Source organism: Megasphaera paucivorans, from assembly GCF_900103535.1.
GTDB classification, from domain to species: Bacteria; Bacillota; Negativicutes; order Veillonellales; family Megasphaeraceae; genus Megasphaera_A; species Megasphaera_A paucivorans.
Genome location: NZ_FNHQ01000004.1, coordinates 57,672 through 115,342 on the forward strand (window position 1 = coordinate 57,672; position 57,671 = coordinate 115,342).

52 protein-coding genes and 2 riboswitches (2 of these 54 cut by a window edge) are annotated in these 57,671 nt (G+C 41.8%); of the genes, 8 read left to right on the plus strand and 44 right to left on the minus strand.

Going from position 1 to position 57,671, the window contains the following annotated elements:
• The 7 genes from BLR11_RS02875 to BLR11_RS02905 form a co-directional block, all read right to left on the minus strand.
• Positions 1-16: the 5' end (the start) of an ABC transporter substrate-binding protein gene (locus BLR11_RS02875; protein WP_218118705.1), read on the minus strand. Its footprint begins 980 nt before the window's first position; 16 of the gene's 996 nt are visible here — the first part of the coding sequence; its start codon is at positions 14-16; its stop codon lies off the left edge, out of view.
• A 101-nt stretch (positions 17-117) separates the two neighbouring features.
• A riboswitch (cobalamin riboswitch) is annotated at positions 118-294 on the minus strand.
• A 373-nt stretch (positions 295-667) separates the two neighbouring features.
• Positions 668-3,202, minus strand: a complete 2,535-nt coding sequence (locus tag BLR11_RS02880; RefSeq protein WP_091648023.1) for a hypothetical protein — start codon at positions 3,200-3,202, stop codon at positions 668-670.
• Positions 3,203-3,256: 54 nt separating this feature from the next.
• Positions 3,257-4,513, minus strand: coding sequence for a hypothetical protein (locus BLR11_RS02885; RefSeq protein WP_091648025.1), 1,257 nt, complete (start codon positions 4,511-4,513; stop codon positions 3,257-3,259).
• A 314-nt stretch (positions 4,514-4,827) separates the two neighbouring features.
• The gene (locus BLR11_RS02890) at positions 4,828-5,583 is read right to left on the minus strand and encodes an acyl-ACP thioesterase domain-containing protein (protein ID WP_091648027.1); all 756 of its coding nucleotides are present in this window, start codon (positions 5,581-5,583) and stop codon (positions 4,828-4,830) included.
• A gap of 510 nt (positions 5,584-6,093) precedes the next feature.
• Entirely contained in the window at positions 6,094-7,311 is a 1,218-nt protein-coding gene (locus tag BLR11_RS02895) for an ABC transporter permease (protein ID WP_091648028.1), read from the minus strand.
• Positions 7,301-8,008 carry an ABC transporter ATP-binding protein gene (locus BLR11_RS02900; RefSeq protein ID WP_091648030.1) on the minus strand — a complete coding sequence of 236 codons (708 nt, stop codon included), beginning with the start codon at positions 8,006-8,008 and terminating at the stop codon, positions 7,301-7,303. Before BLR11_RS02900 ends, BLR11_RS02895 begins: the two co-directional genes overlap by 11 nt.
• Positions 8,009-8,026: 18 nt before the next feature.
• Positions 8,027-9,163 (minus strand): efflux RND transporter periplasmic adaptor subunit, encoded by a 1,137-nt coding sequence (locus tag BLR11_RS02905; RefSeq protein ID WP_091648031.1) that lies wholly within the window; start codon positions 9,161-9,163, stop codon positions 8,027-8,029.
• A gap of 369 nt (positions 9,164-9,532) precedes the next feature.
• On the opposite strand from BLR11_RS02905, the gene BLR11_RS02910 reads away from it, so the two are divergent.
• Positions 9,533-11,080 carry a putative polysaccharide biosynthesis protein gene (locus BLR11_RS02910; RefSeq protein WP_091648033.1) on the plus strand — a complete coding sequence of 516 codons (1,548 nt, stop codon included), beginning with the start codon at positions 9,533-9,535 and terminating at the stop codon, positions 11,078-11,080.
• Between the two features lie 99 nt (positions 11,081-11,179).
• Here BLR11_RS02910 and BLR11_RS02915 read toward each other — a convergent pair whose 3' ends face one another.
• The 10 genes from BLR11_RS02915 to BLR11_RS02950 all read right to left on the minus strand — a co-directional run bounded on the left by BLR11_RS02915 (position 11,180) and on the right by BLR11_RS02950 (position 20,197).
• A complete protein-coding gene (locus BLR11_RS02915; RefSeq protein ID WP_245675061.1) occupies positions 11,180-12,031 on the minus strand; it encodes a polysaccharide deacetylase family protein in 852 nt (283 codons plus the stop codon).
• A 128-nt stretch (positions 12,032-12,159) separates the two neighbouring features.
• Positions 12,160-12,555, minus strand: a complete 396-nt coding sequence (locus BLR11_RS02920) for a hypothetical protein (RefSeq protein ID WP_091648118.1) — start codon at positions 12,553-12,555, stop codon at positions 12,160-12,162.
• Positions 12,556-12,653: 98 nt separating this feature from the next.
• Entirely contained in the window at positions 12,654-12,848 is a 195-nt protein-coding gene (locus BLR11_RS13920) for a hypothetical protein (protein ID WP_143006391.1), read from the minus strand.
• A gap of 13 nt (positions 12,849-12,861) precedes the next feature.
• Positions 12,862-13,263 (minus strand): hypothetical protein, encoded by a 402-nt coding sequence (locus BLR11_RS02925; protein ID WP_176762846.1) that lies wholly within the window; start codon positions 13,261-13,263, stop codon positions 12,862-12,864.
• Entirely contained in the window at positions 13,244-13,825 is a 582-nt protein-coding gene (locus BLR11_RS02930) for a hypothetical protein (RefSeq protein WP_091648038.1), read from the minus strand. The genes BLR11_RS02925 and BLR11_RS02930 overlap by 20 nt, the downstream gene beginning before the upstream one ends.
• Positions 13,826-13,957: a hypothetical protein gene (locus BLR11_RS14565; protein WP_281240837.1), complete on the minus strand. Its 132-nt coding sequence runs from the start codon at positions 13,955-13,957 to the stop codon at positions 13,826-13,828.
• A 246-nt stretch (positions 13,958-14,203) separates the two neighbouring features.
• The gene (gene tnpA, locus BLR11_RS02935) at positions 14,204-14,662 is read right to left on the minus strand and encodes an IS200/IS605 family transposase (protein WP_091648040.1); all 459 of its coding nucleotides are present in this window, start codon (positions 14,660-14,662) and stop codon (positions 14,204-14,206) included.
• Between the two features lie 194 nt (positions 14,663-14,856).
• A complete protein-coding gene (locus tag BLR11_RS02940; RefSeq protein ID WP_091648042.1) occupies positions 14,857-16,254 on the minus strand; it encodes an S-layer homology domain-containing protein in 1,398 nt (465 codons plus the stop codon).
• A 457-nt stretch (positions 16,255-16,711) separates the two neighbouring features.
• On the minus strand, positions 16,712-18,172 hold the full coding sequence (locus BLR11_RS02945; RefSeq protein ID WP_091648043.1) for a [FeFe] hydrogenase, group A: 1,461 nt from the start codon (positions 18,170-18,172) through the stop codon (positions 16,712-16,714).
• A gap of 156 nt (positions 18,173-18,328) precedes the next feature.
• Positions 18,329-20,197 (minus strand): ABC-F family ATP-binding cassette domain-containing protein, encoded by a 1,869-nt coding sequence (locus BLR11_RS02950; protein ID WP_091648045.1) that lies wholly within the window; start codon positions 20,195-20,197, stop codon positions 18,329-18,331.
• Positions 20,198-20,494: 297 nt separating this feature from the next.
• Here BLR11_RS02950 and putP point away from each other — a divergent pair, with 297 nt between their 5' ends.
• On the plus strand, positions 20,495-21,997 hold the full coding sequence (gene putP / locus BLR11_RS02955; protein ID WP_091648047.1) for a sodium/proline symporter PutP: 1,503 nt from the start codon (positions 20,495-20,497) through the stop codon (positions 21,995-21,997).
• An 82-nt stretch (positions 21,998-22,079) separates the two neighbouring features.
• Here putP and hpf read toward each other — a convergent pair whose 3' ends face one another.
• Complete coding sequence (gene hpf, locus BLR11_RS02960; RefSeq protein ID WP_091648048.1) at positions 22,080-22,604, minus strand: ribosome hibernation-promoting factor, HPF/YfiA family; 525 nt, start codon at positions 22,602-22,604, stop codon at positions 22,080-22,082.
• Positions 22,605-22,791: 187 nt separating this feature from the next.
• Positions 22,792-22,890, plus strand: a riboswitch (SAM riboswitch).
• Positions 22,891-22,965: 75 nt separating this feature from the next.
• Between hpf and BLR11_RS02965 the strand changes: the two genes are divergently transcribed.
• Genes BLR11_RS02965 through BLR11_RS02975 form a run of 3 tightly spaced genes read left to right on the plus strand, consistent with a single transcriptional unit; the run spans position 22,966 to position 25,507 of the window.
• Positions 22,966-24,009: a methionine ABC transporter ATP-binding protein gene (locus BLR11_RS02965; RefSeq protein ID WP_091648050.1), complete on the plus strand. Its 1,044-nt coding sequence runs from the start codon at positions 22,966-22,968 to the stop codon at positions 24,007-24,009.
• The gene (locus tag BLR11_RS02970) at positions 23,990-24,643 is read left to right on the plus strand and encodes a methionine ABC transporter permease (RefSeq protein ID WP_091648051.1); all 654 of its coding nucleotides are present in this window, start codon (positions 23,990-23,992) and stop codon (positions 24,641-24,643) included. Before BLR11_RS02965 ends, BLR11_RS02970 begins: the two co-directional genes overlap by 20 nt.
• 39 nt (positions 24,644-24,682) lie before the next feature.
• Positions 24,683-25,507 carry a MetQ/NlpA family ABC transporter substrate-binding protein gene (locus tag BLR11_RS02975; protein ID WP_091648052.1) on the plus strand — a complete coding sequence of 275 codons (825 nt, stop codon included), beginning with the start codon at positions 24,683-24,685 and terminating at the stop codon, positions 25,505-25,507.
• Between the two features lie 92 nt (positions 25,508-25,599).
• Here the strand turns inward: BLR11_RS02975 and BLR11_RS02980 are convergent, their stop codons facing one another.
• Positions 25,600-26,934 (minus strand): MATE family efflux transporter, encoded by a 1,335-nt coding sequence (locus BLR11_RS02980; protein WP_091648054.1) that lies wholly within the window; start codon positions 26,932-26,934, stop codon positions 25,600-25,602.
• A gap of 299 nt (positions 26,935-27,233) precedes the next feature.
• On the opposite strand from BLR11_RS02980, the gene BLR11_RS02985 reads away from it, so the two are divergent.
• Positions 27,234-27,743, plus strand: a complete 510-nt coding sequence (locus tag BLR11_RS02985) for a transposase (protein WP_091648055.1) — start codon at positions 27,234-27,236, stop codon at positions 27,741-27,743.
• Between the two features lie 19 nt (positions 27,744-27,762).
• Here BLR11_RS02985 and recO read toward each other — a convergent pair whose 3' ends face one another.
• From recO to BLR11_RS03025, 8 genes are read right to left on the minus strand one after another with little or no spacing between them, the layout of a single operon-like run.
• Positions 27,763-28,518: a DNA repair protein RecO gene (gene recO, locus BLR11_RS02990; protein WP_091648057.1), complete on the minus strand. Its 756-nt coding sequence runs from the start codon at positions 28,516-28,518 to the stop codon at positions 27,763-27,765.
• Positions 28,508-29,824, minus strand: coding sequence for a hemolysin family protein (locus tag BLR11_RS02995; protein ID WP_245675062.1), 1,317 nt, complete (start codon positions 29,822-29,824; stop codon positions 28,508-28,510). Before BLR11_RS02995 ends, recO begins: the two co-directional genes overlap by 11 nt.
• Before the next feature lie 34 nt (positions 29,825-29,858).
• Positions 29,859-30,758, minus strand: coding sequence for a GTPase Era (era, locus tag BLR11_RS03000; protein WP_091648061.1), 900 nt, complete (start codon positions 30,756-30,758; stop codon positions 29,859-29,861).
• A gap of 44 nt (positions 30,759-30,802) precedes the next feature.
• Positions 30,803-31,192 carry a cytidine deaminase gene (locus BLR11_RS03005; RefSeq protein WP_091648063.1) on the minus strand — a complete coding sequence of 130 codons (390 nt, stop codon included), beginning with the start codon at positions 31,190-31,192 and terminating at the stop codon, positions 30,803-30,805.
• Positions 31,189-31,662: an rRNA maturation RNase YbeY gene (ybeY, locus tag BLR11_RS03010; protein WP_091648064.1), complete on the minus strand. Its 474-nt coding sequence runs from the start codon at positions 31,660-31,662 to the stop codon at positions 31,189-31,191. The genes BLR11_RS03005 and ybeY overlap by 4 nt, the downstream gene beginning before the upstream one ends.
• A gap of 11 nt (positions 31,663-31,673) precedes the next feature.
• Positions 31,674-32,630, minus strand: coding sequence for a PhoH family protein (locus tag BLR11_RS03015; protein ID WP_091648120.1), 957 nt, complete (start codon positions 32,628-32,630; stop codon positions 31,674-31,676).
• Positions 32,631-32,655: 25 nt separating this feature from the next.
• Positions 32,656-33,603 (minus strand): tRNA modification radical SAM protein MnmL/YtqA, encoded by a 948-nt coding sequence (gene mnmL, locus BLR11_RS03020; RefSeq protein WP_091648066.1) that lies wholly within the window; start codon positions 33,601-33,603, stop codon positions 32,656-32,658.
• Positions 33,603-35,354: a B12-binding domain-containing radical SAM protein gene (locus BLR11_RS03025; protein ID WP_091648067.1), complete on the minus strand. Its 1,752-nt coding sequence runs from the start codon at positions 35,352-35,354 to the stop codon at positions 33,603-33,605. Before BLR11_RS03025 ends, mnmL begins: the two co-directional genes overlap by 1 nt.
• A gap of 199 nt (positions 35,355-35,553) precedes the next feature.
• Here BLR11_RS03025 and nadE point away from each other — a divergent pair, with 199 nt between their 5' ends.
• Entirely contained in the window at positions 35,554-37,458 is a 1,905-nt protein-coding gene (nadE, locus tag BLR11_RS03030; RefSeq protein WP_091648069.1) for an NAD(+) synthase, read from the plus strand.
• Positions 37,459-37,542: 84 nt separating this feature from the next.
• On the opposite strand, the gene BLR11_RS03035 is transcribed toward nadE, so the two are convergent.
• The 6 genes from BLR11_RS03035 to BLR11_RS03060 form a co-directional block, all read right to left on the minus strand.
• The gene (locus BLR11_RS03035; RefSeq protein WP_091648070.1) at positions 37,543-40,722 is read right to left on the minus strand and encodes an efflux RND transporter permease subunit; all 3,180 of its coding nucleotides are present in this window, start codon (positions 40,720-40,722) and stop codon (positions 37,543-37,545) included.
• 24 nt (positions 40,723-40,746) lie between these two features.
• Complete coding sequence (locus tag BLR11_RS03040) at positions 40,747-41,904, minus strand: efflux RND transporter periplasmic adaptor subunit (protein WP_245675063.1); 1,158 nt, start codon at positions 41,902-41,904, stop codon at positions 40,747-40,749.
• Entirely contained in the window at positions 41,888-42,484 is a 597-nt protein-coding gene (locus tag BLR11_RS03045) for a TetR/AcrR family transcriptional regulator (protein WP_091648072.1), read from the minus strand. The genes BLR11_RS03040 and BLR11_RS03045 overlap by 17 nt, the downstream gene beginning before the upstream one ends.
• 179 nt (positions 42,485-42,663) lie before the next feature.
• Positions 42,664-43,164, minus strand: coding sequence for an energy coupling factor transporter S component ThiW (thiW, locus tag BLR11_RS03050; protein WP_091648073.1), 501 nt, complete (start codon positions 43,162-43,164; stop codon positions 42,664-42,666).
• Complete coding sequence (thiM, locus tag BLR11_RS03055) at positions 43,151-43,972, minus strand: hydroxyethylthiazole kinase (protein WP_091648075.1); 822 nt, start codon at positions 43,970-43,972, stop codon at positions 43,151-43,153. The genes thiW and thiM overlap by 14 nt, the downstream gene beginning before the upstream one ends.
• Before the next feature lie 13 nt (positions 43,973-43,985).
• Positions 43,986-44,453 carry a NanQ anomerase/TabA/YiaL family protein gene (locus BLR11_RS03060; protein WP_091648077.1) on the minus strand — a complete coding sequence of 156 codons (468 nt, stop codon included), beginning with the start codon at positions 44,451-44,453 and terminating at the stop codon, positions 43,986-43,988.
• Between the two features lie 123 nt (positions 44,454-44,576).
• Here BLR11_RS03060 and BLR11_RS03065 point away from each other — a divergent pair, with 123 nt between their 5' ends.
• Positions 44,577-45,071: a flavin reductase family protein gene (locus tag BLR11_RS03065; protein WP_091648078.1), complete on the plus strand. Its 495-nt coding sequence runs from the start codon at positions 44,577-44,579 to the stop codon at positions 45,069-45,071.
• Positions 45,072-45,149: 78 nt separating this feature from the next.
• Here the strand turns inward: BLR11_RS03065 and BLR11_RS03070 are convergent, their stop codons facing one another.
• From BLR11_RS03070 to BLR11_RS03120, 11 genes are all read right to left on the minus strand, one after another.
• A complete protein-coding gene (locus BLR11_RS03070) occupies positions 45,150-45,476 on the minus strand; it encodes a hypothetical protein (RefSeq protein ID WP_143006393.1) in 327 nt (108 codons plus the stop codon).
• A complete protein-coding gene (gene ftsY, locus BLR11_RS03075; RefSeq protein WP_091648081.1) occupies positions 45,466-46,416 on the minus strand; it encodes a signal recognition particle-docking protein FtsY in 951 nt (316 codons plus the stop codon). Before ftsY ends, BLR11_RS03070 begins: the two co-directional genes overlap by 11 nt.
• Before the next feature lie 2 nt (positions 46,417-46,418).
• The gene (smc, locus tag BLR11_RS03080; protein WP_091648083.1) at positions 46,419-49,973 is read right to left on the minus strand and encodes a chromosome segregation protein SMC; all 3,555 of its coding nucleotides are present in this window, start codon (positions 49,971-49,973) and stop codon (positions 46,419-46,421) included.
• Between the two features lie 136 nt (positions 49,974-50,109).
• The gene (accC, locus tag BLR11_RS03085) at positions 50,110-51,465 is read right to left on the minus strand and encodes an acetyl-CoA carboxylase biotin carboxylase subunit (RefSeq protein WP_091648085.1); all 1,356 of its coding nucleotides are present in this window, start codon (positions 51,463-51,465) and stop codon (positions 50,110-50,112) included.
• Positions 51,466-51,477: 12 nt separating this feature from the next.
• Positions 51,478-51,888: an acetyl-CoA carboxylase biotin carboxyl carrier protein gene (locus BLR11_RS03090; RefSeq protein WP_245675065.1), complete on the minus strand. Its 411-nt coding sequence runs from the start codon at positions 51,886-51,888 to the stop codon at positions 51,478-51,480.
• Between the two features lie 61 nt (positions 51,889-51,949).
• Positions 51,950-52,945: a 5-oxoprolinase subunit C family protein gene (locus BLR11_RS03095; RefSeq protein ID WP_091648088.1), complete on the minus strand. Its 996-nt coding sequence runs from the start codon at positions 52,943-52,945 to the stop codon at positions 51,950-51,952.
• The gene (pxpB, locus tag BLR11_RS03100) at positions 52,942-53,664 is read right to left on the minus strand and encodes a 5-oxoprolinase subunit PxpB (protein ID WP_091648089.1); all 723 of its coding nucleotides are present in this window, start codon (positions 53,662-53,664) and stop codon (positions 52,942-52,944) included. Before pxpB ends, BLR11_RS03095 begins: the two co-directional genes overlap by 4 nt.
• Before the next feature lie 9 nt (positions 53,665-53,673).
• Positions 53,674-54,432: a LamB/YcsF family protein gene (locus BLR11_RS03105; protein WP_091648091.1), complete on the minus strand. Its 759-nt coding sequence runs from the start codon at positions 54,430-54,432 to the stop codon at positions 53,674-53,676.
• An 8-nt stretch (positions 54,433-54,440) separates the two neighbouring features.
• Positions 54,441-55,229 (minus strand): putative hydro-lyase, encoded by a 789-nt coding sequence (locus BLR11_RS03110; protein ID WP_176762847.1) that lies wholly within the window; start codon positions 55,227-55,229, stop codon positions 54,441-54,443.
• A gap of 45 nt (positions 55,230-55,274) precedes the next feature.
• Complete coding sequence (locus BLR11_RS03115; protein WP_091648093.1) at positions 55,275-56,495, minus strand: NRAMP family divalent metal transporter; 1,221 nt, start codon at positions 56,493-56,495, stop codon at positions 55,275-55,277.
• Positions 56,496-56,860: 365 nt separating this feature from the next.
• Positions 56,861-57,671, minus strand: partial view of a 5-oxoprolinase subunit C family protein gene (locus BLR11_RS03120; RefSeq protein ID WP_091648094.1) — the 3' portion only. The gene runs 134 nt beyond the window's last position; only the last 811 of its 945 coding nucleotides appear in the window; its start codon lies off the right edge, out of view — the gene reads right to left on this strand; it ends in the stop codon at positions 56,861-56,863.

The following is a 57,671-nucleotide window of genomic DNA, read 5'->3' on the forward strand; positions in this document are numbered from 1 at the left end:
CATATATACGCTTCAAAAAGCAATTCCTCCAACACAAAAAAGCCGCAAGGAAAAACCTTACGGCAGCTTATCTAAAAAAAGTCCAGACAATCTCCATTCCCATCGCTCGCAGGTCAATCGGTGATTATGAATCAGGCAGTTCTTCTGACTTAAGTTCATTGCTTTGCTGCGCCTTCCCGGAATACTCCAGTGACATTGTGCAACGCGGCTCACTTTTACAGCGGCGGGACCGTGCCGGATTTCAACCGGCTTATCTATTAAGCCCATAGGGGCACCTGATCTACTATATATAGTTGTAAAAACAGCACGGATAAGTTAGCTAAACAACATGTTCAGTTCCTTACCGGTACTAAAAGAATACTATGAATTTCTATTATGGCCAAATAAACCCATATATTCTCTTGTCGTACATATACCAAGCTTGACCTGTTTCCATCTATGTAAGCCACCCTGGCATGTAAATTATACACTGAACGTAAAGATAAATGCAATATTTTTTTATAAATATCATGAATTATACAAGTGAAATTCTATTATTTCAAAAAAAATGCAAATTTAATTTGTGCCAAAATACAGTAAGCATCTACAATGAGCATCTCCTGGGTGTACTGTCCAGATAGAGAATATCATCTAACATGTATTTTTCTTATGATCAAGTAATTAAAACTCATACGGATATATCATGTTGGTTGATAATATTGAGTTTTTCTAATTTGAAATTTGATTCAGAAAGACAATTGATCCAAAGCGTAACCATTTGAAAAATTTGCAATTTAATCTTATCATTTGAAGATTCAGCTGAAGAGACAAAATTTATGTTCTTCATCTTATCATAAATTTTACGGCGTTTATATTCAAACTGAATCAGTACATTTAACTCTTGCTCTGAAAAAATTCTATTATCAGCTTTACTATCAATATATACTACATCATATTGTATCAACAAAATCGCTTCCGGAATATTCTTAACATGATCTCTATAAAAACTTTTTGGACTTTCTCCTAATTCTTCCCACTTTAAAGAAACGTCATCACCTGTAACTACCATAGCATCATCTAATGCATTAAATTTATTTCGTAATAGTTCAGCGATTGCATCAATTTTTTCGCTGAAAATAGCGTCATGCATCATATATCGTAAGAATACATTTTCATCAAGATGAAGCTTTAACTGTTCTTTGGGCGGCAGGAAAGACTGTTCCCATTTTTTAGCCTGCGTTAACATGCTCATATCCATAATCGCTTCTACGGACCTCGATTCATGCTTATATTTAGGTATTTTCAACATGGCTCTGAGAACACCATTATCAATTTGTGCGGTACCTTTTTCGTTGATTAAATGAGGGAATTTTTGTTCAAGAAGCGATCGAATCAACATCGCTCGTCTAATCATAAAGAATTGATCGAATTCATTGACTTGATTTGGGCCAAGTATATTAATATACCCTCTTAACCGACTAATAAAATCAGGGCCTTTACTTTCTTTAAACTTATTCAAAAATAGTTGTTTTTCTTTTTCAATTTCAATTTTTTCTCCACAAAATTCAGCAAAAGAACTACTGGTCCCTCCAACAAAAACAAATATAGCCTTGCCGATTGGGTGAAAACTTTCTTCATCTTTATAAATTCCATCCTGCATAGGTGACAGAAAATATTTTAACCACCCCCAGCTTTCATGAAAATACGAGTCAAATTCATCAAAAATAACAAAGGGTATTTTTCCTCGCAGATTGGAATCACTTATTTGATGAAATGCCTTCTGTAATTCGAGTACTGTTGAAAATTGAGAAATATTATAGCTCATTTTTGTTATGCTTTCAGAAAATTTACTGATAGCCATTTGATTGAGACCATAAGATTTACCGGAACCCGGAGTACCAAATATTGCAATAGATAAGGGTCTGTTAGCGTTTTTTGATACAATATATTCCGAAATTAAGTTATGTATGGTTCGATAACTTTCAATTTCAATTCGATCTATTGTTTTTAATTTTCCGAATTTAGCGGTAGGGATATGCATTAGCACATTTTCTTCCCCATTTTTGACCAAATCAAATGCCATTTGTGAAATGCTGGCAGAACTTTTTTCTTGTAGAATACACCAATTATCCTGATATTCCCTATTCAAAACATTTGGTATTTTTACATCTTGTACATATTCAGGATCTGTATCTTTAATTAAATTTTGTTCAAACATAAGAGGATTGGGAAACGAAGAACTGTCCGGTTTTTCTCCAAAACCATAGTAAAAATACTTTCTTACAGCACTAATTCCTTCTCGAATTCCTTGAAAAATTAAAATGGGAAGCTCTTCTGCTTTATATTCTAAAAATGCAGTTGAAAATCCAGCTACAAAAGCAGAAACAAGACCATACATTTCTCCATCATTGTTATTCCTGAAATCTCCTTCAAACTCATACGGCAAAAAATACAAAAACGATTGGTGCGTATCATCATTTTCACAATAAATGACACCTTCCAATCCAAAAATAACAATAAGATGTTTACATTTTAATAAAAATGATAAATTAGGATTATTTTCTAGCTGCCAAGTAAAATCATGCGCCGTTTTTTCCCAAGATATGCTTTTGCTGATATTGACCCCTTTTGAACGAAGATCATCCGCATTAATAATAATAATAGTTTTATCCCTATGATACCTGAATAAGTGCTGTAAAAGAGGATTTCCTTCTATGGGATTATCCATTTTATAAAAAACAACAGGTGTTATCCCTGTACTTTTGATAGCCAGCGGCCAATACCCGGCATGTTGATTAAATCCATTATTTTCATCATCAATAACAACAATGGGAGCATCAATTACATCTTCTTCCAAGGGTAATACATTTAAATTATTGTTTGTTGTTCCACCTGAAAACCCCATAAATCTATATAGTCTATAAACTTTAGATTCTTTTTGATTAGTTGAACGAGGATATGGCTTTATTTCAACAAAGGAATACAAAAAATGATCATGATAGAAGCTATTCTCTTTAGGAATAACTGGAGAAATAATAGTTTGATCCGTTGCCAAAGCAATCATTTTTGCTAAAAGAAATGCCGCACCCGGTACGGATAACTGATGTAAATTAATGCTGTTTTCCCAATTGAGTTTTTTTTCTTCCTGCGGAAGTATATTCCAGAGCAATACGTTGACACATATATCGCCTGTAACAATAATTTTTATTTTTTGCTTTTCCACATTAAACACCTCCCCACATATGAACTGACATTTTTATATTGAACAATGTGACATTTATTTATTATTGGATTGCTTTAACACATTAATTAACTTCAACCAAACAACTTGAGTCCGCTTAAAATCCTCATAATGTTTTTTCACATGTAAATGAAAATAATCAAACTCATCTAAAATGAGTTCAAACTTATCTTCATTAAAATAATTACATATACAAGGCACCACATGTTTAAGTTTTTCTCTGATTAACGCTATTTCGTTTTCATAATTTTTATTTTGTGTTACGTAGAGTAACAGTGGTTTATACCGAATCCATCCAATAGCCACTTTTAAAAATCTTTGAGTAGTTGTTCCTGGATCAATCTTTATACTTTTTAGATTACCCGGAAGTGAACCAAAAAGTAATTGTTCACAGGATAAAAAGCTATCATGAAACGTATAACAAGGGATTTTTTTGACAACTCTATTACAAATACACGTACTTAAAAATGTGTCTTCTCCTCTTGCTCCTGGGGGATTATAAAACGGAAATATTTTATCAATTTTTGTTAAATTGAATCCTAAATTAGAACCAGAAATAAATTTCATTCCATTCGTTTCCTTAACATGTATCGTTTTATTATTAGTTTTTATGTTAACATCTGCATACGTAATTCCGCCATCCTCCATCTTTGTTTTTACAGATTGCCAGTTGATGATGTCATTACTTACCGCCTCGATAAAAATCCGAAAATCATTTTCTGAAAGTTTAGAATTAAACTCCAATTGCGGCATTGGTGAAATATATCCACAATGATACCCGTGTGTTATATCAGCATACTTAAGATTTTGGATATGTGTCAGCAGTACATTTTCTCCCTTCCATAAAATAGTATTATTCATTTTAATATTTGCTATTGGATATTCATCATCATCAAAAAAAACAAGATAATCCATTCCTTTTTTTATAGCAAAATATAAAACCGCATTTCTTTTCATGGCATATCCCTCGCCAAATATTAGTTCGGCTTCTTCTAATGTGACAATATTTTTTTTGACCAATGTTTCTATTTCGCTTAGAATCACAGTATTATTTAAATAATGAATGGAATCCATCATTTCTAATATTTTAGGATCCGTAATGGTGTAATCATTTACAACTGTATTTGTATAATGCAAATCATATGCAATAAACAGATGAATCCCTATATTATCATTATGTATCAATCCCGATTCTTTCCAATTGTGCACATACATTTTTATTACATTTTTAAAATTTTTGCGGCCTGTCACAAAACCAATACCAATATTTATTTTTTTTTCTTTACTATCCAATTGAACACGCCTCCTATATTTTAATGATATTTTTACACATACTGTCGTTTTCTCTATCTTTTGATAAGTGTATTTACTAAGACCCACTTTCATAAAAGTGGGTCTTAGTAAATACGTCCATTTTTATTTTGTTGACAATAATATATTATTATAATTTTATATTTATTCAATATAGTATGAAATTAAGATACAAAAATATAACTAAAATGGTATGTAAATCATAATATGCATCACATTTTATGTTTCTAATCCGAAAGATTTTTTTACTATTTCCATAAATTTTTAAGACAACTCTCCCGAAATTCCAAAATAAACTATGTATAATAAAAGTTACTTTCAAAACAATTATGTTCTCCCTGTTTACCGATAACAGTAATTTTTTGTTCTTTAAGATTAACTGCACCAAATAGATAAATTGTTTCATCTTTTATCGTTTCTTTTGAATAGTTTATAAAAAAATCGGTAAAATCTTTTTCTTGATATATTTCAGGTAAACAATCTATAGCAAACGCACAATACCGTGAAGCATTCATATGTCCATTTATATCTATATCTGAAAAATAAACATACCGTTTGCCAAGAAAAACTAAGTCATGCGGTATACTAATTTTCCCCAGTTTCCTATAATAGCCGCTTTCTTGTCTTGTACTCTCTGGACGCAGTGTAAATTTTTTTGTCCGGATAATTTTATGTGATTTATAATCAACAAGCAACCATGAACTGTATCCTTTTATAAGAATTTTTTTATTTTGCGCGGTTATATTATACGCGCGTGTCAATTGAAACGGTCCCGGCTTTTCCTCCCATGTGCTAATTGTGATACGATCATTTGCACAAGGAAGTGAACAAAAATGAAACATAATACGAGAAAGTAAAATAGTAACACCATGATTATACAGTATTTTTCTTGATAACCCTTGTCGGGTATAATCTTCATCGGCAATGCTTGTAGCGAGACGTAATAATTCAAAAATATTAAGCTGTCCCCGAACATTACATTGACAAAGATCAATATTTATTTCATTATAAAATGTAAGATTTTTATCATACCAGTGATTATATGTAATCATTTTTCCCTCCACACTTTCAACCCTTTTTCTTTATGATAAATTCTAGAAAAACCTGAGAATAAACGCAAGGAAAAGCAGTCTATGACAGAAAAGCCAAGTAAATTGATATCACCATTATATCTGATAAAAATGTTTTTTATGTGCAATTTTACTGTCATTAATTGGTTTCAATGCTGTGCTGGAAAATATTTTTAACTTTTTAAAATATAAGCTACTTAGTCTCTGATAAGTAAAACTAACTTGGAAAAAATCTTAAACTACTACAAAAAGAGCCACTTTAATAAAAGTGGCTTTTACCAATTACATTCCATTTTTATTTTATTTTATTTCCAATAATCCTTTTTTATTATACCATTAATTGAAGATAATATCAATATTTGATGACACCGTGTATGTGTCTGTAGGTTTGTCAAACATATATTTTTGTATTATTGTGCAATATTAAACATTTTTAATCAATCAAACAATACGTTATTTTATGTAAAAATGATTATATAAACAGTATTTTTTTTACTCATATCGTAACGCTTCAATAGGGTCTAATTTTGCGGCCTTACGTGCGGGGTAAATGCCAAAAAACAAGCCGATACCCACCGAAAATCCAAAGGAAAGAATAATAGGAGCCGCCGTGATAACCGTAGTAAACCCACCGAACTTTGAAATGAGCAGTGAGGTGGAGATACCAAAAACGATACCTAAAAAACCGCCAATGACACCGATACTGATCGATTCAATTAAAAATTGCATCATAATGTTTTTAAAGGTTGCCCCCAATGCTTTACGGATTCCGATTTCCCGAGTTCGTTCTGTAACGGATACCATCATGATGTTCATGATACCGATTCCTCCGACAATAAGTGAAATCGCAGCAATACTTCCTAAAAACAAGGTAAGCATGGTCGTTGTACTGTTCATTGTTTCCATAAGACTCGTTAAATTGCGAACAGTAAAGTCATCTTCTTTATTGCCGATAATGCGATGTCGCTGCCGTAATAAAGTTTCTATTTCGTTTTGTACTTGATCCATTTTATCCAGACGCGATACTTGTATGTTAATAGATTGTATATAGGTGATTCCCAATAACCGTTCTTGTGCAGTAGTCAGCGGAATCAAGATAACATCATCTTGATCACGTCCCATCGAAGATTGTCCTTTACTCTCCAAAACGCCAATAATTTTATAAGGTGAAGAATCAATGCGGAACGTTTTCCCCACAGGATTAACCGTACCAAAAAGATTCGCTGCAACGGTCGTTCCAACTACAGCTGCCCGTGTACGCGTACTAAGATCACTTTGTGTAATAAAAGCCCCCGTCGATACCGTAAGATCACGGATCGCCATATATTCCGGCGTTACTCCGTAAACAGAAGTATTCCAGTTCTGATTGCCATACACTACTTGATAGGAACTATTCACGGTAGGTGCTACATAATCAATATTTTTAATTTTTTCCTTGATTGCATCCGCATCTTCAAGTTTTAGTTTTTGACTGGATCCGGCAGCAGAACGGACTCCGCCTGAATTAGCAGAACCCGGCATTACAATAAGCATATTGCTTCCCAAACTAGCAATAGAATTAGTCACTTTTTGCTGCACGCCCATACCGACAGATATCATGGCAATAACGGCACCTACGCCAATGATAATACCAAGCATCGTCAGTATGGAGCGCAATTTATTGGATAATAATGCATTAAAAGCAATCTCAATACTTTCTTTAAACAACATCCATAGATACTCCCTTTCCTTCATCTCTAGTAATTCTGCCATCACACATAAGCAGCTGTCGATCAGCACATGCCGCTATTTCTGGCTCATGTGTTACAAGAATAATAGTATGGTGACGTTCATGAAGTGTTTCGAATATTCCCATAATTTCTTTTGAAGATTTTGTATCTAAATTTCCCGTCGGTTCATCTGCCATGATAATATGGGGATTATTAACTAATGCTCTGGCAATAGCCACTCGTTGCTGCTGTCCGCCGGATAATTCATTGGGCTGATGATTTGCCCAGGAACCAAGACCTACAGAAGTCAACAAAGCTATAGCCCGTGCTTCCCGCTCTTTTTTGTCAACACCGGCATATACTAACGGAAGTGCTACATTATGCAAAGCCGAAACGCGTGATAATAGATTGAAATTTTGGAATACAAACCCAATTTTTCTGTTGCGGGTCATCGCTAAGTTATCGTCTGACAAATGGGAAACTTCTTCGCCATCCAATTCATAGATACCGCTTGTAGGACGATCCAGACAGCCAAGGATATTCATCAGCGTCGATTTTCCGGAACCGGAAGGCCCCATCAAAGCAATAAAATCGCCTTCTTTAATAGTAAGAGATACTTCGTTTAATGCTGCAAAATCTTCGCCGCCTATATGATATACTTTTTTTATATTCTGCAAATGCATTATTACCTTATCCATACTACGTACCTGCTTTCTTTACATGGGCGGCGGAGGTCCGGCCTGATTTTTACTAGAAGAAGTTTTAGGAGCTGTATAGGCAATAGAAACAGCCTCTCCCTCTTGGAGACCACTGAGAATTTCGACATCATCCCCGCTATAGATTCCTGTTGTTACAGGTGTTTGCTGAGTTTGTCCCGATTTGTCAACAATCAGGACATAGGGTCCATGGTCATTTGTTTTTAATGCTGCAATCGGAATGCATACTACATTGTCTTTTTGCGCTGTCGTTATGTCTACACGCGCAGTCATTCCCAGTCGTAATACATCGTCAGGATCATCAAGGTCCAGTGTAACATAATAATATATAACACTACTCGAAGAAGACGATGTTGAAGAGGAGGACGATGAGGATGCAGAGGTACTGGAAGACGATGTATCCCAAGTGTTATTTACATCGGTCTGGGAAATACCAGACACGCGCGCCGTAAAGGTTTTCCCCGTATAAGCATCTACCGTAAATGTCGCATCTTCCCCCACCCGAATATTGCCGATATCCGTTTCATCCACTTTGGCACGTATTTGTTTTTGTGTAGAATCAGCAATATTCATAATGACCGTTGGATTACTAGTCCCCTGCACTGCCATCGTTCCCGATGACTTCGGTTCGCCCACAACGATACCGCTCATCGGTGCAGTAATCACCGTTTCCGCTACATCTGATTCTGCTTCCGCTAAGTCGCTGACTGCTGTATCATAATTGAATTGCGCATCATCCAAATCTGATTTTGTCCCGGCTCCCATATTATATAAACGTTGCGCTCGCTCCAACTTGATTTTTGTATTGGTAACCTTATACTGTGCCTGATCCCGTTTGGCTTCATAATCCTTGCCATCCAGTATCGCCACTGTTTGCCCCGAAGTAACTGGATCATTTTCCTTTACAAGAATTGATTTGATACGCGCTGTAATTTTGGCACTTACTTCTACTGAATTGATAGGGCGAATCGTACCGGTAGCAGAAACTATAGTTTTTAAATCCTTACGACTTACCGCTGCCGTTTCGATAGACGTAATTTTCTTTGCGTTTTCCTGTGTTTGATAATACCTATATCCGCCAAAAATACAAACAACTGTAAAAACAACTGCCATTACTATTTTACTATTTTTATTCATATATAAAACAAACCTCCCTGCATCGCATCTATGTAAACAGTATATCATATTTATGAATAGTATAGAAAATATCTTATGTGAAAGAACAATTCCCGGCCGTAGAAAGATAATGTTATTTCAACAAAACAAAAAAGGGGGCAAAACATTTACTTTATTATATAATATACAGTGTTACGATTTGTTTACAAAATAGTATAAATTTCGTGTATGGTATCGAATATATAGTAAAAGTATGCTCCTTCATTTTCGGTATATGTAATCAGTATGTTAGATAAGAAAAGACGCCATTACTTATGCTAAACACAACTATTATTTTCCATTGGCATGTGATAAAATAAGATGTTAATTCTATATAGATTCGAGGTAATTATGGCTAATAAACTTGTTTCCGGTACGTTGATCCTGACAGTTTCTCTGTTTGTCGTCAAAGCTATCGGCAGTATCAACTGGATCATCTTGTCACGCATACTTGGCGGTGAAGGCATTGGTATTTACCAGATGGCATTTCCTATTTACTTATTGGCACTGGAAGTATCCAGTGCGGGTATTCCTATTGCTATTTCTATTATTACTGCAGAAAAAGCAGCTAAGGAGGATTATGCGGGAGCGCAGCGGATTTTTCATGTATCCCTGACCATGCTCTGTATCACCGCACTGATTCTCAGTATTCTTGTCTTTTTTGGTTCCCGCTGGCTTATCGAGTATCATATTATCCGCGAAAGCCGGGCGTATTATTCCCTTATCGCGTTAGCTCCGGCTATCTTTTTTACGACGATTATTGCCGGGTACCGCGGGTATCTTCAGGGATGGCAGAAAATGACTCCCACTGCCGTATCCCAGATTGTAGAACAATTAGTCCGCGTAGGCGTTATGCTCGGTTTTGCCGCGGTATTGCTGCCATACGGATTAGAATATGCAGCCGGCGGAGCCAGTTTAGGCGCCGGAGCCGGCGGGGCAGCGGCATTGCTGGTTCTGCTGTTTTATTATTACAAATTAAAACATCGTTTGCCAAAAAACGGTCCCGTTTTTCCTCAGGAAAAAATCAGTCATATCTTAAAACGCCTAGTGATATTGGCTTTGCCTATTTCACTGGCCAGCATCATGCTTCCTGTTGTATCCAATTTAGATTTGCTCATCGTGCCGCGGCGCTTGGAAATTGCCGGATATGCTACTGCCCAGGCTACAGAACTGTTTGGGTATTTAAACGGCATGTCGGTACCTCTTATCAATTTAGCGACTATTCTGACAGCGTCTATGGCTATGAATCTGGTCCCGGCCATCAGCCATTACCATACACTGGGAGACTCGGAATCGGTCTATGATAAAACCGCCAGTTCCATGCGTGTCGCCCTGTTGGCAACGATTCCTTTCAGTGTTATGCTCTATGTATTAGCTAAGCCAGTCGTAACGTTTATCTACAATGCTCCGGCAGCTACCGATGCTACGCAGGCCATTGCCCTGGCTATCGTTTTCCTGGGATTGCATCAAGTCAGTACCGGTATTTTACAAGGACTGAAGATGCCCAAGATTCCGGTCATGAATATGGGAATAGCTTGTGTCATCAAAGTATTTTGCAACTGGTTCCTCGTCGCGATTCCGACATTGGGTATTATCGGGGCTTCGTATGCAACCGTTGCCGATATCGGCGTTGCTGCCGCTTTGAATTTGTTTTTTATTTATAAACACACCGGATATGCTATGCAGTTTAAAGACGTATTGAAAAATATCGTCTGTGCTGCTGCTATGGGTATCGTCATGCAGGGGATCTTCAACTACACAGAACATATCGGCTTGTTTTTAAGCCTTCTGCTTACCACAATGCTGGGAACGGCAGTGTATATTGGCTTAATGGCTGCCTGCGGCGGTGTCACGCGAAGAGACGCTGCAAAAATCCCCGGCATTGGAAGATTTTTCTAAGTACCCTTCTTGCAATATATCGCACCACAAAAAAACGCCTGCCTGACGATGTCCGTTCCCCGAGAGGAACGTATCGCCGGCGGCGTTATTTTATATTTTTTATGGCTGCGGTACATATTTAGCTGCTGGTTTACACCATTCCGTATGAGCTAAATACGCATGGGTATTCCAAAGCAAGGCAGAAAAAGCAGAAAAGATAAGTCGAAATTCAAAGTGTTCAAAACTCATGGGACCCTCAAAGAACGGAACGCGATCCAATTCATACGGATCGTCCCAAGGGAAATCCCGGCCTGTATTTACCGTAAAAGCAAGACTATATCCGGCCGCTTTCGTCTGCGTTTTGACCAAGTCGTTATATTTTCCTTCGGGATACGCAATACAAGTAACCCGTTTTCCCAATTTTTGTTCCATCAACTGCTTAGACTGGGTAAGTTCGTATTTCATACGATTTTCATCAAAACTTGGCAGCGGTTTATGGCTGATCGTATGAGAACCAAATTCCATACCATTCTTAGACATAGACTGTACCTGATTCCATGTCAAATATCCCGGCTTTTCCATCAAATCCATGATGAGAAAAATCGTTCCTGTCATATGATATTTCTTCATGATAGGATAGGCGCACTCGTAATTATCTACATATCCGTCATCGAACGTGATGAGCACCGGTTTATCCGGCAATGCCCCGTCTCCCCGCATATACTGAATAAATTGTTTCTGCGTAATAGCATGATAGCCGCGGTCATGAAGATACTTCATTTGCTCTTCAAAATCAGCCGTAGTCATCGTAAGAGCTGTTTTATATTTGTCATTGACTTGATGATAGTTCAAAACCGGAACACCGGTCAGATGATAATTAGCCGCTCCAAGGTACCAGTATGAAAAGATACCGACAATCAAGACGACTAGTGCCAACATCACACCGACGAGCCAGTAAATGATTTTTTTCACTATTTCCTCCCGGAAAACGCTAAAAATTCAATAGTACAGGTATTAGAGTACCACATTTTCCCTGTCATGACAAGTGATTTTATAATGATATTGAGAAAACGACACGATCGTATCCTGTACAGTCCGGATTACTTTACTTTCTGTATTGTCTTGGGAAATTTATTTTCCTGCAGCCACGCTGTATTTTTTTGCGTTATGGCCTTTTGCACTTCACATAGACAAATATACTCCATCTGAGCTAGCTCTTTTGCTGTCCCCAGATACATGGTTTCCTCATAGAGATAATCCCGCAGTTCTTGTTCATCTACATCGTCTTGCATGGCAAAGCGCATATCCTCGGAGGCCTGCAGTTTTGTCAAAACCTTAAGCCAATCAGCATACTCCTCCTCCGTCAGGCAAAAATATCCAAACTCATCGGACGTGAGCACCTCCTGTGCGCAAACGACCTGCTTGGCATAGTCCAAGCCCGTACTTCTATCGATAACACGGAGCTGCCGTTCTTCCCCATCTACATATACTTTCACAGCGTTTCCTCCTGTTTCCAAGAAAAATAGGCCTCCCCTGCGAGAAGTCTAAAAAATTTATATTTCTCCTATAGCACACCCACTAATCTGTTTCTGTATCAGAAACAGAACTTCACTTCTGCCCTAGTTTCTTCATTAGGGTCCACATTACCGCTTTTAGCTCGTGAAGCAATCGACTGCATAGCAGAGAATTGCACATTTTTAGCAATAACATAATCCACACCGATTCCCCAAGAACATACATTGTCGAGAAAATCGTTATTACGCCAGGAGTTTGTCGATCCATACAGCACATTTTTGTCTGCATTAACGTATTTCTATCCAGGCATCCCAAGTACCCATCTTACCCATATCTGTTGTGCCATAGGTAAGCAGTGCACCCCATAATCCTGCATTTTCGTCTGTCATGGCGGCTTGTTCTTTGTATACCTTCTGATAGTCACCGAGAAGAGTTGCGGCCGGTGAAAATGTATATTTCATATACCCGCCCCAAATATGGCTTAGGTTCTGTGCAACCGCTTCCTGCCCACTGAAACCATTATAATATATACACCGGGCGCCGGCTTTGCCGAACGTACCGTCTACAGATGCAAATCCCGTGGCAACTCCGGTCAAATCATGCGAATGTATCGCTGTATTGACAAAGGGTGTCGCATAGGCGGGATTGAAGACTGCCCCTTCTTTAAATTCACCATAGCCGCCCATCAACGTACCCGCCCCCTTCTGCACGGTCAAGCTGGACGCCGTCCATTTCATCGAAGTGCTGCAGCGATAAGCTGTTGCCCATAGCATATTCCCAGCGTCCGATAAGTAAATTTGTCGTCTTGCCGAACGTATGCATCACATAGACCAGATTCGGGTAGATCGTGGATTGGGATGCCGCACTTTTATCCCCAACGGTAAAATTCTGAGAATCCGCCATGAACCGTACCGTGGCTGACGTGTGGTCATCTATAGCCGCATCGAAGCGGATCCGCGGACGAAAATCCCAGGAATTATTGCCTTCGTTGTGATCTTTTTGATAGCGGTAGCGCAGCCGTACATCTCCGCTCACATGAATGGTCCCCATCTTATTCTCCAGATCACGTATTCGTACGCCCAGCCGATTCAATTCATCCGTATATTCTTCTGCCAGCCGCTGGATCATCATGGTCCGCTGTTCTACACTGTCTCTGTCCATATGAGCCAGGGCCCGAGCCGTCAATTCTGCCGCTTCATATCGGGTAATTTGCCGCTGTCCTTGAAAAAAACGACCATCTCCCCCCTTCAATTATACCTGCTTCCGATAATTTTTTGATCGACTGATAGGCCCAGCAGTCCTCCGGCACTTAGACGCTGCCAGAACACTTGTCGTTCCCAAAACAACCAGCATTGCCGTTGCTGCAAAAATCTTCTTATTCATCCCCCCTGCATCCCCTCTTTCTCTTCATCTGATACAACAAACTGTATATAGTATACACGGATACGACAGGCTTGAAAAGAAAGAAAAATGTATATTTCGTTGCCAATTCGGAATACGATACGCATATTCGTACGAAAACGCGCAATAATGATCCACCAGCTTAGCTGGTGGTTTTTCTTATGCGGCCTATAAGGCCTAGTCTACCAGCGGCGCTTTACAGCGCATGTTCGGTCCGTTACTTGCATATTATTTCCGGTTACCCGTAAACGGGTCTTCTAAATCTAATGTAAGCTGTTCGGACATTTCATCTTCTTTAAGTTGTTCGCGAATATAGGCAGTTATCTTCTTCTCGTTTTTCCCTACGGTATCTACGTAGTATCCACGACACCAAAATTGTCGATTCCGGTACTTATATTTCATATTTCCCCATTTTTCATAAATCATCAGACTACTTTTTCCTTTGAGAAATCCCATGAAACGCGATATACTCATCTTGGGGGGAATTTCCAACAGCAGATGTACATGATCCGGGCATGCTTCTGCTTCTAGTAAAGTCACACCTTTCCACTGGCATAATTCTCGTAGTATTTGCCCTATTTCATATCGCTTTTGCCCATAAAATACTTGCCGCCGATACTTCGGCGCAAATACTACATGATATTTACAATTCCATTTACTGTGTGATAGACTGTGTGTGTCATTCATTGAATGACCTCCTTTGATGTGGATAGGTTTGCAGTTGACGGACCGCATTCTTATCTTACATTAAAGGTGTTTTGTTTTAAACCTTTATAGACTCATCGCTTAAGCTTTTTGGAACCCCTGGTCTAACCAGGGGTTTTCTAACTACAAAAAAAGACCACTCCGAAGAGTGGTCTTTAAAAATCTTATTCGATTGATTAGAATACGAATACGAATTGTGCACGAGTTTCTTCGTTAGGATCCTTGGTGCCGTAAGAGGAATCTTTGAGGCTCGAAGCAAAGGACTGCATAACGGAGAACATGACGTTCTTGCCGATCGTGTAATCCACGCCAACACCCCAGGATTTAACGTTATCAATGAGGTTAGCTTGTCTCCAACTGTTCGTGGAGCCATACAGTGCATTCGGATCTGCATTGATGTATTCCAACCATGCATCCCAGCTGCCCGCCTTATTGAAGGCTGCCGTACCGTAGGAAAGCTTAGCTCCCCACAAGTTAGCATCATCATCATATTGTTTAGTCTGGTCTTTCTTAACCTTCTGATAATCGCCAATCAAATTCCATTTGTCGCCCAATTGGAATTTTGCATAGCCGCCAATAATCTTGGAAAGATTTTGCGTTTTAGCAGTAGAATCATTGAAGGCATTGTAGTATACACCGAAGCCTACTTTATTAAACGCCCCTTCGATTTCACCATAACCAGTTTGTACACCTACTAAAGTATGACCTCCTGTTTGAGTAATATACTTATTATTTGAAACTGGGTTACCATCAGCATCCGTATACACACCAGTATAAGCAGCACCTTCTTTAAATTCACCAAAGCCGCCGGTCAAGGTGAAGTTGCCTAATTTGTACTGACCCTGCATGGCTTCGAAGGTATCACCGTACTGTAAGCCGAGACCATTGCCGAGGTTGTAAAAATCCCAGCGGCCGGCTTTTACGTTGAAGTTCTTGGTGAGATCGGACGTAACATAGGCATCATCCACATAGCTAGAAGTACTTTCACCCGAAGCAGCTGTTGAAGCGCCATCAAAGAAAGTCTTATTACCAGTACTAATACCAAGAACGGCCTTGGTCTTATCGTTGATGTAGGCATTGGCACGGAGACGCATCCGATACTGGAACTGGTCGTTTGTTCTCAAGGGAGTGACTTTCTGAGTAATTGGATCTACTCTGGCCGCATCACGTGTAAAACCATCGGACTGGTGTTTGTAACGAATACGGAAATCACCGGTCATCTTGACGTTGCCGACTTTTTGTTCGAGGTTGCTTACGCGAACGCCGAGGTTGTTGAGTTCATCAGCATATTCGTCAGCCAATTTGTTGATCATAGCGCGCTGTTCAACGGAAGCTTTGTCCATGTGAGCCATGGCTTTTGCTGTCATTTCAGCAGCTTCGTAACGAGTGATGTTGCGGCTGCCCTGGAAATACGTGCCGTCAACGCCCTGGATAATGCCAGCGTCAGCTAATTCTACAACGGATTTGTACGCCCAGCTGTCGGTCGGTACATCAACGAACGGGTTGGCAGCGAATGCGCAGGTAGCGCCTACAGCCATCGTAGCAACTAAAGAAGCCAAGATTTTCTTTTTCATAAAATAAAACCCCTTTTCTGAAAAAATTATGTTTGTAATACTTGCTTCGTTACAGTGCGAGCTTCTGCATATTTCTCAAGGGGTCATTGGCGAGTTGTCCTAGTTTCCTCTCTTTTACTGCCTTGAGTATGCTGCTGTCTGCTCTGAAAGATGATACCTACGGCCACGTAAACACATACCTTCAGTATTCAGTTTCCGTACTATCACCTTGTTGCTATTATATCTCACTGTTTCCTTTTTGTAAAGCTTAAATTGTGATTTTGTATACATTTTCCAGGTTTACTGCAGTAATTTTGAGAAAACTATTCCATGACCGATAGTTTTTCTCCAGTACCGCGGCTCGTTTTCATATATGAGAAAGACCGGAAATTGATAATCACTGTTTCATACAGGAAATACATAATAAAAACAGCGAATGCAAAAAAAGAATGCTCTCTGCCTTCGCCGTCCTCTGTAGTTACACTTTATTGACTTCATGCGGTTTAAACCGGGTGGACATGGGATTATCCTCCGGCTTGACCTGTCCCATTTTGCCGAGAAGGGAGTGCTTACTCATAAAATACGTATGCAGCAGTGATTCCGGTATCTCTCCCAGGGGCTCTCCCAAAAACTTTTTATATAATTTCTGGATCGCCGGATTTTCCCAGCTGGCCTTGATATCGGTTTCTGCATCCCGAGCATACAGGGAATCCATCCGTGCCTGCTGTGCCGCTTTGACTTGGGGCAGTTTCATTTTCGGCTGGCCGCCGCCGCCGATACAGCCGCCGGGACAGGCCATTACTTCGATAAAGGAGTAATCTTCAAAGGCATTGCGGGCAATCAAATCATCAATAAATGCCCTGGCATTGGCAAGTCCGCTGATGGCTGCCACATGGATAACAAAATGGCCGAACGTGACCGTTGCTTTTTTTACTCCATCCAGTCCCCGCACGGGTTCAAATGGCAGGAAAATAGCAGGAGCCTTGCGCCCGGTAAACATATAATAGGCCGTCCGCAGTGCTGCCTCCATCACGCCGCCCGTATTGCCGAAAATAATGCCGCCGCCGGAAGCCTGTCCGAACACATCATCAAAAGGAGAATCCGCCAGCGCATCAAAATCAATGCCTTCTTCTCCCATCCACCGGGCTAATTCTCTCGTGGTAATGCAATAATCTGTATCTCGAATACCGGGAATATCCCAGTACTGCGACGAAGCCTTCAATTCGGGCCGGCGTATTTCGGATTTTTTCGCTGTACATGGCGTAACGCAGACATTGACGATATTTTCAGCTTCTATATCTTTCATTTTTGCAAAATATGTTTTAATGATCGTACTTAAAATACTGATCGGGCTTTTTGTGGTCGATAAATGCGGAATCAAATCCGGGTAGAAAATCTCCGCAAATTCCACCCATCCCGGGCAGCAGCTGGTAAATTGCGGGATGGGTGCTTCTTCTGACTGCAGGCGGTTCAGCAGTTCCGTGGCTTCCTCCATAATGGTCAGATCCGCCCCAAAGTTTGTATCAAATACATAGTTGCCGCCGAGGGCTCGCAGCGCAGCCACCATTTTTCCCTCCACAAACGTGCCAAAAGGTTTGCCGAAGGCTTCTCCCAAGCCGACACGCACAGCCGGTGCCGTTTGGAAAATGACGACTTTTTCAGGATTTTTAATAGCTGCTTTTACTTTTTCAATTTCCGATACTTCAGTGATCGCGCCGAACGGACATACGGCGGCACATTGGCCGCAGTGCACGCACATGGGCATATCACCCGTACTGGGAAGATAATAATGATCAAGGACAGTCATCTCGTTCGCACACGTACGGCGGCACAATGTACAGTTTTTGCACTTACTTTCATCGAATTGCACAGCAATATTGTGCTCGTCGATGGGAACTCGACGAGGAATTTCTCTGAAACGACTTGTAAATGTAGGCAATGTATTCTCTCCTTAAGGGTAATAACTGTAAATTATTATTTTCACAATCTCTTGTTTATAGGATAATACAAATGCTGTAATTTTTCCAATGTTTTTGTGAAAATCCCTTAATTGATTTTACATAGGTACCATTCCGTTTACGCATAATTTACACGATTACTGGTTCTTATCCTCCAGTTCACACCAGCGCGCGGTCATATACTCTACCTTTTCCTGCATGTCCTGCTGCTCCTTCAGCACGCTTTCCAGCTGTTCGTAATTGCTGCCGGCGGCCGCAACAGCATGGTTCAAGCCTGTGAGCATTTTTTCATACCCCGGCAGTTCCCGGGTAATCGTCTCTAATTCTTCCTTTTCACGGAACGTCAAGCCTTTTTTCTCTTGATGCAGTATTTTCGAAGAACATGATTTTTCTTCGCCTGCGGCGTACGTGATAGTTGATTTTTCTGTATGGCTTACGGACTTTTCCAATAAATACTCCGAGTAGTCGCCATAGTACCGCCGCCAGGTCCCCCGTTCCAAAATAAACAATGTATCCGCTACGCGATCTAAAAAATATCGATCATGGGATACCGTCAGCACCACGCCCTGATAGGTGTCGAGATATTGTTCCAAGACGATCAGCGTGGGTATATCTAAATCATTGGTCGGTTCATCCAGCAGCAATACGTTCGGCTGTTCCATCAAAATCCGCAGCAAATACAGCCGGCGCCGTTCCCCGCCGCTGAGTTTATAGATATAGGTCCACTGCATTTCCTCGGTAAACAAAAATTGCTCTAACAGCTGCGACGCGGATACGGTCCTGCCGAATTGATTCGTTACATAGGCACCATGCTCTTGTACATATTCTATGACCCGTTGATTTTCATCAAAGGCAGGCAGCTGCTGCGTAAAAAAGCCAAACCGCACGGTTTGCCCGATAGTCAAATTCCCCTCCGTGGGAGACAGTTGTCCGGCCAGCACGTTAAGAAGAGTTGATTTGCCGGCGCCGTTTTCCCCGATGATCCCGATACGGTCATGCTTTACAACATGATAGGTCACATGTCGAAACAACGGTTCCTTTTTTTCGTACGCAAACGATACATCGTCTATGTCCAGAATAGTCTTGCCCAAGCGTGTCGAAGTATCCAGAATTTCCACGGTGCCCGTCGGTTTTCCCGATTCCATGGCACAGAGCTGTTCATATCGTTCCTTACGTGCCTTCTGTTTCGTCGAGCGGGCTTGTGCCCCGCGTTTGATCCAAGCGGTCTCCCGGCGGATCAGATTGCGGCGTTTCGCTTCACTTGCTTCCTCCTGTTCCAAGCGCTGCTGATGCAGTTCGAGATATTGTGCATAGTTTCCGTTATAGGCATAGACCTTTCCCCTATCAAGTTCCAGCATAGAATCAATAACCTGATCGAGAAAATAACGGTCATGCGTACTGAGCAGCAAAGCCGACGGACTGTCATGCAAATATTGTTCCAGCCAGACTATGGTCGTATCATCTAAATGATTTGTCGGTTCGTCCATGATCAGCAGATCACAAGGCAAAATAAGAGCGCGTGCGAGTCCTACTCGTTTGCGCTGCCCGCCGGACAACGTATCTACGACTTGATCCAGCGTGTCAATGCCTAATTGCTGCAGGATGATTTTTGCCTTTTGTTCCAATTCCCAGGCTTGCAGACGATCCATATCCTCCATCAAATCCGCAACAGCTTTATTATCGTTATGCTGTACGGCCGCTTCATAGCTGCGCAGCAGTGCCATCACCGGCAAATCCCCATCCAACACACTTTCCAAAACGGTCCGGCCCGGTACAAATTCCGGTTCCTGCGGCAGAAAGTGAATACGCGCTTTTTGATTGTACTGTATCTCCCCGCTATCTGTTTCTACTTGGCCGGCAATAATCCGCAGCAACGTAGATTTACCGGCGCCGTTTAACCCGATCAGCCCGATTTTTTGTCCGACGTCAATAGAAAAATGCACATTATCAAATAAAACCCGCATGCCATATGATTTTTTTACGTTTTCTGCCGTTACTATATTCATAGCTGCTATTACCTTCTTTATTATAATTACTATACTCTATCATACCAATAAACCGCCCGTCTCCGCAAGCGCTGCTATTTCGGCAGCCTGCATAGGAAAAAAACGGTCTATTTGTTATTTTTCCTTTATAGGATGGACGATCCGATGAATAACGCCTTGCTTGATTACGTAAAGTAAAGTAAAATGTAAACATATTTTTAATTTTATTATTTTATTCTTTTATTATATATTCTATATATAGTCATGTAAAAGATCATTACAAACGGGATAGTTTCCCGTCGAGAGGAGTTTTTTCTTATGTTTCAAACAAATACAGGCGTATTGATTGCATTTGCGGCCTACTTATTGCTGATGCTGGCAATCGGTGTTTACTATTACCGCTCGCAGCAGGAACTCAGCGATTATATTCTTGGCGGCCGCAGCCTGGGACCCTGGATTACGTCGATGAGTGCAGAGGCATCTGACATGAGCGGCTGGATGCTGATGGGGTTGCCCGGCTTTGCGTATTCCACGGGCATTTCGGCCTTCTGGACAGCCTTTGGTCTGGCATTAGGCACGTATCTAAACTGGAATTATGTCTCTATACGCCTGCGCAACTACACAGAAATTGCCAATAACAGTTTGACTATGCCCGATTATTTAAAAAACCGCTTTCACGATGAATCCAATCTTATTCGTCTTATATCCGCTGTTTTTATCCTTATTTTCTTCTTGATCTATACTTCCTCGGGATTTGTTGCCGGCGGCAAACTGTTTGAAATCGTTTTTGGCATGGATTATTTTACCGCACTGTTAGCCGGTGCCAGCGTCGTTGTTATTTACACGTTTCTCGGCGGCTTTCTGGCGGTGTGCTGGACCGATTTCATTCAAGGCTGCATGATGTTTTTGGCAATCGTTTTGGTTCCTGTAGCCGGAAGCATATATGCCGGGGGCTTCGATGTCATTCTGGAACGCGTGGCAGCGACCTCGCCGCAGCTTCTGGATTTAGTGCCTGACAAAGGACCTGCCGGTATCATTGCTATTATCTCAGCCATCGGCTGGGGACTGGGGTATTTTGGACAACCTCACATTTTAGTCCGCTTTATGGCGATCCAGGATGCCTCCGAATTACACAAGGCAAAGCATATCGCCATGACCTGGGTCATTATTTCGTTATCGGCAGCTGTATTTGTCGGGCTGGTCGGCAAAGTGGTACTAACGACTCCACTCATCGGAGCTGATTCGGAAAAGGTATTTCTTATTATGAGCGAACAGCTATTTCCGCCGTTTCTTTCGGGACTCATCTGGTCTGCCGTATTGGCAGCCATCATGAGTACGGCGTCATCCCAGCTTTTGGTTACGGCATCTGCCATTTCCAAGGATTTCTACCACACGTTTATCCGTACCCACGCCAGCGAAAAAGAATTGATTTACATTAGCCGTATCACCGTACTGGCTGTTTCCGCCGTGGCGATCTACTTAGCCTTAGACCCGGATAACTACATTCTCACCATGGTTGCCTATGCTTGGGCCGGTTTCGGTGCTGCTTTCGGCCCGACAATATTGCTTTCTCTGTTCTGGAAAAAAATGACCAAAAACGGAGCTTTGGCAGGCATTATCGTCGGCGGTGTCACCGTTTTGATTTGGAAACAATTTGCTTGGTTTGATTTATATGAAATCGTACCTGGTTTTTTATTTTCTCTTCTGGCTATTATCCTTATTAGTCTATGGGAAGGCGGGGCCGATATGTCTATACAAAAGGAATTCGACAAGGCTGTTCATTTTAAACAAAAAATCTCAAAAATAAACTCGGAAGACTAATTCCGTCGTCGACAAAAATCCCTCACCTTATATAGGGTGAGGGATTTTTCATATTTACTGATGCATCAGCAGACTGCTGCGTTTAATATTCCGGTTCAATAATTCCATATTTTCCATGTTTCCGTTTATATACCACATTAATTGTATCTGTTTCTGAATTAAGGAATACAAAGAAATCATGCCCGACAAGATTCATCTGCAAAATAGCTTCTTCCACGTCCATCGGCCGTGCAGCAAATTTTTTCACACGAGCAATTTCAAATACTTCTTCCGGTTCCGTCTTGCCGACAACCAATTCATCTTTAAAAGCTCCGCCTTTCATACGGCGAGCCAATTTTGTTTTAAATTTATGTATCTGGCGGACCATTTTATCAAATACAAGGTCGATAGCCGCATACATGTCTTCATTGGCTTCCACGCCTCTTAGTACTACACCGTCCACTTTCAGTGTGATTTCAGCAATTTGACGTTCTTTTTCAACAGAAAGAAGTGCCTGGAGAGTTACCTCATTATCAAAATATTTAGTTACTTTTTTTTCATGTTTCAATACATAGTCTTTTAATGCCGGAGTTACTTCAATATTCTTTCCTCTAACGATTGCTGCCATAACAATCCCTTCCTTTCATCAGCCCGTACCCGCAGATCCTATAAGCAGGATGCAACATTGCGGCTGCCAGCCTTTATATGTACTATATTCAACATATGCAGATAAAATTCCTGCTTATAAAAAAATACTTTTTTTGTTGACATTTATCAGGAACAATGGTATTATTTACAGCAACAATACTATATTGTATTCATCCAGAGCAGCTGAGGGAATGGCCTGATGACGCTGCGGCAACCCCCATACGGGAAGGTGCCAATTCCATCGGATTTGTTCCGGCAGATGAAACTTGTACGCAAAGTTAACCGTCATCTGTTGACGGTTTTTTTGTACTCATTTTTAAGATGTTTTAGGAGTTGATATTGTGATTGATTTGAAAGACATTACAAAGAACTACGGCGGTAAAACCAAGGTGCAAGCTTTAAACGGAATTTCCCTTACCATTCATGACGGAGAAATTTTCGGCATTATCGGCAAGAGCGGCGCCGGCAAGTCGACGCTTATCCGTTGTATTAATATGCTTGAAAAGCCGACATCGGGCTCGGTCATTATCGATGGCGACGATTTAACTAAAATGAATGAACATCAGCTTCGTCAGGAACGAAAACATATTGGCATGATTTTTCAGCACTTCAATTTGCTTTCTTCCCGCACGGTATATGATAATATTGCTTTTCCGCTGGAACTCATCGGAGCTTCCAAGGAAGAAATCCGCAGCAAAGTGGAGTCGCTGCTCGAACTAGTCGGGCTGACCGACCGGCAATACAATTATCCGGCTCAATTATCGGGCGGACAAAAGCAGCGTGTCGGTATCGCCCGCGCACTCGCCAGTGATCCTAATGTTTTGCTCTGTGACGAAGCTACGTCTGCGCTGGATCCACAGACGACGAAGTCTATTCTTGATTTGTTAAAGGATATTAACAAGAGACTGAACTTAACCATTGTCATTATTACGCACGAAATGGCGGTTATCAAAGCAATCTGCAATCGTGTGGCTGTCATTGAAGGCGGCATCATTAAAGAATCGGGCCGCGTCGTCGATGTATTTACAAACCCACAGTCAGAAACGATGAAAGAATTTGTTCATTCGGTGATCAATATGGAATTGCCTGAAGGAATTGTCAAGCTCGGCGTTTCCGACCAGCCGGCACCGGACCGCTGCATGCTCGTACGCCTTCGGTTTAAGGGCTGCATCACCAAGGATCCGATAGTATCTACCTTGATACGTAAATTTGACGCCGATATCAGCATTCTCTACGGCAATATTGATTATATTCAGGATGAACCGTTCGGGTATCTTATTATAACCCTTATGGGCGATATGGAAACACAGACAAGAGCACTTGCCTACATTAAAGAATTACCAATTGGAAGTGAGGTTTTAGGTTATGTCCCAAGAAATCATTAAGTTATTATTACAAGGTATTCAGGAAACAGCCTTTATGGTATTTATTTCTACCTTCATCGGGGCTCTTATCGGTATTCCCTTGGGAATAACCCTTGTTACAACCAGCAAACACCATATTTTAGAAAATAAATATATCAATCAGCTTCTCGGCACCGTTGTCAACATCATTCGGTCGGTGCCGTTTATCATCCTGATGGTCGCCATTATTCCTTTGACGCGTCTTATTGCCGGTACTTCTATCGGCACAACGGCGGCCTGTGTCCCCCTGACGATTGTCGCTATCCCGTTCTTGAGCCGGCTCGTAGAAACATCGATCCGTGATGTTGATTTCGGCCTCGTAGAAGCAGCACAATCCATGGGGGCTTCTCCTTTTCAGATCATCCGCAAAGTATTACTTCCGGAAGCTTTGCCGACGATCATTAATAATATAACTGTCCTCATCGTCAATCTAATAGGTGCTTCCGCCATGGCGGGTGCCATCGGCGGCGGCGGTCTGGGGGACATCGCGATCCGTTACGGATATCAGCGATTCAGGGCCGACGTTATGCTGGCAACAATTATCATACTTATCGTTGTTGTCAACGTCATTCAATTCGGCGGAGATTTCACCTCCCGCAAGAAAAACAAAAAATAAACTGCTGGGTAAAATTCCCCTACGAAAGGAAGTATTTTTATGAAATTAGTGAACAAAAAAATAGGTATTATCGCTGCGATCGCAGCACTATGCCTTTTTGCTGCCGGCTGCGGCAGTTCGAGTACCAATACAGCCAGTCAAGAAAAAAAAGATATCAAAATCGGGGTAACTGCCGGTCCGCATGCAGAAGTCATGGATGAAGTCAAAAAAGAAGCCGCTAAACAGGGGATTCATCTTGATGTCGTAGAATTCAACGATTATGTGCAGCCCAATACGGCCCTCGCCAACAAAGATCTGGATATGAATTCCATGCAGCATCAGCCATATTTAGATAATGTCGTCAAAAAACAGGGATTAAAACTAGTCTCCATCGGGAAGACCATCATTCTTCCTATGGCTATCTATTCCCATAAATACAAAAATCTAAACGATATTGCCGATGGCGCATCTGTCGCTATTCCCAATGATCCAACAAATGGAGCCCGAGCGTTGCTGCTGCTCCAGCAGGCCAAGCTGATCACACTCAAAACAGGTACCTCCGTCGATACCGCGGTAACCGATATCACAGAAAATCCTAAACATCTTAAATTCCTTGAATTAGATGCAGCACAAATTGCCCGTTCACTGGATGATGCCGATATCGCCTGCGTCAATACGAATTATGCGATTCCGGCAGGTCTGAATCCGCAGAAAGATTCTCTTCTGGTAGAAGACAAAAACTCTCCGTATGCTAACGTAATGGTAGTCCGCGCAGAAGATAAAGATAATCCTGCTTATAAAAAAGTATTGGAAATTTATCAATCAGAACCCATTAAAAAGTTTATTTTGGAACATTTCCAGGGAACCATTCTTCCCGCGTTTTAAATGACGCATATAATTTTTACGTAAGATAATACAATGAATCCCCGCCGGATCATTCTCCGGCGGGGATTCATTGTATACCTAGGAACGAGCCTTCAATTTTTCTTCATCATGGTATTTCGTACATAAAAGTAACATCCACTGGTAAACAGACATGCCGTGATCCAGCAGATAGGACTGGCACAGCAAATACCGAAGTATCCCCACATAGAAGCCAATACCAGGGCGCTGACCCCGCGGACGACGAGTTCCAGCAAACTGCTGACCAGCGGAACAATAGAAATTCCCATGCCCTGCAATGCGTTTCGATATACAAAAATCTGACCTAAAAAGAAGTAACAAGGAACAGACATTTTAATATATAAGGAGGCCTGCTGCATAAGCAATTCATCATATTCTGCAGTAAACAAGCTGATAAGTTCATTGGCAAAGAAAAACATCGACACGGCTGCTGCGCCGCAAAAGAGCAAAGATACCAGTGAGCATTGCTTCACCCCTTCTCGAATTCTATCATACCGCTGTGCTCCGTAATTTTGCGCTGTAAATACAGCCATGGCGATACCAAAAGAAATCATCGGCTGCAATGCCAGCTGTTCCAATCGCGTAGCAGAGATAAAGCCCGCAATTGTTTCCGGTCCAAACGTATTGCACACAGATTGAATAACGATAAGGCCTAAGGAAATAATCATAAATTGTACGGCCATAGGCAATCCCATTCGCAAGTGTTTCCACGCAAAATCCCAATCCAATTGCCAATCTCTCCGCTGCATGCGCAAAATAGGAAAGCGTTTCCGCATATATAGAAAACATAACACAGCGGCGATTCCCTGAGCCGTCACAAGCGCAATAGCCGATCCCGGTACTCCCCAACCGAATTGCAATATAAAAACAATTGCCAATATAACATTAAGTACGGACGAAAGCATTAAAAAATAAAGCGGCGTTTTGCTATCTCCCAAAGCTCGGGCAATACATGCCAGTAAATTATACGCTACCATGGCAATCAGTCCATACGCAATGATAATAACATAACTATACGAGTCCTGATACAACTCTGATGATACATTCATCCAGCCGAGAAACACCGGCATAAAAAGGGCCGATACGGCCATTAATAAAACGGTAGCTGCCAGAGACAACATCACAGACATAGCAACGGAGCGACGCACTCCGTCGGCATCATTTGCACCAAAACATTGCCCTGTAATAACTGTAAATCCGGATGTCAAACCAATAGTCAGGCCCAACACAGCCATGAACAAGGGCGCCGCGGCCCCCACTGCAGCCAGTGCATGGACTCCGATAATACGTCCCACAATAATAACATCGGCGATGTTATAAAATTGCTGAAAAATATTACCAATCAAAAGAGGAACCATAAAGGCCAGTATCAGCCGGATAGGGTTCCCCTGTGTCATGCTATGAACCATGTATATTCTCTCCTTACGACACGTATTCGCAAACAGCAGTCTGTCATTGAAATATATAAATACTCTTAATATTCTGCAAATAAATCTCACTTTCTTAATCTGCAGTGAGATTATTATAACACACTATTATAAAAAAACAACCATATATTCCAGCGAAAGCAGGCGACCTCTAAAAAACTTTTTAATCTGTTTCTAACAAATATATTTATACATAGATATTTTTTTACTTATTTTTAATCTATAAAAAACATTTTATAATTTTATTTTCATTTTGTTTGTTTATAGTAATATAGGAGGTGATGAGACTGAAGATAGTACTCGAAGACGAAACATGTACAGCAGACCCATTTACAACACCGCATCATCAATTTATCACCATTAAAACGCTGCACCACCACTGTTTATTAGGCCACATCAAAACAGAAAAAGGGACTGCAACCTGGATTCCCACCACTTGGGGCCATGCAGCAGCACGCGGCATGGAATCGCTGAAAAATCAAGCTCTTGCTATCGGTATCGACTCCTATGTTATTATGCCCAATCATATTCACATGATTCTCAAACACCACTCCCGGCACCGCAAAAATCATATCAGTAAATTTGTGGTTTCCTGCAAGACACATTTAACGTATCACTTGAATGTATCCCGCAGCAGTATCCGCCAATATTGGCATCCGTCTTATGAAGCTCTTATTATCCGCAATGCTGCAACCTACAACGTGCTTTCCCTTTCTATACAAGAGCATAGAAAGAACTGGAAGTATGATATGTTGTATACCCCTTGCTGTAAAAACAATAGCAGGTCGTAGACTCAAAATCTATGACCTGCTATTGTTTTTCAATCGTATATAAAAAATCGACTGCATGCAGCGGCTGTTCCGTACATTGCTGAACATAACTGTAAAGTAATTCTTCAAGAAAGGCAATTGCTTTTTTACTGATCTGCAGCGGCTGTTCTGTATTCCAATCATAAGCCAAAATAGTCTTCCACAGCTGCTGTACCGAGGAAGACAGCGTGACAGCCGGCAATGCCGGTTCCGATTCCTCCGACAAATAATATACCGGCCTTCCTGTGTCGGTAATGCCGTTTTGATATATATGGACCCCCTCGATATCAGGACAGAATCCTGCCAATGCAACAAGCTGCCAGCCGGTTATGATCGTAAGAATTCGTTCATTTTTTTTCCCTATAAGGTTGCTATACCGGCAAAGAAGTTCATATACATTTCGATCCGCTTCTTTCTCAGGCAAAAGATGCAGTACCATTTCAATGCAAATTTGTGCGTATGTATAGGATTCTACTGTCAAAAAAGAAATCAATGTATTAACTACGCATTCGTATTCGCCGAGGGTCCGTGTTCCCCCGCGTTCCCACACATCAAACGTAATGATGCTCAAAGGAGAAAGACTGCCGCTCCCTTGATTGCGATGTTTTCTGGATGTATTCAAAAAAACGCGAAGCCATCCTTGCTGCAAGGTAAATACGGTCATTACCTGATAAGACGAATGGTTTTTCTTTATGGTCAAAATCACTCCGTCAAGCCGCTGCGATTGTGAGGAATGGTATCCCGTATTATGTCTCATCACTTTCACCGTTTTCGTTTTTCAGTTCTGTCTTAGGAACCGCTTTGACCCGACTGATTCGGAATCCCTGTATTTCAAGAACAATAAAACGGTAATTCCCGATTTCCACTTCTTCTCGCACAGAAGCCGTATGCCCTAACAGGTTAAATATATATCCACCGATCGTATCCGTATCTACATCTTCTTCTACCGGTATATGAAGAAGTTCTTCTACATCTTCCAGTAAAACGGTACCATCAAATTCATATTCACCATCGGCCAGCGGTTGTATGTCTTCCTTTTCTGCATGATGTTCATTTTGAATATTGCCTACCAATTCTTCCATAATATCTTCCAATCCAATAAGACCGACCGTACTTCCATATTCATCAACAACAATAGCCAAATAAGTTCGCTGCGCCCTCATCAGCTGCAGCAGCTTAGATGCGTGCATCACTTCCGGAATCATGAGGATCGGACGAGTAATAAGGCGTAGATTGCTGCGGTGATTTAGATAGAGATCCATAAAATCTTTAATATGGACTAACCCTAAGATATGATCTTTATCTTCACTGCATAGCGGATATCGTGTATGCCGTGATTTTCGAATCGTCTGCATATCTATGGCTGTTGAATCACCTACGTAAAGACAGACTATTTCTTGACGCGGAACCATGATTTCCTTTGCCAGCCTGTCCGCAAAATCAAATACATTTCCGATCAATTCACTTTCTACCTGATCGATTTTCCCTTCTCGATGACTGGCCGTAACCAGCATGCGGATTTCATCTTCTGAATGCGCCATATCAATTTCATTAGTCACACTGAGTCCCAATACACCCATAATTTTCCGCCCAAACCAATTGCCAAACTGAATGACCGGAAATAATAAACGGCTCCAAAAATAAATAAAACGCCCGACTGTCATGAGACTGCTTTCCGCTCGTTCTAATCCCAAAGACTTGGGTACCAGCTCACAAAGTACCCATTGCAGTATAATTGCCAATACAAGAAACAAACATAGATACACAAGCCACACAAGCCACCAGGAAGTAATGATACTCACCAATAAGGGATATATGTGAAAGAACAGCAACGTAATAACAACGCCTGCCGCCAAACTAGAAATAGCCATTCCCAATTGAGCCATGCCTAAAAAGACTGTCGGTCTGTCATACAATGTCAATAAAAATTTTGCCTTTTCCTTGCCGTCTCGTACGAGTTCTTCGATATACTCACGACGTAATTGTACAAAAGCAAATTTTCCGGCTACGAAAATCGCATTACATATGAGACACAGAATTAGTAATACTATATATTGCGGCACTGCCTGTAATGTTGCTTCGATAAGTCATCTTCTCCTATCCTTCATTTTTATAACCAAATTCGCTGAGTGCGGATGCCTGGTTTCGCCAATCTCGTTTCACCTTGACCCATATATCAAGAAACACAGATGAACCCAAAATATTTTCTATTTCCTGGCGGGCCAGCTGCCCCACTTTTTTTAAAACGGTACCATTTTTACCAATGACAATATACTTTTGCGACTCTCTTTCAACATATACGGTCATGCGGATATACACTTTATTATTGCCTCGTGTTTTCATTTCATCCACATACACGGCAATGGCATGAGGAATTTCCTCCTGCATGCAGCGAAATAGCTTTTCTCGGACGATTTCTGCAACCAACAGTCGTTCCGGCTGATCCGTGATCATATCTTCCGGAAAATATTTAGGCCCTTCGGGCAGTACTTTTTGCAGTTCTTCGAGAATGACCTCTACATTTTCTCCCGTCCGAGCAGATGCCGGAATAATTTGGCTAAACGGATACAGCGACGAATATTCTGTGATTTTCTGCAAAACATCTTCTCTTTTCATCCTGTCCGTCTTATTAATAATTAAAAAAACAGGTGCTTTTATATTTTCCAGCTTATTTATGATAAATTGATCTCCCGGCCCCTTCTTTTCGTTTCCAGAAATCAGAAAAAGCACAGCATCAATATCCTTCATAGAAGAAAAAGCAGCTTCATCCATAAATTGTCCCAATTTATGCTTGGGTTTATGAATGCCCGGCGTATCCAGAAATATAATTTGACAGGCATCATCAGAATGAATGCATAAGATGCGATTTCGCGTGGTCTGTGCCTTATCCGATACGATAGTTACTTTCTGTTTAATTATAGTATTAATCAACGTCGATTTTCCTACATTAGGACGACCCACAACCGCCACAAATCCAGATTTAAAATTTTGTTCCATATATAGCTCCTTGTTTTCTATTGTTTTCCTATTAAAAAATACCCTCATAAACCAAAAGCATGCGGGAGCAATGCCCGGAGTGATACTATTTTATATGTATCATTGGATTTTGTCAAAATAATTTCAGGAATATGAAATTCTTCCATAACTTGTCGGCAAGCGCCGCACGGTGTAATCCAATCCGGACCCGTTCCCACAAGTGCCAAGGCTCGAAATACGCGGCAGCCTCCGGCTACGGCATTATATATCGCATTGCGTTCTGCACACATAGTAAGTCCGTAAGATGCATTTTCTACATTGCAGCCCGTATATATACGAGTATCCTCGGTTAATACCGCCGCCCCAACAGAAAAATGTGAATAAGGAGCATAGGCATTCTGCTGAGCTTCTCTCGCTTTTTTGATGAGTATCGCCACTGCTGCATCCTCGATCATAACGCTTCTCCTGCACGGACATAGCCCAACCGCTGCAAAATAAATTCTTCCTCTTTGCGCATTTCCAGCTTGTCTTCCGGCGTCATGTGATCATACCCTAATATATGCAGCATACCATGTATCGTCAGATAGGCTAATTCTCGTTCAAAAGAATGACCATATTCATCCGCCTGTTCCTGCACTTTTTCCAGTGAAATAACAATATCTCCCAGTAAATTGGCATCCGGTCCATCATAATCGGAGGATTCCCCTTCATTCAGTGCAAATGATAACACATCCGTAGGTCGGTCTATTTGACGATATTGTTTATTAAGACTGTGTATATATTCATTGTGACACAAAAGAACGCTTATTTCCGTATGGGAACCTAATCCATATACAATCGCTGCTTCTGTACATACTTGTTCAATCACTGCTTCATATGCTGTGCTTTTAACTATTTCCTGCTCATAATTAATGGTAATGTTCATCCTATCACTCCTCACTCGTTCTTATAAAATCGATCATATGCCCGGATAATCCGTCCGACCATATCATGGCGCACAACATCTTCATCTGTAAAGGGAACAATACCGACACCCTGCACATCAGCCAGTACTTTTTGCGCTTCTGTGAGTCCTGAGGTTTTACGATCAGCCAAATCGATCTGTGTAATATCGCCATTGACAACAACGCGTGAGTGATTCCCCATACGTGTCAAAAACATCTTCATTTGTTCCCGCGTCGTATTTTGGGCCTCATCCAGAATAATAAAAGATTCTTCCAGTGTTCGTCCGCGCATATATGCTAACGGAGCCACTTCAATAATATTTCTGGCAATGAGTTTTTGAAATTGATCATAGCCAAACATGTCTGCCAAGGCATCATATAATGGTCGTAAATACGGATCTATTTTTTCCTGCAGATCGCCCGGAAGAAATCCCAGCTTTTCTCCGGCTTCCACAGCCGGACGCGTTAAGACGATACGTTCGACTTCACGATTACGCAGACAAAACGCCGCAAGTGCAACCGCCAAATACGTTTTTCCCGTACCGGCAGGACCAATGCCAAAGGTAAGGAGATTTTTACGAATCGAATCGACATACTTTTTTTGCCCCAGTGTTTTCGGTTTAATAAGCCGCCCTCTGGCAGAGATATTCACCGTATCCGAGTAAATCGCACGCAGCAGTTCTTCCTTGCCTTGCTGTATCATAAGAGACGAGTATCGCACATGCTGCGTTGTAATATATGTATTTTCTCGATTCAGGTATCGTAATATATCAAAGATTTTAGTCACATATGCTAAATCCGACTCCTCTCCGACTAAAATTATTTCATCACCGCGAGCTGCAATCCGGCATTTCGGAAATTCATGCTGGAGTACCTTTAAAAACTCATCTTTCATTCCGAAAATTGCTTTTGCCTCTCTCCTATCGGCCAGCTGAATTCTTTTTTCCATAGACAATGAGCATTCCTCTTTTCTGCTATCTTAAAAATTTACGTACCGCTTTACCTTGTAAATAGTCACATGTTTTACCTTGCCAGCTATCCCTTTGTTCCAGTTCTGCATCAATCATATCTCGTATTTTCCACCAGCCCATTCCCCAATTTGAAAATTCTGTCGCTTCCTGCGGCGCACGCCCGATAAGCCGTTGAAAAACGATATCGTGACGTACATATTCAATGAAAGTGACAACACGATCCACATATTCTTCTACGGGTGCCAAGGTGATTTTTCCCTGTTCATACCAATCTGCCATTACCGTATTTTTAATAATGTACAGTGCATGCAGTTTGACCTCGTGTGTTGGCAGTGCAGAAATAATTTTTGCTGTCTCTACGACATCCTCCATTGTATCCCAAGGTAAATTCAATATGAGATGTGTGCAATTTCTAAAAGGATAGGGCTGCAGCATAAGAACAGCATCAATATATTCTGCCAATGTATGTCCCCGATTAATTTTTCCCAGCGTTTTATAATTGGCTGTTTGCAATCCTAACTCAACAAGAATATCTACACCATATGTTTCCTTGATATCTGCCATTATATCCAAATATTCCGGATGCAGACAATCCGGCCGGGTAGCAACAGCAATACCTACAATTTCCGGACGGCAGGCTTCTACAAGATAGTTGCGAAATACATCTGGTGGTAAATAGGTATTCGTAAAGTTTTGAAAATAGGAAATATATTTATACGCCTTATATTTAGGCGCAATATGAGCAATATTAGCATCAATTTGCTGTCCGATCGTTACAGACGCCGGCAGATTTTCATATCCGGCCCCGATAGTACCGCAAAATACACATCCCCGTGTCCCCAGTGTTCCGTCACGGTTAGGACATGTGTCGGGAATACTGATGGGCAGTTTATATACCTTCTCTCCATAGGTGTCTTTTAAATATTTTGAATAGGTATTATATCGTTCCATTACTGTATTTCCCCCTGTGGAATCAACTGCCAGCATACTTCGTTCCTGCGCTTTTCAGCAAGAATATATGCGGCTCCCTCCGTCATTTTTGTATATCGCTTTAATTCATTTTTCGTTTCATTAGAAACCGGCCAAAGGTAATACCGCATTTTTATATCCCGCCAGTTCGTAAAGGTATACGCATGTATATATTTTCTCATTGTTTCCTCACTGCGAAATAAGGAATCCGTCACACTGCGTTCTGCTTCCTGCCAATTCAAAAAATCCGGTTTTATGCGAAACTGGAAAAACACCAGCATATCCAAGCTCACTAGTTCGCGCAGAACCGTGAGATGCGCTTGACAAGATACCTGCTTACATAAAAAATGCCAAAAGAAACAACATAAATTATAATCAGAAATAGGGGCCGTATCATTTTTTTCTTCTATCCAACAGTCCGTTATACGTTCGTACAGGAGCATATACTCATCATGACAGAAGTGTTCTAAATAGGCAAGGGTATAGCGGAATTTTCCCGAATTATATATACGTTCAAACACATCTTCAAATACTTTAAGATACTGTATTTTTTCATAAGAAAGCCACTCCGTGGCCAATACTTCATACGGACCGCATGGATCATATCGATACTGCTGCGGATAATCGCGCCGGATCCCGGATCCCTTTAGGAGTTTCAGAAACCCGATTTGCAGTTTATGGGGATGCAACGCATAAATGTCATTAAATGAATTTCGTAAATGATCATAATCTTCATAGGGAAGTCCGACAATCAAATCAAGATGCAAATGGATCGTTTCTTTTTTCAAGAGCATCTCCATGATATGTTTTATGCGCGGCCAGTCATTATACCGGTGAATTGCCTTCAATGTCGTTTCATAGGTTGATTGAATTCCCATTTCCAGCTGGATCCGGCCCTTGGGAGCTTGTAATAAACGCGTCAAATCTTCCTCCGTAAGAAGTCCGGGTTCTATTTCCAGATGAAAGTTTACCGGCTCTTGCACCGATATCATATATTGCAAAAGCGGCAGATAATGACGGGGATTACAATTAAATGTACGATCGACAAATTTCACCTGCCGTACTCCTGCTGCTACAAAACACTGTAATTCCCCAATAACCTTAGATGCAGAACGAAAACGTACGGTGTCACTCATCCCGGATAGGCAATACTGGCAGTGAAAAGGACAGCCGCGTGAGCTTTCGTAATATATAATTTTATGATCAAGCGCTGATAAATCTTCTCCGACATACGGAAATGGCAGTGCATCCAAATCCGGTGTTACTTCGCAAAAGGATTCATCTCCTGCAATACGGCCGCAGCGGCGTCCTAAAACACCGGGTAGAGAAAGACCGTCCCTTCCTTCTTCCCATTCCCGGATAAGACGCGGAAGAACAACTTCTCCTTCTCCCTGCAGCACATAATCAATATCCGTGCAGGTTTCCAGTACCTCTCGTGCAGTATAAGATACCTCGGGACCTCCCGCTAATATGCGGATGGCAGGGTCTATCTGTTTGATAAGACGGATAAGATGATACGTCATTTCAATATTCCATATATAGCAGGAAAAGCCAATGCATTGTGCATGGAAACTATACATATGCCGTAATATATCATATACATTTTGATTAATCGTATATTCAGCTGTTACGACGCTCGGAATCCCGGCCGCATCACAACTGGTTTTCAAACAGCGTAATGCCAGCGAGGAATGGATAAATTTCGCGTTCAGCGTAACCAGCAATGTTTTCATAGTTATAAAACAACCTCCCTATAGTAACTTCTTATCGTTTATATTATACTACATTTGCAATCCACTGACACTAGTAACGACAGGAGATTGCTTCCATATCGCCATAATTCGTTATCCCGGCAATTAATCAGTGCAATAACAACTATTTTGTGTTAGTATTAAGGCATGAATCTACCATGCCATAGGGGGTACTATATACATGTTGAACATAGCACTTGCACAAATGAATATTCATGCCGGTGATCCGCGTTACAATGTTACGGTGATGAAAAAAAACATTGCACAAGCTAAAGAAATCGGTTGTGATATGATTATTTTTCCTGAGCTGGCAATTCCCGGATATTTGATCGGCGACGTTTGGGATCAGCAAGATTACATTGATGAATGTGTTGCTTTTGGTGAAGAGCTTCGACAGCTTTCTGCCGATATTACCATTGTATTTGGCAATGTCGCCTGTGAATCAGGCCGTGTGAATCTCGATGGACATCTGAGAAAATACAATGCCATGTTTGTTGCCAGAAATAAAGAGTTTTTGTCACCGCATGCCTCACCCTATCCGTTTTATATTAAAACATTGCTGCCGAATTACCGTGAATTCAGCGATTCCAGATACTTCACATCCCTTCTTGAAGTCGCTCAGGAACGGCATATTTTTGTAGAAGACCTGTTTTCACCTATCCGTGTTGATTTTGGAAACAATCGACATCTTACCATTGGACCGCTTATCTGTGAAGACAGCTGGGATGAAAATTACCCTTTTAAACCCATGTCGTTCTTAGGCAAACAATATTCTCCCGATATGTTTATCAATATTTCCAATTCACCTTTTACCTTAGGAAAAACACAGCGCCGTCACCGCCTTTTCGGACAATCCATAAAAAAAGTGCATGCGCCTACGCTCTATGTCAATTGCACAGGAATACAGAATAACGGCAAGAATATATATACGTTTGATGGTTCCAGCTGTACCTATACAAAAGAAGGGAATCCCCATTTTGAATGCCAGCCTTTTGAGGAAGAATTGGCTTTTGTACAATATGATGAAATATCCCGTACATTCACCTCACCCAAAAAAACAAACCTTCCTAAAAAAGAAACGGAGGAAATATACACCAGTCTGCGTTACGGCATTACCTCCTTTCTTTCTTCAATCGGTGTAAATAAAGTCGTTATCGGTGTATCAGGCGGTATCGATTCTGCTGTGAATGCCGCATTGTATGCTGCCATTTTACCGCCATCACAAATTATGCTTGTAAATATGCCTAGCTGTTACAATTCTTCTATTACCAAGGACTTAGCAAAAACACTGGCTGATAATATTGGCTGCTTATATACGGTCATTCCGGTTCAAGATAGTCTGGAACTTACGCGTAAACAAATTCAAACGGCCGAAGTATATAGCGGTGAAAAAAAGGTTTCTCATCTTGAACTTACTAGTTTTATCGAAGAAAATATCCAGGCCCGTGATCGTTCCAGCCGAATTTTAGCTGCTGTAGCGGCTTCCTTTGGCGGCGTATTTACCTGCAATGCCAACAAAGCAGAAACCGCGGTGGGATATGCCACATTATATGGCGATCATGCAGGTTATTTATCCGCTACTGCGGATTTATGGAAACATCAAATGTATGCTCTTGCAGTATATTTAAATCAAAACGTATTTCATCGGGACGTTATTCCAAAAGGCAGCATCGATATCGTCCCTAGTGCAGAATTATCGGCTAGTCAAGATATTGCAAAGGGTCAAGGGGACCCGATTATCTATCCCTATCATGATTATTTATTTGCGTCTTTCGTAGAAAACTGGCATCGTGTTACCCCACAGTCCATCCTGCAATGGTATATAGACGGAACGCTGGAAGAACATATCGGCTGCAGCATTTCCGTTCATACGCTCTTTCCCACAGCTAAAGAATTTATTGATGACTTGGAACGCTGGTGGAAACTGGTTTCCGGTTTTGCGGTTGCTAAGCGCATACAAAGTCCGCCAATCTTATCGATCAGCCGCCGTTCCTTTGGGTATGACCTGCGGGAAGCACAACTGAAGCCATATTATACAACTAAATATGTATCTTTAAAAGAACAGCTGCTGAAAACAAAAGTGTAATATGATTATTGTTGTTTACATAACTGTTCATAATTAAAAGTGCTCTCCATGTAAGGTGGAGAGCACTTTTTTATTATGATATACTTACGAATTTTCCAAACTTCCTATCTTACTTTTCTGTTTACCTGTCGGGCGTTTTACACCGCGTCCAAAGTTTTCCATAATAATAAACAGCATGGGAATAATAAATACACCCAGTACGGTTGCCACAGAGGTACCAAAGACAACGGTTATCCCCATCGTTACACGCGAAGCGGCACCTGCTCCGGTCGCTGTCGCCAGCGGAATAGACCCGACAACAAAGGCCAACGATGTCATAATGATAGGACGAAGACGGATCTTAGCCGCTTCAATAGCCGCCGATACGGGATCCATGCCACGCTCATCCACACGAACTTTTGCATATTCAATAATCAATATCGCATTTTTTGCCGCCAGTCCAATTACCGCTAAAATACCGATTTGGAAATAGATATTGTTTTGCTGATGCAATAAATATATGAAGGAGGTCGCCCCGAATAAGCCTGTCGGAACACTGAGCAATACAGCGAACGGCACTTTCCAGCTTTCGTATAATGCTGCCAGCACAAGAAAGACAAACAGCAAGGCCAGCCCAAATACATAATAGGTTTTATTTCCGGCTTCAATTTCTTCACGGCTCATGCCTGCCCATTCGTAATAATACCCGTCTGTCAGGGTTTCCTTAGAAACTTCTTCTAACGCTTTCAGCGCATCTCCTGAACTATATCCACTCGCCGGCGATCCCGTGATCTTAATAGAAGGATAGTCGTTAAAACGTGTAATAATAGATGCAGCCCCAATAGGCCTTGGTTGAATAAAATCATTGACTGGAATTAATTCTCCACTGGAATTTTTTACATACAGGAACTTATTATCGTTTATATTTTTACGATATGCCGGGTTTGCTTGAATAATTGTTTTGAAGTTTTTGCCAAAAATAGTAAAATCATTGACCTGATAACTACCATAATAGATTTGCAGCACATTATATAAGTCACTCAGAGATACTCCGGCTTTTTGGACTTTTTCACGGTCTATATCCAGATTATACCCGGGTGTATCGTTGGTAAAGGTTGTATAGATGGAGCCGATTTCAGGTCGTTTGCGGGCAGCTCCCATAAATTTCTGCGCCATATCATACAATTCAGCCGTCGTATGACCGCCGCGATTTTCCAGCTGGTACGTAAATCCGCTGGATACGCCCATCCCATCGATCGGCGGTGGGTTAAAGGCCATAACAGTAGCCTGCGGAACGGCTTTCATGCCATATCCCATGATATTTTTAACTAGCGTATCAACAGATAAATCCGCCGTTTTTCGTTCATCCCAATCCTTCATTTTTATCATAACGGCACCGCCGTTTGGTTTTTGGGCTCCTGCCAGCATACTATAGCCGGTAACCCCCATAACCCCTTGTATATTAGGAAGCTTTGCAACCCAGTTTGCTACTTCGCTTACGGTCTTTTGGGTTTTCTGCTGAGACGTCCCTTCCGGCAAGGTGATATCGGCAATAGCAAAACCGTTATCTTCACTCGGTACAAAGCCTGTAGGAATAACATTAAACAGCCCCGCTGTAATCGTACTGATGAGTACCAGAAAAACAACGCACCACTTGATGTGTATATGCAGATAAGCTAATTTTTTTCCATACCAATTGATTAATCGATCAAAACCATCGTTAAAGCGATTAAAGAGTTTATAAATTCCCTTCTCTCTTTCTTCCGGCCGATATACTTTCAACATCATACCGCATAAAGCAGGAGTCAGTGTCAACGCTACAAACGCTGAAATCATGACGGATACGGCTATGGTCAGAGCAAACTGCCGATACAAAATTCCCGACATGCCGCCCAAAAAGCTGACCGGCACAAAAACTGCCGACAATACACAGGCTACGCCGATAACCGGATTCTGTACATTGCGCATTGCCTCCTCTGTCGCTTCGATTGGACTTCGGGCATTGTACTTTATTTCATACTCTACTGCTTCAATAACAACGATAGCGTCATCGACGAGTAAGCCGATGGCTAATACCATGGCAAATAAGGTCAAGGTATTGATAGAAAAACCTAACACCTGAAATGCTGCGAATGTACCCAGCAACGATACAGGAACTGCAATCAGCGGAATAAAAGTAGACCGCCAGCTTTGCAAGAACACAAAGACGATAAAAGCAACCAGCAGCAGTGCTTCAATAAACGTATGAATAACTTCTGTGATAGAAGCTTTAACAAATTCTGTACTATCGTAAACCACACGGTATTCTAAATCCGGCGGAAACGATTCCTGTGCTTTTTTTAATACCTTTGAAATACCGTTTACCGTTTGTACAGCATTGGCATCGGAGGTCAGACTGACCCGAAATCCGGCAGTGGAAATCTGTTTGCCGCCTTCATTATATAACCCTGATATATTATAATTTTTAGCACCCAATTCCACCGTGGCAACATCGCCTAAATGAATCATGCTGCCATCGGAATTAGTCCGGATAATAATTTTCTTAAATTCGTCAGCAGTCTTTAAACGGCCATCCGTACGCAGTGTATACTGATACTGCTGATTATTTCCGATGGGATTGGTACCAATCGTTCCTACGGCAGCCTGCACATTCTGCGTCGTAAGAGCAGAAGAAACATCCGTCGGCGTAATTTTAAGAACTGCCATTTTAGTTGGATCCAACCAGATGCGCATAGCATAGTCTGACCCAAATTCTGTCACATCGCCAACGCCGGGGACAGATTTGATTGCATCCATAAAATACTGTGTTGCATAGTTTTTCATAAAAACTTGATCATATGTATTATTCGGCGATACCAGCGAAAAAACCATGGCCATCGTACTGGACGACTTGCTGACGGTAACGCCTAAATTCTGTACGTCCGTCGGCAGCGATGCCGTAACCTGGTTTACTTTATTCTGCGTATTGACTGTATCCATATCACCGTCAGAACCATTTGTAAACTGTATTGTCGCGCTATATGTACCATTATCGGTACTGCTGCTTTCTACATTGACAAGATGTTCAACGCCTATGAGCTGCTGTTCGATGACAGACGCTACCGTGGTTCCGATAACATCTGCATTAGCTCCGGAATACGTTGCAGATATGTATACTTGCGGCGGTGTTACTTTCGGATATTTTGCTACCGGCAATGTCACCATTGCCAACAAACCGATGATGCTAATCATCAACGCAATGACGATTGCAAAGATAGGTCTGTGAATAAAAAATTTCGAAATCACTCGTATTTCCCCCTATCTTTAATACTAGCTCTGTGATGCCTTGGCATCACCATTTTCAATATCGGCTTTGGTCAGCAAATGTTGTTCCAGCTGCCCCGCAGTATTTGCCTTTTGATATCCATCGACGATAATAGTATCGTCATCCTTCAGCCCGGAATTAATAATCCAGAACTTACCGACCTGCTGTCCCGGCTGTACTTCTTTATTCTGCATTTCACCATTTTCGTCCAAAACCGCTACAAAATATTTTCCTAATGTTTGCTGTACCGCGCGCTGCGGAACAAGAATCGCCTTCTGCTGTACTTGTGTGTCGGAAATAACCGTCGCATATAACCCAGGAATCAGCATATTGTACGGATTGGCAAATACGGCTTTTACCGTAATCGCGCCGCTGTTATTCTGCATCCCATGGTTGATTTGAACGACGTGCCCTTCTTCCGAATATATGCTGCCGTCGCTGAGGCGAAGTTTTAAATGATTGCCCCAGCTTCCCGGATCATCTGCACTCTTTTTTACCATCTGCAGATATTCGGCTTCGCTGATGGAAAATTCCACGTACACAGGATCCTGTGTGGAAATCGTAACCAGAGCCGTAGAACCTGCAGTCGCAAAGGTTCCTACAGGAACATCATCTACATTTAATTTCCCGGAAAACGGCGCGTATACAATCGTATCGTCCACGTTGTCCTGCGCGGCCTGTACCTGAGCAGCATTTGCTTCGAGAACAGCATTTTCCTGATTCGTGGCGGCTTCCTGATCCGTTACGGTCTGCTGCGAAATAGCATCTTGATCTGCCAGCGTCTGGTAACGGCGCAGATTCATCTGCTGGTTCGCAAGGTTAGCAGCTGCCTGCGCCTGCGTTGCCTTCGCCTGCGACAATGCCGCATCATACTGGCGGCTGTCTAAGCGAAATAAAGGCTGTCCTGCAGAAACGGTATCGCCGCCTTTAATATATTTTTCCAATACTCTTCCGGATATTTTTGCTTGCACGGGCACCTTATCTGTAGCGATGACCATCCCGCTGTATTCTGCCGTAACCGGTGTATCTTCGGCCGTGAGCTTATATGTATTCACACTGATGGCCATCTTCTGTTGTCCCTTATTAGCACCGCAGCCGGCAAGTAAAGCCGCAATGGTAATAACAGCCAATCCGGTTTTTAACAATCTACTTGTATTCATCATTCGTTGATCTTCCTCCGTTCTTTTTTATGCCATACAATACAATACGGATGCAAGCCCCCATATATTCTGGAAATGTATAACTTTGATCCAATGTATCAAATTGATCAAAAATTTCCACTGCCGTACCGTGCAGCATGTGCATGAGAAGCTGCTTGTCAAAATGCTCAAATTCATTGCTTTCCTGTGCTTCTGCGACAAATTGCTCCAATTGTTTCCAATCTCGCCGTGACCGTTCCTGCACAAGGTCATATAAACCGGGCATTTTTTTAAAAAGCCGCGTGGTTTCTTTCATGGAAAAAACCTTAGTTACACGAGAACGAATAGAAAAATACGTGACCAGTTTTTCTTCAGGACTTAGATTTTTATCAGCCAGCAACAGCGCATGCTGCTCATATAAATCATCCATAATAGAAAAAAGAGCTTCACGCACTACGACCTGCTTGGATGAGAAATTTTCATACAATGTTCGCTTACTGATACGCAAACACCGAGCCAAATCATCCATATGAAAATCGGGTCCGTGCTTATCTAATTTATTCAACGTTTCTGCAAGTATTTTTTTCTTAATATCTTGTGTCATATCGTACCTCTGCTAAGGCAATAAAAACTTTTTTTATCATTCCAGTACCACTTTGTATAGTGTAATATATAGACCTATATATGTCAATAATATTTCAAATGCTTTACAGGTTTATTACAACTTTTATTGTAATTTTTTTCTATCTCTTGAACAAAATAGAATGGAACTTATTTTTTTCTCTATTTTATTATGCGATGCATAACCTGCTGAACGGGCAGAAATTTATAAATTAAAGCTCCCAACGCAGCACCCAGCATCGTATTCGGTAAAAAAGCCAATACAAAAAAGAAAAAGGCTGCGGCCTGAGAATCAAGAATAAATGCAGCTATTGGATACGAAATGAGTCCTCCGAGAATGCCTGTGCCAAATACTTCTCCCACAACAGCTCCCCATACGGAGCCCGTTTTTTTATAGAGAATGCCGGATAATACGGCACCGATCATACTGCCCGGATAGGCGAGAATGGTCCCCATTCCCATGGCAATACGAATAGAGGATATGCAAAAAGCTCCGGTCAAAGAATATCTCCACCCCAGCATAATCGCTAAAAGTACATTAATCATATGTTGTACAGGAAACGCTTTGGCAGCCCCCAGAGGAATAGAAAAAGGTGCCAATAATACACCAATAGCGATGAAAATTGCTGTAAGTGTTAATTTCCGCAAATCATTTTGTTCCATTTTCTATCAAAACCTTTCCATATAAATGAAAGCTGTCTGCCTTGAACTGATATATTGAATTAAACAGCAATTGATGAAAAGAACCCGGGCCGGCATTTCCCCCATCCGCCAGTGCTTGTTCCCCCGCAATTGCCATAACGGAGGTACCTGCTGCTGCTGCCGTAAATGGGTCTGTAACTGCTGCAAAAGAAGCAATAAGAGATGTCGTCATGCAGCCTGTCCCTGTAACATAGGTCAGCATAGGGCACCCGTTCCCAAGCACCACACTATGTGTTCCATCAGATACGGCATCGGCTGCACCGGTAATAACTACCGTAGTTCCCAGGAGCTGTGCAATCCTCGTAATCAAAGAGATATCAACAGTTGTTTTTTCATGATTGTCGACGCCTGGATTTACACCGCTTTTTTTATAAGCTAAACAAATTATTTCACTTAAATTACCGCGTATAATCGTAACGGGTATATTCTGTATTACGCGCAATACCGATTCTGTGCGATATGCAGTACCTCCGGCCCCTACGGGATCCAAAATAATCGGTATACCTGCTTTCTCTGCTGCTTTTCCAGCCAGCAGCATCGCGTCTACGGTCCAATGCTGCAAAGTCCCCATATTAAGCAGTAATGCGTCGGCTGCTGCCGCCATTTCTTCTACTTCTTCTACCGCATTCGTCATGGTCGGAGAAGCTCCCACAGCCAACGTAGCATTCGCACAATCGGTCATCGTCACAAAATTAGTTATATGATGGATCAACGGCCGCTTTGACCGCAATTTCTGCAGCGCCGAACCTGCATCCTCCCATAATTTCATGTTACTATCGCTCCTAACTAATGCGTATTTTCAAAATAACTTTGCGTATCGGTTTTGAAATACCATCAGGTGCACATAACGCCCGATGACCGTCACCAGGCATAAAAACAGCAAAAGTCGCCCCCGGTATCATAAGAATTTTTATATCTTCAGATAATTTAGGTGCATACTTGTATCCATCGGATTCAGGATACCGTTCGACGCATTCGCCGACATTGCACAACGGCTGATATCCAATATATTCATTACCGGAAATAACCATTTGTATGTCCACGTATTTTTCATGTGCCTCCATGAGTTGTTCTGCTGCTGCCATGGTCTTCCCTTCATCAACATTCATAAAATTTCCATTGCCCAAATCATGACGTCCCGGCAAAAAAGCTTGGATGTCGGCTTCTGCCAATTTAGATATCCATGGTACTAAAAAATCTGGCATATATTTTTTTTCTGATTCCCATTGGTTTATATTTCCTACATACATATGAAAAAGCTCCTCTCCTGCGTTCTTTAAAATATTTTCTTTACGATAGTGTTTCCCCTTTATTTGATTTGCTTGACAAATATGCTATAATTCGAGTAACAAATGACAGGGGGTATATAATCAATGATACAAGCTAGTGAATATGGTAAAATTTTTAATGATCGTTTGAATAAAGGTGCTTTTTTAAACACAAGCAATGGTCAAAAAGCTAATACTATGACGGTTTCCTGGGGAAGCCTGGGCATTATGTGGGGAGCTCCCACCGTGACTATTATGGTACGGCAAACTCGATATTCCAAAGAAAATCTTAATGCCGTCAAGGCCTTCACATTATCCGTCCCTATGGATGACTCCTACAAAGACGCCTTGGCCTTATGCGGCAGCAAATCCGGACGGGATACCGATAAATTTGCAGCTGCCGGGATTACCCTGCAAGCTCCAAAAACCGGTATTGTTCCTGTCATCGGCGGTGGTCCTTTCTTGCAACTCGAATGTTCTGTAGTATATGAACGAAAAATGGATCTTGCCTGTCTGAACCCTGATGAAAGAGAAAAGTGGTACGGCGATACAGAACACACATTTTATATCGGCAAAATCAACGCAGTATATACCGTATAGCCAATGCTGCCTTCCTCTTTGCTGTCCGTCATGTCCATACGACACCCCGTAGTCAATTCTTTTGACTGCGGGGTGTTTTTAATCTTTCGTTCTCCCCATGACCGAATTGAAATCCGGTCCATCAAAAACAAGCCAAGCCATACATAGTATATCTTCCGGGATTCCCCTGCATTCCGCCTCTTCTCGGGCTCGACGCCGTATTTCCGGGGGAATACGTTCCATTCCTTTGGGAATATCCTTCCAATATTGTACAAGCATCCTGGCAAATGCTCTCTGTTCCTGTTCCCCCACAAAACCAACAATATTACTTATGGCTTGCTCTTCTGCCGCCGAACAATCCGCCTCTTGATTTGCATTAAGTTGATGCACCATTTCCAGAATTTCTGCTGTATTTTCAGTCATCATTTTCCTCTTTTTCACGTTCTGTGATATTTCTGTCAAACAATGCATCGGCAAATTCGGCCGCATCAAACGGCCGCAGGTCATCGACGCCTTCACCGACGCCAATCCAGCGAACAGGCACTCCTAGTTCACGTTTTACCGATAAAATAACGCCGCCTTTCGCTGTTCCGTCAAGTTTTGTCAAAACCACACCGGTAAGCGGCACTACTTCTCCAAATAATTTAGCTTGGCTAACAGCATTCTGACCTGTTGTCGCATCTAAAACAAGCAATGTTTCCTGCGGTGCTCCTTCAATATTCTTACTAGCAACTCTGGCCATTTTACGCAATTCTTCCATCAAATTTGATTTTGTCTGCAACCGTCCTGCGGTATCAACAAGAAGTATATCTATGCCATGCGCCTTGGCAGAGGCAGTGGCATCAAAAACAACAGCCGCTGCATCAGCCCCTTCGCGATGCTTAATAATGGGAACCTCTGTCCGCTGAGCCCAAATTGTAAGCTGTTCAGCAGCCGCCGCGCGAAAAGTATCCCCGGCTGCAATCATTACCTTTTTCCCATGCTGCTTATAATATTTGGCCAATTTTCCTATTGTCGTAGTTTTTCCTACCCCATTGACGCCGACAATAAAAATAACTTCAACAGCATCACTGTGACTGTCTATCGATTCCGCATTTTCATTCAGCAAATCGGCAATACATTTTTGAAGGTATGGCACTACATCGTTCGTATCCCTGATGCTTTTATTTTTCACCCCGGTGCGAAGCATATCCATGAGATAATCCGTTGTTTCTACTCCAATATCACTGGTTAATAAAACCGCCTCCAAGTCATCATACATATCATCATCAATGTTGGCATACCCGAGTACCACTGTTTCAATATTTTTAATAAAAGAACCTTTTGTTTTTTCCAGACCTTTTCTAAGTTTTGAAAAAAATCCCATAATTATACCCCTTCCTTTAAAAGCTCATCTACTTTTACGGTCAACAGGCGAGAAACACCTTTTTCTTCCATGGTAACACCTTGCAAGGTGTTGGCCGCTTCCATCGTCCTGCGGCGATGCGTGATAACAATAAACTGTGTGCAGCCGCTGTAATTTTTAATATAACGTGCCAGTCTTTCTACATTTGCCTCATCAAGTGCTGCATCCACTTCATCAACAAGGCAAAAAGGTGCTGGATGATAGGCTAAAAAAGCAAAAAGCAGGGCAATAACCGTGAGCGCTCTTTCGCCGCCGGATAATAATGTTAATTGCTGTTGTTTTTTTCCCGGCGGTTGTATCACTATGTCAACGCCGGCATTCAAAATAGTATGCGCATCCGTGAGCAGAAGTTCGGCACTGCCGCCGCCAAAAAGACGTGTAAAAATACGCTGAAAATGTTCCCCGATTTCCTTAAAAGCTTGACCAAATTGTTTAGCCATTGCGGTATCTATTTCCGAAACTACAGTCTGCAGCTTTTGTTTAGCTTCTAATAAATCATCACATTGTTTGGTAAAAAACTGCGTTTTCTCTACCGCCCTGCGATATTCTTCATCTGCATTAGGATTAATCTGTCCTAGCTTTGCTATCTGTTCTTTGAGAAACGCGACTTTATCCATCAATTCTTTAAGAGAGCCTTCTCTTCGCCGTTCCATTGCCTCCTGACGACTGAGCCCTTGCAGTGCCAGTCGTTCTTCACCATGCCGTATTTCTCCATGATATTTTTCTAATTGGATTTCTGCCGTATTAACCCGCTGATTCCAGTTTTCCACTTCATTGCGCAGTTCTTTCATCGTTTCGTCCAATTTTTGACTTTGTTTGAAATTTTCTGCTTTCAATTGATAAAATGCTTCCTTATCTGCATTTCGTTTTTTAGTTTCTTCTTCTTTATGAAAAATATTTTCTGTTACCTGTTCAAGCATATCTGCCAGTTCCTGCCTGCGTATATTCAGCATATCACGTCGTGACTTCAAGCGCTTAATATCTGCCTGCAATTGTGTCTTCCATTCTTTATTCTGTTCTAACTGTTCTTGTATATGCTTCACTTGTTCTTGCAAAGTAGCTAATGCCACTTGCCGTTCTGTCATAGCCGCCCGGCAGGTTTCCATTTCCTGACGCGCAGTGCTGCAGGCTGACTCCATCTTTTCTGTATTTTGCCGAGGTTTGCCAGTCCATTGTTCTTGTTCCATCATTTTTTGAGTCAGTGTATCTTGCAGGATACGGCCGGCATCCTGCAGCATCGAAAGTTTTTTTTCTGCCTGTTCTAATGCAGACACCGCCTGTTCAGCTTCTTTCTTTGCAGAGCCTGCCTGCCAGGAAAGTTTTTGCCAATCCAACGTTGCCTGCTGATGACGTACTTCAGCATTTTCTGATTGCTGTGCAATACCATCCCGTACATTCAAAAGTTCACTTTGTGTTTGTTGCAGCAGGGCTAATTTCTTTTTATTTGTTTCCTCCTGCTGGCGTAATTCCTCCAAAAGACCGCGCCTGCTGATAAGCGATCCTTCCCGATTGCGCATACTGCCGCCGGTTAAAGACCCACCCACATTAAATTGAGTTCCATCTAAACATACAATACGCAGGCGATGACCATATTTATGTGCTGTAACAGTACCATTATCTATGGTGTCAGCAATAAGAGTACGCCCAAGCAGCGACGTAAATACAGGAGTATAGGCCGTATCAAATTTCAGCAAATCATTCGCAAAACCAATAATTCCGGGTTCTTTAACAGCCTGTTCTTCTTCCCTTGTGCGTCCCTTTGCTCGTATAGTATCAAGCGGTAAAAAGGTTGTCCTGCCGGCATGCCGTTCTTTTAAATATGCAATAGCCGATTTTGCCGACTTTTCACTGTCTGCTACAATATAGCGGGCCGCAGCTCCTAGTGCCACATCTAACGCCGCCGCATATACAGGTGGTATCGTGCATAATTCTCCAACGATACCGCAAATATCCTTGCGCCAGCTTTGTTGCGCGTTCAATACCTCTTTGACCGTACGCCCGGCTCCTTCGTGTTCTTGTTCCATTCCTTCCAAAACACGAATTCGCTGTTCCAAGCTGGCCGTCTGATTATGTACTGTACGGTATTTTTGCTCCGCTGCCTCCTGTGCCTTGCAAGCTTCCTCCCGTTTTGCCTGCAATTCCTTCGTTTTTTCAGTCAGCTCCTCTACTGCTTTTTTTGCAATAAGACATTTTTCTTCTAACACCTTGCGACATTCCTGCTTGGTTAGATTCTGTATCTGCTGATCAGTTGTTGCTTTTTTTAATTCCGTGCACTGTATTTGATTCTCAGAAATACGGCGCTGCAGTTCTTCTATATCCCGTTTTACAACAAACAATTTTTGCTGCCGCTGCGAATTTTGTACAGAAATATCCTGTAAAGCTTGCTCTGCTGCCTGGGCCTTTTCTTCAGCTTGCCGGAACATTTCTTCTGTTAATGCAAATCCATTGCGGGCAGCATTCAGCTCGGTTTGTCTGGAAGAAAGCTGCGCCTCTAATTCTTGGCGCTGATAATCCATTTGTGTGCTTTTTTCCTGTATTTGTGCATCTTCAAGAATAAATTGCTTTTCTTCTTCTTCCAGCTCGTTTTTCCTCAAAAGCCCTGCTTCTTTACGGTTTTTCATGCTGTCCAGTTCATTATAAGCCAAGGAAGCCGCTTCATCGAGCTGGCGAAGTGTCGCACCTTCCTGCTCCATAACTATCATGAGATTCTCATGTTCTTTTTCTATCTTAGCTAACGCTGCCGCCGTATCTTGCCGTTGTGTAATCGCCGCAGCACGGCTGTTTTCAGCTTTTGTCAACAAGCGTTCCGCGTTGCGCAATTCCTGCAGTGTTAATGTGCCTTCATAAGAAATTCGTTCACTATCCAGTTTGCGAAAGCTTTTCAGGTGATTCGCTTCTTCTTCCATCGGTCCGATTTGTTCCTCCAATACCGACATCATATCACGGATTCGCTCTAAATTATGATTTGTTTCATCTATTTTCCGCAGTCCTTCCTGTTTTCGTGCTTTAAATCGGCTGATACCTGCAACTTCTTCAAATATAATACGCCGTTCTTCCGGTTTACTATTAAGAATCCGATCCACTCGATTTTGCCCGATGACCGCCATCGAGTCCTGCCCGATCCCTGTATCTGCAAAAAGCATATGTATGTCCTTGAGCCGACAAGGTCTTTTATTGATGTAAAATTCACTTTCGCCGGAACGAAAATAACGTCGTGTAACAACGACTTCCGTAAATTCCAGATCAAGAGAATGATCTGTATTATCAAAATAAAGAGACACTTCGGCAGCTCCCTGAGGTCGGCGTTTTTCTGTGCCTGCAAAAATAATATCTTCTGATTTCTGCCCTCTCAACTGACGAACATTCTGTTCTCCCATGACCCATCGGACGGCATCGGATATATTGCTTTTGCCGCTTCCATTAGGACCGACAATAGCCGTAATACCTTTATCAAATGCAAGCGTTGTCTTATCAGCGAAGGATTTGAATCCCCGCAGCTCCATTTTCAGTAATTGCACCAGCGTATACCTCTTTCTTAAAACATTTCATTCCATTATACCACATCATCGAGTATACAAAAAAGGGACTAGATACTAGTCCCTTTACACATATCGCACAATGCAGCATGATATAGCAATTACTATGCATACATTCCTATGATAGGTATTCATCCAAATGTTCTTCTAAATAATTTGTATCCATTTTTCCTTCTCGAAACACTTCTCCTGCTAAAATATTCCGCTGCAACGAAATCGTCGTTTGTATTCCTTCAATATGAAAATTATCAAGAACACGGATCATTTTTTGTATAGCCTGCGCACGCGTAGGTGCCTTGACCAAAACTTTAGCTACCATCGAATCATAGAAGGGGCTGATTTCCGATCCGGCCTGCACACAAGAGTCAATTCGAATTCCTTCTCCCTGGGGGGGAACATAGGCTGTTATTTTTCCGGGACTTGGCATAAATTTGTTTGACGGATCTTCTGCATTAATTCGGCATTCTACGGACCAGCCATCTATATGTATATCCTCTTGACTCCATGGAAGCGGTTCTCCGGCAGCTACACGGATCTGCGTTTGAACAAGATCCGTGTTCGTTACCATTTCCGAAACACCATGCTCAACTTGAATACGTGTATTCATTTCCATAAAATAAAAATGTTTATTTTCATCGACAATAAACTCTACCGTACCGGCTCCGCAGTACTGCACCGCTTTGGCAGCAGCAACAGCAGCATCACTCATTTTACGGCGCATCACCGTATCGATAATAGGAGACGGCGCCTCTTCAATAACTTTTTGATGACGGCGTTGTGTCGAGCAATCTCGTTCGCCTAAGGCAACTACATTTCCAAAAGAATCCGCCATAATCTGAATTTCTACATGATGAGCATGCGTTAAATATTTTTCCAGATATACTCCACCATTGCCAAAATTACGGGTTGCTTCTTGAGCCGCCTCATGAAGCGCTTTTTTTAAATCGCGTTCATTTTCAACAACGCGCATTCCTTTTCCGCCGCCACCGGCAGTAGCTTTAATGAGAACAGGATAGCCGATTTGGGATGCTACCAATTCTCCTTCTTCTATGTAATGAATAAGATCTGCCGTTCCAGGAACCACCGGAACGGCAGCATGAAGCATCGTCATCCGGGCTTGAGATTTATCTCCCATGCAGCGGATCGCATTTCCATCAGGGCCAATAAAAATAAAACCGGCAGATGTACAGGCATCCGCAAAATCAGCATTTTCTGCTAAAAAGCCATATCCTGGATGAATCGCATCTGCCTGCACTGCTTTTGCAACGGTAAGCAAGGCCGGCACATTCAAATAACTTTTAGCTGCAGGAGCCGGTCCAATGCAATACGCTTCATCTGCTTGCAAAACATGCATAGCCATTTTATCTGCTGTGGAATATACTGCAACAGCTTTAATATCCAACTCATGACAAGCTTTAATGATACGGACGGCAATTTCTCCTCGATTAGCAATTAAAACTTTTTTTATTTTCACAATAATTCTCCTCTACTTAATTTTAATTTTAAACAGAGGCTGTCCATATTCTACGAAATCCCCATCGGATACAAGAATTTCTATTATTGTTCCACTTATATCAGCCGGAACTTCTGTGAACACTTTCATTGCTTCCAATACACAAACCGTCGTATCAACGGTAACTGCATCTCCCACACGGACAAAGGGTTCGGCGTTGGGATTCGCTGCTGTATAAAAAGTTCCCACCATCGGGGCTGTAATTGTTTTTTCCACATCTGAAGACACTGCAGCCGGAAGCACTGCAGTGTCTTCAGCATGGTCTGCAGCAACTGTTTTGGCTGCAGCACGTACTAACTCAATAGAAAAATCTTTATCTTTTATCTTTAGTTCCGTCAAAGACGAATTTTCAAGCATTCGTATTAATGCTTCGACTTCTTTCATGTCCACAATAGTCCTCACATTCTTCCCGCATCAGCTTGCGCACGGGAACATATATTTTTTATTACGCAAACCGATAAGATACAGAAACAGCAACATCCTTAATATATTGTTCCCGCTGCAGCAGCAGTCCCTCGGCTTGCTGAGATGTAATTAAGGAAAACCTTAACTTTTCACCGGGCTTGCATTGTGCCAAACGGCTCATATCCGCCATACTGACTTGTGCAATTTTAGGATATCCCGCTACACTTTGCCTATCTGACATAAGAATGATCGGATTTCCGTCAGCAGGTACTTGTATCGTTCCTTGTACTGCCGCCTCGGAAATCATTTCCAGCGGATTTGCAAGTTCTAGTTTGCAGCCATCCAAACGATATCCCATGCGATCCGCATGGATAGTAATGCGGAAATCTTTGGAAACCAGATGATGTTTGGCTGTTTCTGAAAAATACTTATATTGCAATCCTTTCGTAATACGTATAGGCTGTCCGTTTTCACAATTTAATCTATAGGCCGGCTGTATATACCAGCGAGATGTTTTATACACCCCCGCATCTTCCAGAGAGTGGGTTATCCTGCGTCCCAAAGAAGATATCTCTCCCAGCTCCAAAACATCGCCGGTCTGTACAGCTCTTCCTTTAAATCCGCCAAACCCCGCTCTAAGATACGTGCTTTTACTGCCCATCACCGATGGTACATTATATCCGCCGGATACACATAAATAGGTGCGGCATCCCTGTACAGGCCTCCCAAAACGCAGTACTGATCCCGCTTTAATCAAAACAGGACGCCACATGGGTATCACAGTGTCATTGACCGTCGGCTGCAGATCGGCCCCTGTAAGGGCTATTAGCAAATTTTCAGAAAATTTCAATACAGGTCCCATCATGGTAATTTCCAAGGCTGCTTCACTTTGTTCATTACCAACAAGAATATTTCCCAACCGCAATGCTTCTTCATCCATTGCCCCAGATACGAGCACGCCATACTTCTGATATCCTTGACGTCCCCGATCTTGCAAGGTTGATAGCATTCCCGGACGGAGGACGAATATACTCATAGTGTATCCCCCCTCATCTGCACATATTCTTCTTCCTGGATTGAAACAAAATGCACAATATCTCCGGATTTTAATAAGCTGGGTGTTTCTCCTGCCGGTGTAAATAAATCCACCGCACAACGCCCTATAATCTGCCATCCGCCGGGAGTAGCCAAAGGGTACGCTCCCGTCTGCATTCCAGCAATTCCGACACTGCGGGCTGGAATTTCCAAGCGCGGACTTTGCCGGCGGGGAGTAGCAATTCTTTCATCTAATCCCCCCATATATGGAAATCCGGGACAAAATCCAATCATATATACCAAGTATTCACTCTCCGTATGGATCGCCACTACTTCTTCCGTTGTCAAGCCATGACTTTGCGCAACAAAATCCAAATCAGGCCCATATTCTCCTCCGTAGCATACGGGAATAGATACGACCGCAGCCGGCGGCAGTGGTTCTCTTTCGGCCGCTTCCATTGCCATTTTAATGTACTGCTCAACAAACAATGCTGCTGTTTCTGTTTTCTGATGTTCCCGATGTACAACGAAAGGGTCATACAATACAGTTACTGCTGTATATGATAAAATACATTCACGAAATCCGGAAAATGGATTTTTTTCCAAAAATTCCCCCAATGAACGCACATGCTTATGTATATCAGGAGAAATAACATGTCCAAAAGACACACACAATGCTGTTTCTCCCAATGTTTGAATAGAAAAATCAATTTGACTCATACTAACACCTCAGCAAAATGACTTGATCTGAATTCCCTGCAATTCCAACGTATGATGAATTTTATCAGCAAAAGCCAGGGCCTTCATTCCATCTCCATGGACACATACCGTATCAGCACGCACAGAAATATCCTGACCATTTTGTGCCCGGACAACCCCTTCTTTAATCATGCGCAGAACTTGGGAAATAGATTCTTCTTCATCCGTTATCATCGCATTGGGTTGACTACGCGGAGTAAGAGAACCGTCCTGTTGATAGGTTCTATCAGCAAAAACCTCACTAGCCGTCGACAATCCCAATCTTTCAGCTTGTATAATAAGCTGGCTGCCGGCAAGACCATATAAGATCAACTTTGGATCTACCGCATATACAGCTTTGGCAATTGCTTCTGCCAGAGCCGGATCCTTCGCTGCCATATTATATAATGCACCATGAGGCTTTACATGCTGCACCGATACCCGTTGGGCAGCAGCAAACGCTTGTAAGGCACCTACCTGGTAGAGAACTATAGCATAGGCATCCGCCGGTTTTATGTCAATCTTCCGCCGGCCAAAACCGACAAGATCAGGCAGTCCCGGATGTGCACCCAAGGCAACTCCATTTTGAACAGCGAGTGCTACTGTTTTTTCCATCACAACAGGGTCACCGGCATGAAATCCACAGGCAATATTAGCCGAAGTAACATGTTTCAATATCTCCTTGTCGTTTCCTATCGTATAGGCACCAAAGCTTTCTCCCAAATCACTATTTAAATCAATAGAATACATAGTTCCTCCTACAATACACTCAAATCAGCATTCAATAAATCTGTAATAAACATATGCCCCGGTGCATGCGTAATCATAAATTCCGGTTTAACCGACATAGCAACTGCCTGCGGAGTAACTCCGCAAGCCCAGAATACGGGAATTTCACCAGGGTATATTGTCGACGGATCACCAAAATCAGGTTTCGAAATATCTTTAATACCAATATCCGTTGGATTGCCAATATGGATGGGAGCTCCGTGAACGGACGGCATACGGCTTGTTACCTGCGTAGCTCTAATTGCATCTTTGGGTTTCATAGGACGCATGGAAACAACCATAGGGCCACTGAAAACACCCGCAGGCGTACAGGGAATATTAGTAATATACATAGGAACATTATGATTTTCCGTAATATGACGTACCTCCAAGCCAGCATCCAGCATAGGACCTTCAAAGGAAAAACTGCAGCCCAAAAGAAATGCGACTAAATCATCACGCCAGTAGGTGCTTAAATCAGTCACCTCATCTGTCATTTCTCCATAGCGGTATATGCGATATTTGGGAATATCATACCGTATATCGGCACCGGGAGCTGCCAGTTTAGGTTCCGGACAGCCAATCTCCGTGACATCCAGAACAGGACACGGTTTAGGATTGCGCTGCGTAAATAACAAAAAATCAAAAGCAAGCTCTTTGGGCAATATTGCTAAATTCGCCTGTGCATATCCATTGCACAGGCCACTTGTAAATGTTGTTATTTTTTTCTCTCTTATAAGCTGCCGAACTTCCTTTGGCTTCATTGTACTATACGTCATTATACTACACATCCTTTTTATCGTATTATTAAAACCTGTAATATATTATTGCAAGAATTGCGTAATAACAGTATGAATACTCATCCATCCCATCAACACAGCCACACAAGCTCCCGCCACAGTCATCCAAATGGGGTGTCTGTATTCTCCTACAATCTTTTTATTGTAAGCACCTACAAGAATAGAGGCAAGGGCCAAAGGTAAAATAAATCCGTTTATCGTACCGACAATAACAAGAACCCGTACAGGTTGTCCTACAATAACAAAAACCAAGGTTGAAAAAATAATAAATCCAATAATAATTTTGCTATAATATTCATCAATTTTAGGACTAAATGATTTTAAGAACGATACAGACGTATAGGCACATCCAATAACAGAGGTTGTCCCTGCAGACCAGATAACGATACCGAATAATTTATATCCAATATCTCCGGCAGCAGCCTGAAATACAGAAGCAGCAGGGTTCGCCGGATCAATGAAATATCCATGTGTAATAACACCCAGAGCACCTAAAAATAAAATAATACGCATAACTCCCGTAATCAAGATACCGCTAATTGCACTGCGTGTTGCCTGCGCAACGTGTTTTATCCCACTAATACCAGAATCCAATAAGCGGTGTCCTCCAGAAAAAGTAATATAACCGCCTACACTCCCACCTACCAAGGTAACCAGCGCCATAATATCAATTTGATCGGGCATTACTGTCTTAACTGCCGCTTCTCTAACCGGAGGCAGGGCCGCCACTGCTACGAATAGCGCTAAAAGAATACGAACAATACCAAAGGTACTGACAAATTTATCCATAATTTCGCCCACGCGTTTAAAGCAGAAAATTGACAAGGCAATGCAGCCGCTGATGACTGCTGCTATGGTAATATCCAATCCAAATAGAACATTCAAGCCCAACGCCGCTCCGGCAATGTTGCCGATATTAAAGCACAAACCGCCCATGACAATAAGGATAGATATAAAATATCCCAAACCGGGAAATACCATATTTCCTATTTCCTGTCCCCGTTTTCCCGAAGCAATAATAATTCTCCAAACATTAATTTGTACGGCTATGTCGATCACTACAGATGCCAGAATAACAAAGCCAAAACTAGCACCCGTTTTTTGTGTAAATACCGTAGTCTGCATTAAGAAACCTGGTCCAATTGCAGTGATAGCCATTAAAAAAATAGCACCTAAATATGATTGTATGCTGTTTTTAACTTTAAATCTATTTTCTTCTTCTAAGATTTTATTTTCTGTCCCCATTTTATGATCCTCCTCTCGCATACTGCCTTACCAAGTTAAATAATAACGAAACATAATTCATAGAAAACACCAAATACGCTGCTAAATTGATTGGCATAGTATATAGTATAATAAATTTATATTTAATTATTTAGTACAATAAACTTATTAATTTCGTTTCTACGTCGTGCAAAAATGCATTGGATGCCAACATATCGCCCCTTTCTCTGCATCCAAAAAAAAAAAACCGGCACTTCAAACAGTTTGATTCTGTCTGAAGCACCATCGCTCTTTAATCTTTTGTTTGACTTATTATAACATGCCCATGTAACAAATTAAAATTGAAAAAACAAATAGGGTTATTCATTTTTTTTGAAGGTACTTACCTACCTTCCTTCCATATGTTTTTTTACAGTCTCATACGCCTGTTGTCTTTGTTTCAAATAGTTCACTGCATCCTGCCGTGTTACTGCCATAAAATGAATTTTATCTCCGGCTTTCGCTTGTACTAAATTCATAAGATCAGCTTGAATCACATATCCAATCTTAGCAAAACCACGCGTAGTTCCATGATCTGCGGCTGCCACAATACACGGAGTTCCGCCCGAAGGGATTTGGACAGCTCCCGGACTCACTGCATCTGATACTATATTAGTTTTGGTTATCGGCATAATTTTAGGACCTGCAAGCTGATATGCAACTCTATTAGAGGATTCAACAACATATGTCGCAGTCAAAAACTGATGTATTGCCTCATTCGAAAATAATGAATCCTGTGGTCCCATCATAATACGCAGCGTACATTCCGGATTATATTGCGGAATATATGCCGCTGGAATGTTTGTCGTACACACTTTTTTTTCCCTATCCTCCGCCAAATATAAAATATCTCCTTGATGCAAGATTCGGCCTTCATACCCTCCAATTCCTGCCACTGTATAGGTGGAACGACTTCCCAGCACCTTCGGAACATCAAAACCGCCATGTACTGCCACATATGCCCGCTGACCGGACAACGCCCTGCCAAAAGAAAGAGTTCCTCCATCGGGCACGATGAAAGAAGACCAATTTTTAACAGGATTTTCATTTACCATACCTTGCATATCCGCTCCGCATACAGAAACTAATTGACTTTTGTCAAATTTAAGAATAATTCCTTCTTCCGTCATTTCGATAACAGCAGCACTTACTTTATTT

Coding starts and splice junctions, on each gene's coding strand:
- BLR11_RS02905 (WP_091648031.1), bottom strand. CDS start 9,163: ATGAATAAAAATAGTAAAATAGTAATGGCAGTTGTTTTTACAGTTGTT.
- BLR11_RS03105 (WP_091648091.1), bottom strand. CDS start 54,432: ATGTATTCTATTGATTTAAATAGTGATTTGGGAGAAAGCTTTGGTGCC.
- BLR11_RS03110 (WP_176762847.1), bottom strand. CDS start 55,229: ATGACGTATAGTACAATGAAGCCAAAGGAAGTTCGGCAGCTTATAAGA.
- BLR11_RS03115 (WP_091648093.1), bottom strand. CDS start 56,495: ATGGGGACAGAAAATAAAATCTTAGAAGAAGAAAATAGATTTAAAGTT.
- BLR11_RS02890 (WP_091648027.1), bottom strand. CDS start 5,583: ATGATTACATATAATCACTGGTATGATAAAAATCTTACATTTTATAAT.
- recO (WP_091648057.1), bottom strand. CDS start 28,518: ATGAGACATAATACGGGATACCATTCCTCACAATCGCAGCGGCTTGAC.
- BLR11_RS03095 (WP_091648088.1), bottom strand. CDS start 52,945: ATGAGTATATTCGTCCTCCGTCCGGGAATGCTATCAACCTTGCAAGAT.
- pxpB (WP_091648089.1), bottom strand. CDS start 53,664: ATGAGTCAAATTGATTTTTCTATTCAAACATTGGGAGAAACAGCATTG.
- hpf (WP_091648048.1), bottom strand. CDS start 22,604: ATGGCAGCAATCGTTAGAGGAAAGAATATTGAAGTAACTCCGGCATTA.
- BLR11_RS02940 (WP_091648042.1), bottom strand. CDS start 16,254: ATGAAAAAGAAAATCTTGGCTTCTTTAGTTGCTACGATGGCTGTAGGC.
- BLR11_RS02910 (WP_091648033.1), top strand. CDS start 9,533: ATGGCTAATAAACTTGTTTCCGGTACGTTGATCCTGACAGTTTCTCTG.
- BLR11_RS03015 (WP_091648120.1), bottom strand. CDS start 32,630: ATGGAAAAAAGAATTCAGCTGGCCGATAGGAGAGAGGCAAAAGCAATT.
- BLR11_RS02900 (WP_091648030.1), bottom strand. CDS start 8,008: ATGGATAAGGTAATAATGCATTTGCAGAATATAAAAAAAGTATATCAT.
- BLR11_RS03045 (WP_091648072.1), bottom strand. CDS start 42,484: ATGACACAAGATATTAAGAAAAAAATACTTGCAGAAACGTTGAATAAA.
- nadE (WP_091648069.1), top strand. CDS start 35,554: ATGTTGAACATAGCACTTGCACAAATGAATATTCATGCCGGTGATCCG.
- BLR11_RS02895 (WP_091648028.1), bottom strand. CDS start 7,311: ATGTTGTTTAAAGAAAGTATTGAGATTGCTTTTAATGCATTATTATCC.
- BLR11_RS02980 (WP_091648054.1), bottom strand. CDS start 26,934: ATGGTTCATAGCATGACACAGGGGAACCCTATCCGGCTGATACTGGCC.
- ybeY (WP_091648064.1), bottom strand. CDS start 31,662: ATGAACATTACCATTAATTATGAGCAGGAAATAGTTAAAAGCACAGCA.
- mnmL (WP_091648066.1), bottom strand. CDS start 33,603: ATGGAACGATATAATACCTATTCAAAATATTTAAAAGACACCTATGGA.
- ftsY (WP_091648081.1), bottom strand. CDS start 46,416: ATGGGATTTTTTTCAAAACTTAGAAAAGGTCTGGAAAAAACAAAAGGT.
- BLR11_RS03070 (WP_143006393.1), bottom strand. CDS start 45,476: ATGATGACTGAAAATACAGCAGAAATTCTGGAAATGGTGCATCAACTT.
- putP (WP_091648047.1), top strand. CDS start 20,495: ATGTTTCAAACAAATACAGGCGTATTGATTGCATTTGCGGCCTACTTA.
- thiM (WP_091648075.1), bottom strand. CDS start 43,972: ATGAAATTATGGGAGGATGCAGGTTCGGCGCTGCAGAAATTGCGGTCA.
- BLR11_RS03060 (WP_091648077.1), bottom strand. CDS start 44,453: ATGTATGTAGGAAATATAAACCAATGGGAATCAGAAAAAAAATATATG.
- thiW (WP_091648073.1), bottom strand. CDS start 43,164: ATGGAACAAAATGATTTGCGGAAATTAACACTTACAGCAATTTTCATC.
- tnpA (WP_091648040.1), bottom strand. CDS start 14,662: ATGAATGACACACACAGTCTATCACACAGTAAATGGAATTGTAAATAT.
- era (WP_091648061.1), bottom strand. CDS start 30,758: ATGGAACAAAATTTTAAATCTGGATTTGTGGCGGTTGTGGGTCGTCCT.
- BLR11_RS03090 (WP_245675065.1), bottom strand. CDS start 51,888: ATGAAAGAAGTCGAAGCATTAATACGAATGCTTGAAAATTCGTCTTTG.
- BLR11_RS02970 (WP_091648051.1), top strand. CDS start 23,990: ATGTCCCAAGAAATCATTAAGTTATTATTACAAGGTATTCAGGAAACA.
- BLR11_RS02985 (WP_091648055.1), top strand. CDS start 27,234: ATGAGACTGAAGATAGTACTCGAAGACGAAACATGTACAGCAGACCCA.
- BLR11_RS03065 (WP_091648078.1), top strand. CDS start 44,577: ATGATACAAGCTAGTGAATATGGTAAAATTTTTAATGATCGTTTGAAT.
- BLR11_RS14565 (WP_281240837.1), bottom strand. CDS start 13,957: ATGAATAAGAAGATTTTTGCAGCAACGGCAATGCTGGTTGTTTTGGGA.
- BLR11_RS03005 (WP_091648063.1), bottom strand. CDS start 31,192: ATGATCGAGGATGCAGCAGTGGCGATACTCATCAAAAAAGCGAGAGAA.
- BLR11_RS02975 (WP_091648052.1), top strand. CDS start 24,683: ATGAAATTAGTGAACAAAAAAATAGGTATTATCGCTGCGATCGCAGCA.
- BLR11_RS03040 (WP_245675063.1), bottom strand. CDS start 41,904: ATGATGAATACAAGTAGATTGTTAAAAACCGGATTGGCTGTTATTACC.
- BLR11_RS02950 (WP_091648045.1), bottom strand. CDS start 20,197: ATGAATATAGTAACGGCAGAAAACGTAAAAAAATCATATGGCATGCGG.
- BLR11_RS03025 (WP_091648067.1), bottom strand. CDS start 35,354: ATGAAAACATTGCTGGTTACGCTGAACGCGAAATTTATCCATTCCTCG.